Annotated in this window: 44 protein-coding genes, 1 tRNA gene and 2 pseudogenes (2 of these 47 cut by a window edge); 23 read left to right on the plus strand and 24 right to left on the minus strand. The window is 67.7% G+C overall.

The features are described from left to right. On the plus strand, positions 1-875 hold the 3' portion of the coding sequence (locus tag ACQPZ4_RS01655; protein WP_433055021.1) for a GlxA family transcriptional regulator. Its footprint begins 82 nt before the window's first position; the window shows 875 of its 957 coding nt (coding positions 83-957); the start codon falls outside the window, past its left edge; it ends in the stop codon at positions 873-875. A gap of 75 nt (positions 876-950) precedes the next feature. Further along, positions 951-2,681: an AIPR family protein gene (locus ACQPZ4_RS01660; RefSeq protein ID WP_433055024.1), complete on the plus strand. Its 1,731-nt coding sequence runs from the start codon at positions 951-953 to the stop codon at positions 2,679-2,681. A gap of 763 nt (positions 2,682-3,444) precedes the next feature. On the opposite strand, the gene ACQPZ4_RS01665 is transcribed toward ACQPZ4_RS01660, so the two are convergent. Both ACQPZ4_RS01665 and ACQPZ4_RS01670 read right to left on the minus strand, forming a co-directional pair. Next, complete coding sequence (locus tag ACQPZ4_RS01665) at positions 3,445-4,830, minus strand: class II fumarate hydratase (RefSeq protein ID WP_433055027.1); 1,386 nt, start codon at positions 4,828-4,830, stop codon at positions 3,445-3,447. 11 nt (positions 4,831-4,841) lie between these two features. After that, positions 4,842-7,736: a BTAD domain-containing putative transcriptional regulator gene (locus tag ACQPZ4_RS01670; RefSeq protein WP_433055030.1), complete on the minus strand. Its 2,895-nt coding sequence runs from the start codon at positions 7,734-7,736 to the stop codon at positions 4,842-4,844. Positions 7,737-8,176: 440 nt separating this feature from the next. On the opposite strand from ACQPZ4_RS01670, the gene ACQPZ4_RS01675 reads away from it, so the two are divergent. Further along, the gene (locus ACQPZ4_RS01675; protein WP_433055033.1) at positions 8,177-9,469 is read left to right on the plus strand and encodes a hypothetical protein; all 1,293 of its coding nucleotides are present in this window, start codon (positions 8,177-8,179) and stop codon (positions 9,467-9,469) included. Here the strand turns inward: ACQPZ4_RS01675 and ACQPZ4_RS01680 are convergent. Next, positions 9,466-10,425, minus strand: coding sequence for a hypothetical protein (locus ACQPZ4_RS01680; RefSeq protein WP_433055036.1), 960 nt, complete (start codon positions 10,423-10,425; stop codon positions 9,466-9,468). The genes ACQPZ4_RS01675 and ACQPZ4_RS01680 overlap by 4 nt on opposite strands. A gap of 337 nt (positions 10,426-10,762) precedes the next feature. Here ACQPZ4_RS01680 and ACQPZ4_RS01685 point away from each other — a divergent pair, with 337 nt between their 5' ends. Continuing rightward, the gene (locus ACQPZ4_RS01685) at positions 10,763-11,377 is read left to right on the plus strand and encodes a hypothetical protein (RefSeq protein WP_433055038.1); all 615 of its coding nucleotides are present in this window, start codon (positions 10,763-10,765) and stop codon (positions 11,375-11,377) included. Here the strand turns inward: ACQPZ4_RS01685 and ACQPZ4_RS01690 are convergent. Continuing rightward, positions 11,328-12,068, minus strand: coding sequence for an endonuclease/exonuclease/phosphatase family protein (locus ACQPZ4_RS01690; RefSeq protein ID WP_433055041.1), 741 nt, complete (start codon positions 12,066-12,068; stop codon positions 11,328-11,330). The genes ACQPZ4_RS01685 and ACQPZ4_RS01690 overlap by 50 nt on opposite strands. 124 nt (positions 12,069-12,192) lie before the next feature. Further along, complete coding sequence (locus ACQPZ4_RS01695) at positions 12,193-12,825, minus strand: IclR family transcriptional regulator (RefSeq protein WP_433055044.1); 633 nt, start codon at positions 12,823-12,825, stop codon at positions 12,193-12,195. Positions 12,826-12,865: 40 nt separating this feature from the next. Between ACQPZ4_RS01695 and cysS the strand changes: the two genes are divergently transcribed. From cysS to ACQPZ4_RS01710, 3 genes are read left to right on the plus strand one after another with little or no spacing between them, the layout of a single operon-like run. Next, entirely contained in the window at positions 12,866-14,272 is a 1,407-nt protein-coding gene (cysS, locus tag ACQPZ4_RS01700) for a cysteine--tRNA ligase (RefSeq protein WP_433055047.1), read from the plus strand. A gap of 6 nt (positions 14,273-14,278) precedes the next feature. Then, the gene (rlmB, locus tag ACQPZ4_RS01705; RefSeq protein ID WP_433055050.1) at positions 14,279-15,364 is read left to right on the plus strand and encodes a 23S rRNA (guanosine(2251)-2'-O)-methyltransferase RlmB; all 1,086 of its coding nucleotides are present in this window, start codon (positions 14,279-14,281) and stop codon (positions 15,362-15,364) included. A 29-nt stretch (positions 15,365-15,393) separates the two neighbouring features. Beyond that, complete coding sequence (locus ACQPZ4_RS01710) at positions 15,394-18,234, plus strand: Hsp70 family protein (RefSeq protein ID WP_433055053.1); 2,841 nt, start codon at positions 15,394-15,396, stop codon at positions 18,232-18,234. Between the two features lie 106 nt (positions 18,235-18,340). Here ACQPZ4_RS01710 and ACQPZ4_RS01715 read toward each other — a convergent pair whose 3' ends face one another. After that, positions 18,341-19,432 (minus strand): ABC transporter ATP-binding protein, encoded by a 1,092-nt coding sequence (locus ACQPZ4_RS01715; RefSeq protein ID WP_433055057.1) that lies wholly within the window; start codon positions 19,430-19,432, stop codon positions 18,341-18,343. 219 nt (positions 19,433-19,651) lie between these two features. Here ACQPZ4_RS01715 and ACQPZ4_RS01720 point away from each other — a divergent pair. Continuing rightward, positions 19,652-19,724, plus strand: a tRNA-Thr gene (locus tag ACQPZ4_RS01720). Between the two features lie 163 nt (positions 19,725-19,887). Here ACQPZ4_RS01720 and ACQPZ4_RS01725 read toward each other — a convergent pair. The 6 genes and pseudogenes from ACQPZ4_RS01725 to ACQPZ4_RS01750 all read right to left on the minus strand — a co-directional run bounded on the left by ACQPZ4_RS01725 (position 19,888) and on the right by ACQPZ4_RS01750 (position 27,013). Beyond that, positions 19,888-20,755: pseudogene (locus tag ACQPZ4_RS01725) on the minus strand (IS5 family transposase). A gap of 145 nt (positions 20,756-20,900) precedes the next feature. Then, a complete protein-coding gene (locus tag ACQPZ4_RS01730; RefSeq protein WP_433055060.1) occupies positions 20,901-21,827 on the minus strand; it encodes a hypothetical protein in 927 nt (308 codons plus the stop codon). A 156-nt stretch (positions 21,828-21,983) separates the two neighbouring features. After that, entirely contained in the window at positions 21,984-22,781 is a 798-nt protein-coding gene (locus ACQPZ4_RS01735; protein WP_433055063.1) for a hypothetical protein, read from the minus strand. A 61-nt stretch (positions 22,782-22,842) separates the two neighbouring features. After that, positions 22,843-24,675 (minus strand): N-6 DNA methylase, encoded by a 1,833-nt coding sequence (locus ACQPZ4_RS01740; protein WP_433055066.1) that lies wholly within the window; start codon positions 24,673-24,675, stop codon positions 22,843-22,845. 762 nt (positions 24,676-25,437) lie between these two features. Beyond that, a complete protein-coding gene (locus ACQPZ4_RS01745) occupies positions 25,438-26,268 on the minus strand; it encodes a hypothetical protein (RefSeq protein WP_433055069.1) in 831 nt (276 codons plus the stop codon). Further along, positions 26,261-27,013 carry a hypothetical protein gene (locus ACQPZ4_RS01750; RefSeq protein ID WP_433055072.1) on the minus strand — a complete coding sequence of 251 codons (753 nt, stop codon included), beginning with the start codon at positions 27,011-27,013 and terminating at the stop codon, positions 26,261-26,263. The genes ACQPZ4_RS01745 and ACQPZ4_RS01750 overlap by 8 nt, the downstream gene beginning before the upstream one ends. 777 nt (positions 27,014-27,790) lie before the next feature. On the opposite strand from ACQPZ4_RS01750, the gene ACQPZ4_RS01755 reads away from it, so the two are divergent. Beyond that, on the plus strand, positions 27,791-28,753 hold the full coding sequence (locus tag ACQPZ4_RS01755) for a transposase (RefSeq protein WP_433055075.1): 963 nt from the start codon (positions 27,791-27,793) through the stop codon (positions 28,751-28,753). A gap of 185 nt (positions 28,754-28,938) precedes the next feature. On the opposite strand, the gene ACQPZ4_RS01760 is transcribed toward ACQPZ4_RS01755, so the two are convergent. Then, positions 28,939-29,319: a DUF4352 domain-containing protein gene (locus ACQPZ4_RS01760; protein ID WP_433055078.1), complete on the minus strand. Its 381-nt coding sequence runs from the start codon at positions 29,317-29,319 to the stop codon at positions 28,939-28,941. A gap of 1,083 nt (positions 29,320-30,402) precedes the next feature. Between ACQPZ4_RS01760 and ACQPZ4_RS01765 the strand changes: the two genes are divergently transcribed. The 8 genes and pseudogenes from ACQPZ4_RS01765 to ACQPZ4_RS01800 all read left to right on the plus strand — a co-directional run bounded on the left by ACQPZ4_RS01765 (position 30,403) and on the right by ACQPZ4_RS01800 (position 40,962). Next, on the plus strand, positions 30,403-32,715 hold the full coding sequence (locus ACQPZ4_RS01765; RefSeq protein ID WP_433055081.1) for an esterase-like activity of phytase family protein: 2,313 nt from the start codon (positions 30,403-30,405) through the stop codon (positions 32,713-32,715). A 111-nt stretch (positions 32,716-32,826) separates the two neighbouring features. After that, positions 32,827-33,627 carry a hypothetical protein gene (locus ACQPZ4_RS01770; RefSeq protein WP_433055084.1) on the plus strand — a complete coding sequence of 267 codons (801 nt, stop codon included), beginning with the start codon at positions 32,827-32,829 and terminating at the stop codon, positions 33,625-33,627. 39 nt (positions 33,628-33,666) lie between these two features. Then, positions 33,667-35,079: a hypothetical protein gene (locus ACQPZ4_RS01775; protein WP_433055087.1), complete on the plus strand. Its 1,413-nt coding sequence runs from the start codon at positions 33,667-33,669 to the stop codon at positions 35,077-35,079. Continuing rightward, complete coding sequence (locus ACQPZ4_RS01780; RefSeq protein WP_433055090.1) at positions 35,076-35,786, plus strand: hypothetical protein; 711 nt, start codon at positions 35,076-35,078, stop codon at positions 35,784-35,786. The genes ACQPZ4_RS01775 and ACQPZ4_RS01780 overlap by 4 nt, the downstream gene beginning before the upstream one ends. Next, positions 35,786-40,111, plus strand: coding sequence for a hypothetical protein (locus tag ACQPZ4_RS01785; protein WP_433055093.1), 4,326 nt, complete (start codon positions 35,786-35,788; stop codon positions 40,109-40,111). The genes ACQPZ4_RS01780 and ACQPZ4_RS01785 overlap by 1 nt, the downstream gene beginning before the upstream one ends. After that, positions 40,111-40,203 (plus strand): annotated as a pseudogene (locus ACQPZ4_RS01790) (GNAT family N-acetyltransferase); the annotation flags it as partial. The gene ACQPZ4_RS01785 and the pseudogene ACQPZ4_RS01790, both read left to right, overlap by 1 nt. Before the next feature lie 134 nt (positions 40,204-40,337). Further along, positions 40,338-40,664: a GNAT family N-acetyltransferase gene (locus ACQPZ4_RS01795; protein WP_433066157.1), complete on the plus strand. Its 327-nt coding sequence runs from the start codon at positions 40,338-40,340 to the stop codon at positions 40,662-40,664. A 61-nt stretch (positions 40,665-40,725) separates the two neighbouring features. Next, positions 40,726-40,962: a hypothetical protein gene (locus ACQPZ4_RS01800; RefSeq protein WP_433055096.1), complete on the plus strand. Its 237-nt coding sequence runs from the start codon at positions 40,726-40,728 to the stop codon at positions 40,960-40,962. 49 nt (positions 40,963-41,011) lie between these two features. Here the strand turns inward: ACQPZ4_RS01800 and ACQPZ4_RS01805 are convergent, their stop codons facing one another. From ACQPZ4_RS01805 to ACQPZ4_RS01845, 9 genes are all read right to left on the minus strand, one after another. Further along, a complete protein-coding gene (locus tag ACQPZ4_RS01805; protein ID WP_433055099.1) occupies positions 41,012-41,791 on the minus strand; it encodes a hypothetical protein in 780 nt (259 codons plus the stop codon). Beyond that, complete coding sequence (locus ACQPZ4_RS01810; protein WP_433055102.1) at positions 41,784-42,446, minus strand: helix-turn-helix domain-containing protein; 663 nt, start codon at positions 42,444-42,446, stop codon at positions 41,784-41,786. The genes ACQPZ4_RS01805 and ACQPZ4_RS01810 overlap by 8 nt, the downstream gene beginning before the upstream one ends. A gap of 54 nt (positions 42,447-42,500) precedes the next feature. Beyond that, positions 42,501-43,646 (minus strand): RICIN domain-containing protein, encoded by a 1,146-nt coding sequence (locus tag ACQPZ4_RS01815; RefSeq protein ID WP_433055105.1) that lies wholly within the window; start codon positions 43,644-43,646, stop codon positions 42,501-42,503. A gap of 31 nt (positions 43,647-43,677) precedes the next feature. Next, positions 43,678-44,505 (minus strand): S41 family peptidase, encoded by an 828-nt coding sequence (locus tag ACQPZ4_RS01820; protein ID WP_433055108.1) that lies wholly within the window; start codon positions 44,503-44,505, stop codon positions 43,678-43,680. Positions 44,506-44,540: 35 nt separating this feature from the next. Continuing rightward, on the minus strand, positions 44,541-45,554 hold the full coding sequence (locus ACQPZ4_RS01825; protein ID WP_433055111.1) for an HNH endonuclease: 1,014 nt from the start codon (positions 45,552-45,554) through the stop codon (positions 44,541-44,543). Between the two features lie 11 nt (positions 45,555-45,565). Then, complete coding sequence (locus ACQPZ4_RS01830; protein WP_433055114.1) at positions 45,566-46,852, minus strand: AAA family ATPase; 1,287 nt, start codon at positions 46,850-46,852, stop codon at positions 45,566-45,568. Next, positions 46,849-48,309, minus strand: coding sequence for a hypothetical protein (locus tag ACQPZ4_RS01835; RefSeq protein ID WP_433055117.1), 1,461 nt, complete (start codon positions 48,307-48,309; stop codon positions 46,849-46,851). Before ACQPZ4_RS01835 ends, ACQPZ4_RS01830 begins: the two co-directional genes overlap by 4 nt. Next, on the minus strand, positions 48,306-49,424 hold the full coding sequence (locus ACQPZ4_RS01840) for a hypothetical protein (protein WP_433055120.1): 1,119 nt from the start codon (positions 49,422-49,424) through the stop codon (positions 48,306-48,308). The genes ACQPZ4_RS01835 and ACQPZ4_RS01840 overlap by 4 nt, the downstream gene beginning before the upstream one ends. 159 nt (positions 49,425-49,583) lie before the next feature. Next, entirely contained in the window at positions 49,584-50,366 is a 783-nt protein-coding gene (locus ACQPZ4_RS01845; protein WP_433055123.1) for a hypothetical protein, read from the minus strand. Positions 50,367-50,497: 131 nt separating this feature from the next. Between ACQPZ4_RS01845 and ACQPZ4_RS01850 the strand changes: the two genes are divergently transcribed. From ACQPZ4_RS01850 to ACQPZ4_RS01870, 5 genes are all read left to right on the plus strand, one after another. Continuing rightward, on the plus strand, positions 50,498-50,803 hold the full coding sequence (locus ACQPZ4_RS01850) for a helix-turn-helix domain-containing protein (protein WP_433055126.1): 306 nt from the start codon (positions 50,498-50,500) through the stop codon (positions 50,801-50,803). 83 nt (positions 50,804-50,886) lie between these two features. Beyond that, complete coding sequence (locus tag ACQPZ4_RS01855; protein WP_433055129.1) at positions 50,887-51,657, plus strand: ABC transporter ATP-binding protein; 771 nt, start codon at positions 50,887-50,889, stop codon at positions 51,655-51,657. Next, complete coding sequence (locus tag ACQPZ4_RS01860) at positions 51,642-53,381, plus strand: hypothetical protein (protein ID WP_433055132.1); 1,740 nt, start codon at positions 51,642-51,644, stop codon at positions 53,379-53,381. Before ACQPZ4_RS01855 ends, ACQPZ4_RS01860 begins: the two co-directional genes overlap by 16 nt. A 42-nt stretch (positions 53,382-53,423) precedes the next feature. Continuing rightward, the gene (locus ACQPZ4_RS01865; protein WP_433055135.1) at positions 53,424-53,918 is read left to right on the plus strand and encodes a DinB family protein; all 495 of its coding nucleotides are present in this window, start codon (positions 53,424-53,426) and stop codon (positions 53,916-53,918) included. 109 nt (positions 53,919-54,027) lie between these two features. After that, complete coding sequence (locus ACQPZ4_RS01870; protein ID WP_433055138.1) at positions 54,028-54,186, plus strand: hypothetical protein; 159 nt, start codon at positions 54,028-54,030, stop codon at positions 54,184-54,186. On the opposite strand, the gene ACQPZ4_RS01875 is transcribed toward ACQPZ4_RS01870, so the two are convergent. After that, entirely contained in the window at positions 54,170-56,404 is a 2,235-nt protein-coding gene (locus ACQPZ4_RS01875) for an FtsX-like permease family protein (RefSeq protein WP_433055141.1), read from the minus strand. The genes ACQPZ4_RS01870 and ACQPZ4_RS01875 overlap by 17 nt on opposite strands. Continuing rightward, complete coding sequence (locus ACQPZ4_RS01880) at positions 56,401-57,057, minus strand: ABC transporter ATP-binding protein (protein WP_433055144.1); 657 nt, start codon at positions 57,055-57,057, stop codon at positions 56,401-56,403. Before ACQPZ4_RS01880 ends, ACQPZ4_RS01875 begins: the two co-directional genes overlap by 4 nt. An 80-nt stretch (positions 57,058-57,137) precedes the next feature. Here ACQPZ4_RS01880 and ACQPZ4_RS01885 point away from each other — a divergent pair, with 80 nt between their 5' ends. Continuing rightward, positions 57,138-57,671, plus strand: the 5' end (the start) of a protein-coding gene (locus ACQPZ4_RS01885) for a helix-turn-helix transcriptional regulator (protein ID WP_433055147.1). It continues 1,932 nt past the right edge of the window; only the first 534 of its 2,466 coding nucleotides appear in the window; its start codon is at positions 57,138-57,140; its stop codon lies beyond the right edge, outside the window.

Genomic DNA, 57,671 nt, shown 5'->3' on the forward strand with positions numbered 1-57,671 from the left:
ATCACGGGCCGGATATCGCGCAGCACTATGACTTTCAGTTGTGCACGGAGTTTCCGGGGCCTGTTCCCACGACTATGGGCGTTGACCTTGTTGTTCCGGACGGGCTCTCGGCGCTTGCCTTCGCCGACACGATCCTGATTGCGGGCTGGAATCCTTGTGCTGACTTCTCGTCTGAGCTGGGTGGGGCGGTGCTGGCCGCTCACGCTCGGGGTGCTCGGATCGTGGGCATCCTCGGGGGCGTTTACGTGCCGGCTGCGTTGGGGTTGCTGGACGGGCGGCGGGCGGCTGCGCACTGGGAGTGCATTGAGGACATGGCGCGGCGCTTTCCTCGGGTGAATGCCGATGGGACGGTGCTCTATATCGACCATGGGGACGTGGCTACGGCCGGCGCTTCGGCTTCTACCGTCGACCTTTGCCTGAACCAGATTCGCCGGGAGCATGGCGAGGCGTTGGCTATGCGGATCGGGCGGCAGCTTGCTACTGCGCCGCCGCGTGAAGGGGCGCAGCGGCAGGGGCCGGCGCCGGCGGTGCTTGGGCCGGTGGCTGACTCGCTCGCGCCGCTGTTGGATTGGGCGATTGCGAACCTTGACCAGCCGTTGACGTTGCGGGAGCTGGCTGCTCATTCGGGGCTGTCTGCGCGGACGCTCAACCGGCATTTTCTTGAGCAGTTGGGGGTTTCGCCGGGGCGGTGGTTGTTGGAGCAGCGGATCGCTTGGACGCGGGCGTTGCTGGAGTCGACTGATCTGCCCGTCGAGACGATCGCTGCGCGGGTGGGGTTGTCGTCGGCGGTCAACCTGCGGCGGCGGTTCCGCAACGCGATGGCTACGACGCCGGCCGCGTACCGCCAGGACTTCCGCACCACAGCCGCCGCATGAATCATTCGTGATGGATCTTAAAGCATCGACGGGCTAGTGTGTCGAGGTCACCATGGATGGGGGTCTGGAGTCGCCTTGGACATTATTACGAAGGGCCTGACAGAAAAGTTCCAGAGTGAGCGTGGACTCGAAGCGCTCAAGGAGGACGAGGCCTTCGAGGCATTTGCCGGATTCTGCGTACTCAGTCAGTTCTACGAGGATGAGTTCGATCCGGACAAGTTCCGCATGGGTGCCGGCGGCGACTTGGGAATCGACGTGGCCGGGGTCATTGTCAACGGCGAGCTACTGTTCGACGCCTCCGAGGTCCGCGATGCAGTGTCTCAGGCTCGGGAACTGCGTGTCCGGTTCGTCATAGTGCAGGCCAAGACCAGTTCGAACTTTCAGACCAAAGTCTTCACCGATCTCGCCGACAATCTGAAGCACATCTTCACGGCGAAGCCTCTGAGCTACCCGAGCTCCGCTGATGTCGCCAACCTGCGTGAGTGCATCGACAGTATCTATGGCGACGTCGGAAAGCTGGCGCGCGAGCTGCCGAGCCTCTCGGTCTTCTATGTATCGACCGGGACGGTCGGCGATACGCTCCTAGAGGCGAAGCGTGCCACAGCACAACAGCAGCTTGAATCGTCGAATCTGTTTGAGGACGTCCAAGTTGCGGCGGTTGGCGCCAGGGAGGTGCGTGAACTGTACAAGCGCGCCACCGCGGTGGTGTCGGCCAAGTTCACCATGGCCAAGCGGATCACGATGCCGAAGATTCCGCACGTTGACCAGTCGTTTCTCGGTGTCATCCCTGCGACGGAGTTGGTCACCCGGATCCTTACCGATCCGTCGGGCGGTATCCGCAAGACGCTTTTCTACGAGAACGTCCGAGACTTCCAGGGCTTCAACGGGGTCAATCAGGAGATTCAGGAAACGCTGCGCGATGAGGAGCGAAGGGACCGCTTCGCCGTCCTCAACAACGGTATTACAATCGTCACCCGAGAATTGACGGTCGCGGGAGACGAGTTCAAGATCGGTGACTTTCAAATCGTGAACGGCTGCCAGACATGCCATGTCCTGTTTGAGGAGCGGGGCTCGCTGACCGAAGGTGTGCATGTCAACGTCCGGCTGATTCAGTCGCGAGACGAAGGTGTTATCTCGGGCATTATTGCCGCCACCAACCGTCAGACCGCCGTGACCGATGATGATCTTTCGGGACGCGAAGAATTCCATAAGCACCTCGAGGACTTCTTCGCTGCGCAGCCGCCGGGGAGAAAGCTCTTCTACGAGCGGCGCTCCAAGCAGTACAGCGCCCAGAACGACGTCGAGAAGACCAGGATCGTGACGCGCACGGCGCTGACCCGCGCGTACGCTTCGATGTTCCTCAACGAGCCGGCCAAAGTCGGTCACTACAGGGAACTGGTTCGGTCCCGCAACGATGATCTCTTCCAGGCCGGTCAGGATGCTCTGCCGTACTACACGAGTGCCGCAACGCTCTACCGCCTCGAGTATCTGCTGCGGAACCGTCGGGTCGACTCGTCGTACGGCCCGGCGCGATATCATCTGCTCGCGGCGGTCAAGCTCTTCCTGATCGGCCCGAACACGCTTCCGGCCAATCCCCGGGGCATCCAGACCGAGTGCAAGAAAATTCTCGATGCCATGTGGGACCCGGCGAAGGCAGAGAACATCATCAACCAGCTCTTGCCTGCGGTGGACGTAGCCCGAGCCGAGGAGACCAAGGCTGGCGTGCCTCTGGGCGAAATGGTGCGCACCCAGCGGTTCGGTGACCGGGTCCAGAAGCAGGTGCTGGCGCTCAGGCCAAAGCAGTAGGCGGTTGGTCGACCCCGACGATGAGTCGGGGTCGGCCGACGCGAGCACCTCGTCGCCGAGCTACTCCTCGGTCGTGTGCCTCTCGAATTGACCGTGGGCAAGCGCCACCGTGTGGAATCCGGTTGTCCCCGCCGACGCCGCGATCGCGTACGCCGGCTCACACCCCGAGCAGCAGTCAACTCGGAAAGGGTCAGCCGGACGTCGACGAAGGCACTCGGAAGGTGGGCTGACGCGGCACGTCAGCTCGATCCCGGTGAGCCAGGTTGGGCCGTACGTTTCCTCGATGGCCAAGGTTGCCGGAACCGATGATCGCGATTGCCTATGAAGGCCGGGACCCGGTCAGCGGCTGGCGAGGCTTCGCGACCGCTCACCTGCTCGTTCCAGGTGTCGAGCAGGGCATGTTGTGCGGTGTGGTACCGCAGGGGCAGGTCCGCGTCATGAGCGACGTCTCGGAGCACGTGCCTCGGTGTGGTGAGTGCCAGCGGGAGGCTGCTCGTCGGTCGGCAGGTGATGCGGCGCGCGGGGATAGTCGTCCTGTCGATGCTGAGATGAGGGCCGCGCTGCTGAAGGGCCGCGCTGCTGAAGGGCCGCGCTGCTGAAGGGCCGCGCCGCAGATCGTCGTGACCGTGAGATCGCGCGAGGCACATCTATACGGGCAGTGCGAGGTGGCTTGCCGTCCCTTGGCAAAAGCAGCCGATAGGCGGATGCGTGCCGTTACGGCCAGGATCGACGCAACGGCACGGCCGCAGCCCGGCATCGACCTTTAACGAGGGCCGGTCATCCCAAGTAGGTCGAGGGCCTCGTCCAGCTGCTGTTCGGTCAGCGTGCCCTGCTCGACGTGGCCGCGGGAGAGCACCACCTCGCGGATGGTGCGGTTCTCCTTCAGGGCCTGCTTCGCGATGGACGCGGCCTCCTCGTAGCCGAGGTACCGGTTCAGCGGGGTGACGATCGACGGCGAGCCGGCCGCGTACCCCTCCAGCACCTCGCGGTTCGCGGCAAGGCCGCGAATGCAGCGCTCCTCGAACAAGCGGGACACGTTCGTCAGCAGGCGGATCGATTCCAGCAGGTTGCGAGCGATCACCGGCAGCATCACGTTTAGCTCGAAGTCGCCCTGCGAGCCCGCGAAGGCCACGGCCGCGTCGTTGCCGATCACCTGCGCGACGACCTGGCGGATGGCCTCCGGAATGACCGGGTTGACCTTCCCAGGCATGATCGACGACCCCGGCTGCAGATCCGGAATCGCGAGTTCCCGCAGGCCAGCCCGAGGACCCGACCCCATCCACCGGATGTCATTGGCGATCTTGTACAGCCCGACAGCGATCGTCCGGATCACGCCCGAAGCCTCAACGAGCGAGTCGCGAGCCCCCTGAGCCTCGAAGTGGTTGCGAGCCTCGGTAAGCGGCAACGAAGTCGTCTCGGCCAGCAGCGCGATCACCCGCGGAGCAAACCCCGCCGGCGTGTTGATCCCCGTCCCCACCGCGGTACCGCCCAACGGCAGCTCAGCAACGCGCGGCAGCACCGCCGCGATGCGATCCACCCCGTAGAAGATCTGCGCCGCATACCCCGAAAACTCCTGGCCAAGGGTGACCGGCGTCGCGTCCATGAGGTGAGTACGCCCGGCCTTCACGAACGTGGCGAACTCCGAAGACTTGGCCGACAGCGCAGCGGCCAGAGACGTCAAGGCGGGGCTGAGCGAATGCGCAAGCTCACCCGCGACAGCGATGTGCATCGCCGTAGGAAACACGTCATTCGACGACTGCGACGCGTTCACGTGATCGTTGGGATGCACCGGCTTGTCCAAGGCGCGCGAAGCCAGCGTCGCAACAACCTCGTTCACGTTCATGTTCGACGACGTGCCAGACCCGGTCTGGAAGACGTCGATCGGGAACTGATCAGCATGCTCGCCGTCCGCCACCAACCGCGCAGCGTCCGCGATCGCGTCCGAAATGTCCGCATCAAGCACCCCGAGCGACCCGTTGACCGCGGCCGCCGCAGCCTTGACCGAGGCCAGAGCGCGGATCAGCGAACCTTCCAGCACCATCCCCGAGATCGGGAAGTTGGAAACTGCGCGCTGGGTCTGGGCCCGCCACAACGCGGACGCCGGAACGCGGACCTCGCCCATGGTGTCGTGCTCGATGCGGTACTCCATGGATCCATCTTTCAGCGAGAAAGCGCCAACAGGTCCTGTGCGCCCAAGGATGTGAACAGCGCAACAGCCTCGTCCGGCCGCCCGAGCCCGAACAGCGCCCGCGCCTGCTCGTAGCGGTCGCCGATCCGGGAGGCCTTCGCGAACGCCTCCTTGTTCAACCAGTCCGCCTCCTGCGCGCGGTCGAGCGCGCGCAGGGTCAGGGCCAGGTCGTTCGCGGCCAAACACTGACCGGATACGTCCGCCACGCGCTCCATCTGGTCGCGCGCCGCGCGTTGGCACGTTTCAGCGTCGGCCAGGCGGCCCGCCAGGCGGTACGCGGTGCCGAGCTTGCTCAGGGTTTCCGCCGCGCCGTACTGGTTGACCGAGTCCTTCTTCAGCACGAGCGCACGCTGCAACAACGCGGTGGCCACGGTTAGGTGACCTAGGTGTAGATGGACCAGCCCCAGCTCGCCTAGGCTGATGGAGAACGGGCGGATGCCACCGATCCGGCGGGCGACGGCCAGCGCGCGGCGGTTCGCGGTGAGGGCCTGCGCATAGTTGCCGGCCTGGGTGTGCACCAGCGCGACCGTGCTGTGCAGCTTGAACTCCAGGCTCGGCGGCATCTCGGGCAAGCGGACCAGCGCCGCGGCCTCGGCCGACGCGATCGCCTCCGGGTACTGCCCGAGCCGGCTGTGCAGCATCGCCAGGTTCGTGAGCGCCGTGCCCACCAGCCGGGGCAGATCCTCGCGCTCGGCGATACGGATGACGGTCTGCAGCGTGGTGAGCGCGTCGGTGAGGCGGCCCATCCGGAAGTACACGGCGGCCAGGTAGTTGCGCGATTCCGCCTCCAGCTCGGCGTCGGGCAGGGCGACCGCCGCCTCGATGGCGCGTTCGTACAGGTCGAGCTGGTGCGAGCCGAAGCCGAAGCCGAACAGGAACGGCGACACGGCGCGGGTGAGCATGCACGTGTGTCGATGGTGGCCGGACTCGGCGGCCAGGCGGGCCACGCTGAGGACGTTCGGCAGCTCGCGCTCCAGCCAGCGGCGAGCGGCCGGTGGATCCGCGAAATCGAGCGCCGTCGGCGGCGGGGTGTCCAGCCTGAGCAGGGACTTCGCGTCCGAGAGCTCCATGAACCGCGTCGCGCTGACCACGCTGTACAAGTAATGATCGAGCAGCCGGCTGACCGCCGCGGTGTCGTCCTGCGCGAGCTGCGCCGCGAAGTCGCGCAACAGGTCGTGCAGCCGGTAGCGCCCGGCCGCCGGGGCCTCCACCAGGTGCACGTCGACGAGATCCTCGAGCATCGCCTCGGCCGTGGCCTCCGGCAATCCGGCCAAGGCCGCGGCCGCCGCGGGCTCGAAGTCGCCCGACGGGTGCAGTCCGAGAACGACAAAAAGCTGCTGCGACGGTACCGCCAGCTGCTGATACGACAACGTGAACGCCGCCGCCACTGTTCTTCCGTCGACGGCGAGCTCCGGCAGCCGCCGGTCCGCCGTGCGCAGCCGCAGGGCGAGATCGGACACGCTCCAGCCGGGCCGGTGTTGCAGGCGGGCACCCGCCAGCCGTACCGCCAAAGGAAGTCGACCACACAACTCGGCGACCTCGACGGTGCTCATCGGGTCGGCGTAGGCGCGCTCGCCCACGGTGCGCCGCAGCAGCTCGACCGCGTCCTCGATCGGCATGACGTCCAGCGACACCGTTTGCGCCCCGTCGAGGCCGGCCAGGCGCCGCCGGCTGGTGATCACGACGCCGGTGTGCGCGGTTCCGGGGAACATGGACAGCACCTGCTCGGTGTCGAGCGCGTTGTCGAGCAACACGAGCACCTGACGGTCGGCCAGTTCGGTCCGCCACAGCACCGCTCGGTCATCGAGGCCGGCCGGCACCCGCTCGCTCGGTACGCCGAGCTGGCGCAGCAGGGCCCCGAGCGCCTCGGCCGGGTCGAGCGGGGCGCGCTCGCTGTGGCCGCGCAGGTCGAGATAGAGCTGGCCGTCCGGGTACCGCTCGCTCGCCGCATGCGCGACCCGCACCGCCAGCGACGTCTTGCCGGTGCCGGCCATCCCGTCGATGGCGATCACTTCCGGCCGGTCCGCGCGCAACGCCTGTACCAGGTGCTGAATCAGTTCGGCGCGGCCCGCGAAGTCGGCCACGTCGCGCGGCAGGCAGCGCGCCGCGCGGCGGCCGAGGGAGCGCGGCGTCTGCGGCAACAGGAGCGTGGCGTCGCCGTTGAGGATGCGCCGGTGCAGGTCGGCGAGCTCGGCGCCCGGCTCGATGCCCAGCTCCTCGGCCAGCAGGGCGCGGCCGCGGCGGAACACTGCCAGCGCGTCCGCGCGCCGGCCGGTGCGGGCCAGCGCGGTCATGAGGTGGCCGCGGAACTGCTCGTGGTGCGGGAAGCGTTCGACCAGGTCGGTCACCTCGGCCAGGATCTCCTCGGCCAGGTCGAGCTGCAGCTCCAGGTCGAAGCAGTACGCCATGGCGGCGGTCCACTGCTCCTCGAGGTGCGCGGCCGCGGCCTGCACCACGTCGGAGTCGACGTCGGTGAGCGGCCGGCCCCGCCACAGCGCGAGCGCGGCGCGCAGGTCGTCGCGGCCGCCGGCCAGATCACCGTCCGCCGCGGCGGAACGGCCACGTTCGACCAGCGAAGCGAACAGCGCGGCGTCGAGATCCTCCGGGCCGACCTTGATCCGGTACCCCGACGGCTCCGTCACCACCAGGTCCTCGGGCAGCCCGGCCTTGCGCAGCAACTGGCGCAGCCGGGAGACGCAACTGTGCACCTGGGCCCGCGCGGTCAGCGGCGGGTTGGTGTCCCAGAGCGCGGTGATGACCTGTTGCACCGGTACGAGCTGCCCCTCGCGCAGGAGCAGGAGCGCCAGCAGTACGCGCTCCCGGGGTGCAGCGACCGTGATCTCCGCGGCCGGCGTGCGGATCTGCACCGGACCGAGGATCGAGAATCGGGTCGAATCGCGCATCATCACCCTCTGTGCGGCCGCCGCCTCCCCTCGAAGCTGCACGCTGATGAATCTGATGGTAGTCAGATGAGAGCGCCGAAAGAGCAGCGGCGGCGACCCTTTTTCACGGGAGCGCATGTTCGTGCCGGAATGCGCCCAGAACGCTTGCCTTACTCAGTCAAGGCGGTCGTGTTGCTCTGGGCGAACGGGGATATTTCGGGATGAGCAGGCGAAACTTTTGATTGCGGGGCTGCGCCCGATGCTGTGTGCGGCCCCCGAATCCGTTACGCCAGGCGTTCCGCGCCTCGCGTAACGGACTTTTCGCCTGACGGGGTATTCGCCATTGTTTGGGCGATTTCGAAGGGCAGGCTTCGCGCGGCATCTGCGGCGTCGAGGGGGTGTCGCAGATGCCGTACGGTCTGCGCGTGCGCCCCCTCCACCCGTCCGCCATGCCGCCGCAGATGATCGAGCGCGCCACCCGGCATCGGCTCCAGGGCGACTGGCGCCGCGCGTGCGCGGCGGCCTACGTCACCGTCTCGCCGGACGTGGCGGACGTGCCGGAGCTCGAGCACCTCATCCCCGACCTGCTGCGCTGGCACATTCCGCGCGACCCGCAGACCGGCCTGTTCAAGCCGCACCGGTCCTACGCGCTGGCTCCGCTCCACGACCGGCACGTCCTGGTCGCGCGCACCCCGGGCCCGGGCGGCGACCAGCAGCTCGTGCTCGACGGCGGCGTCCGAGGCCAGGCCGGCAACACGTTTCTGCTGCTCCGCGATCATTGGGACGCCAGGTGTACCGCCCAGCTCCTGACCCGCTGCGGCGGCCCCGACTTCCTCACCTCGAAGCCCCTCCTGCTGGACGAGTCCGGCCGGCACACCGAGGCCTGGGCGGCCGCCGGGTTCGACCTTGACGTGCTGTTGTTCGACGAGCGCTGGGGTCGGGCCGGGGACTTCCCGGATCCCGAATGGCGCCGGCAGGCCGTGGAGCAGTCGCTGGCCTGGCTCCGGCCGGCCTTCGCGTTCCTGCCCGAGGCGGTCGAGCGGGTGGCCGACGACACCGGCCTGGTCCGCATCGAGTTGCGCGCCCGCCGCCTGGTCTTCGAGGTCGGCAGTCGCCGGGTCCGCCTCCTGTGGAACACGCCGAACCCGGACGCCGAGCGCGAGGAGTTCGGGGTGGAGCTTCTGCGGGTACCGTCGATGCCTCTTGCCCTTGCCCGCCGCCCCGACGAGCTCACGGCGCTCCTGCACGGCGACCTGAGCCCCGACGACCTGCATCCGGTGGCGTTCGCGACGCTGTTCCCCGGCCGCTCCGGCCCGCACCCGCGACCGGTCCCGCCGCTGCCGTCCGCGGTCGGCGTGCACTGCGGCGGCGCCATGCACACGGTGCGCATGGAGGACGGCCGCATCGTCATCCCGCACACGCCGGAGGAGATCACCCGGGAGCGGGCCATGATCGCCCTGGGCGGCGCACCCGTCGGCTGCCTGGCCGCCCTGGACGGCTGGTCCGACCCGCGCGTGCGGATGCCCCGGCCGATGCGCCGCCTGCGCGACGAGTTCGTCCTGCGTGCGGCGCACGGCGACGTGTTGGCGGTGACGGCGGCGCTGGGCAACGGCCTGGACGACTCGGTTCGCAGCGCCGACGGCTTCGACCTGGAGAGCATGCTCGCCTGGACGCAACCGCCGGGCTCCTTGCACCGGGTGATGTCCCGGCGCCCTTAACCCCGACGCGGCCTTCTCACTCGGGGGCGGGTGGTCGATTCGGCGTCGCGGGTCATGGCGTGCAGGACCAACTGCAGGCGGCGGGGCTGGTGGCGGGCCGGTAACTCGTCCAGCAGCGGGATCGCATCGGTCGGCAGCATCGGCAGCGCATGCCCGAACAACCGCGCAAAGGTCGCCCCAGCGCCTGCGGGAGCGTCCGGCGACAGCCAGCGCATCGTCCGCAGCGGCTCCCGGGTGCGCTTGTCGGCCGGCTCGGACGCGTCGACCAGCAGCAGGCACCGCTCGCCGGCCGGAATGAGCTCGCCGTCCAACAACACCGCCTGCGTCGTCGTGCGCAGCCATCCGATCACATCCGGGCCGTTCGCAAGCACCCTGTCCACAAGCCGGGCTCGATCGGCGCTCGGATCGAACAGCGCCGCATCCAGCAGCCCCGGCAGCAGCATCGACCCCGCGTCCCACAGGGCGGCGGTCAGGGCCGTGACCAGCTCGGCGACCTCCGTCAGCGACGCCCGCTCCGGAGCCAGCCCGCGCCAGAACAGCAGCTCGTCGAGCACCGTGTCGGGCCGGGCCCCGTCGCGGTCGCGCACCACTTCGGCGATCGTCATGCCGAGCAGGCGCAGCGGTGCGTCCGGACCCACTTCGACCAGCTCACGGCCCTGCGCCGCGACGGATCGCAGCAGCGCGGAAGGCACGCCGATCACGTCCGCGACCGCCTCCGGCAGCAGTTCGTCCACCGGGTGCTGCCGCGCCCGCGCCGCGAGCCGGGCACCCCACATGAGCCGGGCCTGGGCCGGGGTCGACGGCCAGACCAGCCGCAGCAGTTCTCGAACACCCGCGTCGAACGCGGGCCCGCCGAAGGTCGTCGGATCGCAGAACGCCTGCCCAACCGGGCCGTCGCCGGCGATGATGCGCAGGTCAGAGGGGCCACTCACGTTCGCGACCGGGTTGAACAGCACTGGCGAAAACCTCCCGCGACGGTCCGTACCGACTCCTCGAAACCCTACCGCTTTTCGAACACACGTACGAACACAAAATCGGCACGGATTCACGCGCTCATGCATCTGTTCATGTCTATGGCCATGGGTAACACCCGTGTGACGCTGGGTGTTCTTGAGCTTAGGTCGGTGATGCAGCGTGGCTACCGGTCGTCACAATGACAGCTGTTCGAACGGACGCAGACATGCCTGCCACTGCGGCGGCTGCGGCGGATCCTTGCATGGCTGGCGAGCATGGCTCGATCTGGCCATCGGGCCGAACGCCGAGCGGACCCAACGGTGGAACCGGCGGGACCGCGTGCTGGAGCGAGTGCCGGCCCACGGCCTGCGCCGCAACCAGCGTAACCGCGAGATCGTCGGTGATCTGGCCCGAATAGACATCAGCGGCTGGCTGTCGGTCGAGGGCCGGCGCACCCGGCTGCGAAACGCCATCGAGCCGTCGGGGGCCCGCCCGACCGTCGCCGAGCAGGTCGAGGCCCTGGCCGAGGGGCTGGCCCGGGAGCCCTGGGCGCGAATCAGCGAGGACCTGCCCGATCCGATCGCGATCGGCCGCGAGTTCGCCGACCACGGGTGGTGCGACCTGCTCATCGGCCTCGTCCGGGGCCTCGAACTGCAGTCCGACGTCCGCGACTGGATGCGCCACGTGCTGGTCGACTCCTCCCGCGCCCCGAACCGCCCTCGTGTGGACGAGGACATCGCCGACGTCGTGGTCGGGCACGTGTGGAAGGCGTTGGAGAACGGGCCGTACAACTGGCTGGAGCGCGACCTGCGATCGCTGCGCGTGCTCGCGGTGTTCATGTGCCCCGCGCCCGAGGCCCACGCCGAGGTGCGCGAATACGCCCTGCGCCCCGAGATGGAAATGCTCAGCGACCAGACCCGGGAGCGCCTGAACCAGGTCCTCGGCCGACTCTGACCTTGGCGGCAACGGGAAGGTGATCGCTCCCGGTCCTGTTCAGGGCCCAGACCGCGGTCACCTTCCCACTCTTGGCCATGACGTGATCGATCCGCGCAACGGGCATGCGCGCCGGAAAACTGAACGCGGGTGTACTGCGAGCGGTCGTCACCGTTCGAGTGATCGGCTGGAGCCCGGGATCGTCGGCCGCACCGTTGAGATCCCCGATGAGCACCACGGGCTTCCGCTCTTGTCTGAGCCAAGCACCAAGCTGCGCCGCACTGTCATCCCGCCACCGCGTGTCGAACCCGCTCAACCGCATCCGCACGGACGGCAGATGCACCACGTAGACGACCACCCCGTTGACCTCGGCGCGCAGCCCCCGCCGCCACTCCGCCTCGAGCCCGCGCGGCTTGATGTCCACAGGCTCGGCCCGCTCGATCGGCCACCGCGACCACAACCCAACCGTCCCGAACACCACCCGATGCGGCAACGGCACCGCCACGTCCTCGGTGATCTCTTCAAGACCAACCAGCGCCGGTTGTACCGCCATGAGCCTGGCCACGGTCCCGCCCGGATCACGGTTCTCATCGCTGAAGTTGTGCTGCACCACGACAAAGTCCGCCGGCCGCGCGTCGACCGGCAGGAGCTGATCGCCGAACGTGGCCGCCCACAGCGTTGCCGACAGTCCACAAGCGACCAGCGCGTTCACGGAGCGCCGCCATACCGCGAGAGCGAACAGCGCAGGGACGGCGAGTCCGAGCCACGGCAGAAAGGTGACGGCCAGGCTTCCGAAGTGCATGCAACCCCAGACGCGCGACCGGCGCAGCCGGTTGTCAGGAGAGCGCGCGAGCGATGGCGGCGGCGGCTGAGGTCACCTCAGTCGGTACCGACGAAGGATCCAGCTCCGAGAGAGCCACGACGCCGACGCTGGCCTCCAGGCCCTCCACGCCGGGGATGGCCGCTGCCACGCCGTGAGCGCCCGGTTGCAGTTCGCCCGTGGTCGTCACTACCGTGAAGTCGCCGTGCCGGCCCGCCAGGATGGCCTTGCCCGCCGCGCCCTGCTCCAGCGGGTGACGTGACCCGGTGCGATAGGCCACGTGGAATTGGGTCCAGCTCGGCTCCACGACCGCCAGGGCGTAGGCCTCGCCGCCGTCGGCGATGGTCAAGTGGGCCGTGGCGCCGACCGTTTCGGCCAGGCGGCGGAGTGCCGGGAGCGCCGCGTCCGCGACCAAGGGCTGGGCTCGGCGGGCGAGGTGGAGCAGGCCGGCGCCCAGGCGGAGGCGGCCGGCGCGGTCGCGGCGGATCATGCCGTGCTCCGAGAGGGTGGCTACCAGGCGGTACACCACTGCGCGGCCCACGCCCAGGGCGGTGGCCGCCTCGGTCATGGTCAGGCCGGACGGGGTGTCGGCGACCAGGTGGAGCAGGCGCAGGCCGCGGTCCAGGGTCTGCGCGGTCTCGGTTGCCACCGACACAGGCTATAGGTCGGTCTCCGTTACTCTTGGTCGTGTGACCCTACGCTTGTACGACACCGCCAGCCGATCGGTCCGGGACTTCGTCCCGTTGACGCCCGGGCAGGTCGGCATCTACCTGTGTGGGCTCACCGTTCAGGCCGGGCCGCACATCGGGCATTTGCGCTCAGGAGTGAACTATGACGTGCTGCGTCGATGGTTCATGGCGTCCGGCTATTCGGTGACGTTCATTCGGAACATCACCGACATCGACGACAAGGTGCTGCAGAAGGCGGTCGAGGCCGGGCAGCCGTTCTGGTCCATCGCGTACGCGAACGAGCGGCTGCTGTCCGCGACGTACCAGCGGCTCGGGGTGCTGCCGCCGACCTATGAGCCGCGGGCTACCGGGCACGTGCCGGAGATGCATGAGCTGATCAAGCAGCTGATCGCGGACGGGCACGCGTACGAGGCGATCGATGGCTCCGGCGATGTGTACTTCGAGGTGCGGTCGTACGCCGACTACGGTGCGCTTTCCGGGCAGCGGCCCGACGCGATGGAGGCCGCGACCGACGGGCCGTTGCGGGCCAAGCGCGATCCGCTCGACTTCGCGCTCTGGAAGGGCAAGAAGGCCGACGAACCCGAGGACGCGAACTGGCCCTCGCCGTGGGGGCCGGGGCGGCCCGGGTGGCACATCGAGTGCTCGGCGATGTGCTGGCGGTACCTCGGCACCGAGTTCGACATTCACGGCGGTGGACTCGATCTGCAGTTCCCGCACCACGAGAACGAGATCGCGCAGTCCAAGGCGGCCGGGTTCGGGTTCGCGCGGTTCTGGGTGCATCACGCGCTGCTGAACCTGGGCGGAACCAAGATGGCCAAATCCGTCGGCAACGTCGTGTCGCTCGAATCGCTCGTGGATTCCGGTGTACGGCCGGTCGAGGTGCGCTACTACCTGCTCGCCCCGCATTACCGCTCGGTCATCGACTTCACGCCGGAGTCGCTTGCCGAATCGGCGGTTGCCTATCGTCGGCTCGAGAACTTCGTCCTGCGCGCGGCCGAGCAGGTGGGCGAGGGCGAGCTCGGCACGGTACCTCCCGCGTTTGCCGAAGCGATGGACGACGATCTGAATACCTCGCGGGCCCTGGCGGTCGTGCACGATGCGGTGCGCGATGCGAACGCTGCCCTGACGGCGGCGGACAGGCCGGCGTTGGAAAGCGCGCTCAGTACGGTACGAGCGATGCTTGATGTTCTTGGGGTTGACCCGCTGCACCCGCAGTGGCGCGCATCGGATCGGGGCGACCTGACCAAGGTGGTCGATTCGTTGGTCGCGCTCGCTCTGGAGCAGCGCGCGGCCGCCCGCACACGCAAGGACTGGGCCGCCGCGGACGCGGTCCGCGACCAGCTCAAGACGGCCGGCGTCGTGGTGGAGGACACCGCGGCCGGTCCACGATGGACGTTGGAGCACTGAGAATTCATGCCAGGTAATTCCGAGCGTCGCGGCAAGCGCGTCGTGTCGAAAAAGGGCGCCGTCAAGGGCTCCGGCGGCAAGAACCGGCAGTCCCTCGCCGGGCGCGGCCGGACGCTGCCGGCGGATGAGCGGCCGTGGCACAAGGGGTACTCCGGCGACGAGCCGCTGCCCCAGAAGACCGGCCGCAAGCAGGAGAACGAGCGCCGCGCCGCCGCGGCTGAGGGGCGCGCGCCGAAGATCGGCCAACCGGGGACAAAGCGGACGGCCGGCAAGGGGCCGTTCGCGGCCAAGCGGACGTCGCCGATCGCCAAGACGAGGGTTTCGCCCGGGCGCAAGTCGGTCGCGCCCAAGGACGGGCCGGAGCTGCTCGTCGGGCGCAACCCCGTCGTCGAGGCGCTGCGCACGCACGTTCCGGCGACCGCGCTGTACGTCGCGCTCGGCATCGACATGGACGAGCGCGTCAAGGAGGCGGTGCGCACCGCCGCCGAGCGGGGCGTCGCGATCCTCGAGATCACGCGGCTCGAACTCGACCGCATGACCGGCGGGGTGCTGCACCAGGGGCTGGGCCTGCAGGTGCCGCCGTACGCGTACGAGCCGTTCGAGGACCTGCTCGCCGCGTCGCTCGAATCGGCCGCGCCGCTGCTCGTCGCGCTCGACGGCATCACCGATCCGCGCAACCTCGGTGCGATCATCCGCTCGGCGGCCGCGTTCGGGGCCGACGGGGTGTTCCTGACCGAGCGGCGCTCGGCCGCGATCACCGCGACCGCCTGGCGCACCAGCGCGGGTGCCGCGGCCCGGGTCAAGGTCTCGCAAGTCACCAACCTGACACGTTCGCTGAAGCAGTGCCAGGACCGCGGGTACGTCGTCGTGGGCCTCGACGCCGACGGCGAAACCGACCTTTATGCCCTCGAAGCGGCCGTCGGTCCGCTCGTCGTGGTGGTCGGTTCGGAGGGCCGTGGCCTGTCCCGCCTGGTCGGACAGACCTGTGACCTGCGCGTCGGCATCCCCATGGTGTCCGATGTCGAGTCGCTGAACGCATCGGTGGCCGCCGCCGTTACGTTGGCCGAAGTCAGCCGTCGTCGCCGACTGTAGATCTTTACTACCGCACCTAATATGGGCCGGTGACTCAGCCTCAGCAGGGCTTCGCCATCGGGGTCGACCTCGGCACGTCCAACACCGTCGCGGTGATCCGCCACCCTGACGGCCGCACGCGCCCACTGCTCGTCGACGGCGCGCCGATCATGCCTTCCGGCGTGTACGTCGACGAGCACGGGCGCATCCACGTGGGCCGCGACGCGTACCGGATGGCCGGGCTCGACCCGTCCCGCTTCGAGCCCAACCCGAAGCGTCGCATCGACGAGCCGCAGGTCCTGCTGGGTGATCGCGAGCTGGCGACCGTCGACCTGCTGGCGGCGATTCTGGCCTCGGTTGCGCGGGCCGCTGTCGAGGCGGTCGGGTTTTTGCCTCCGGCGGTGCTCACGTACCCGGCTGCCTGGGGATCTCGCCGCCGGGACACGCTTGCCGAGGCCGCGCGCCGGGCTGGTTGGCCGCCGAGCACGCTGGTTCCGGAGCCGGTGGCGGCGGCTCGGTACTTCGCGGACATTTTGCGCCGGCCGGTTGCGGTCGGTTCGTCGCTCGCGGTGTTCGATTTCGGCGGTGGGACGCTCGATATCGCGATTGTGCGCAACGAGAACGGCCGTTTTACGGTCATCGGCTCGGGCGGGATCGAGGATCTCGGCGGGCTGGATGTCGATGCGGCCATCGTCGAGCATCTCGGGAACGTGATCGAGCCATTCTCGTGGGCGGCGTTACGGAATCCGCAGTCGACTACGCAGCGTCGCGATCGGCGGCTCTTCTGGGACGACATTCGCGGGGCCAAGGAGATGCTGTCGCGTTCCACCGTCGCGCCGATCACGGTGCCCGGCCAGGAGCAGGCGATCCACATGACGCGCGAGGAGCTGGAGCGGGTCACGGAGCCGCTCATCCGGCGCGCGGTGTGGGAGACCGGCAAGGTCATCCACAGCGCGGGGCTGCGGCCGGATCAGCTCGCCGGCATGTTCTTGGTTGGCGGGTCGTCGCGACTTCCCCTGGCGGCGCGGCTTCTGCACGCCGAGTTGGGGATCGCGCCGACCGTGCTGGAGCAGCCCGAATTGCCGGTCGCTGAAGGAGCCATTGCCGAGTTTGTACCGCAGGCCGCTTACCGCACCGAGAGCGTGCCTGTTTCCGCGGCTCCTGTTTCTGCGCCTCCTCCGTCAGCGCCTCCTTCCGCGCCTCTCTCTGGGCCTCTTGCTGCGCCTCACTCTGGACCGCCGAGCGCGCCGCCGACTGCGCCGATCTCGCCGGTTTCGGGAGGCTTTGGCGGTTCGCCCGTCTCGGCTCCCCCTGGCGCCGGCTATCCGATGCGGCCTGGCCAGGTGGCTCCGCCCGGTCAGGTCAGCCCGTCCGCGGCCCCGTTCTCGGCGCCGCCGTCGCCGCCGTTCTCGGCACCGCCTTCGCCGCCGTATTCGGCATCGTCGACGGCGCCGTTCTCGGCATCGTCCACGCCGCCGGGTGCCCTGGGTGCCCCGGGTTCGTCGGGTGCCCCGGGTTCGTCGGCTGCCCACGGTGGGCCGGGTGCGCCGGGTGCGCCGGTCTCTCGTCGCCGGAACCGGACCGGGCTGCTCGTAGGTGTGATCGCGGCCGTGGTCGTGCTCGCGCTGGTCGGTGGCGCCGGCTACTGGTTCTTCTTCCGCGACAAGGTCAACGACGTCGCGTTCAAGACGGTGTCGAGCGCCGGTTCGCTCGACCTCGCCGAGGACATCGACTATCCGGTGACGGCGACGCTGGGCACCAAGACCTACGCGGTGTACATCAAGGACAAGACCTCCCACGTCGTCGCGTACGACTTGGATGACAAGAAGAAGCTGTGGCAGTACGACATCGGCGACGACAACTACACGTGGGGCGTCTATCCGAACCCGGACGGCATCGTCCTGGTCGGTAAGGGCGGCACCACCCCCGCTCTGATCATGTTGGACACCTCGGGCAAGCAGAAGACGAAGCTGACCTGGAACACCTCCGACAGTCTGTCGTTCCTGTCCGACGTGTGGATCTGGCACTCGAGCAAGGACAAGAAGGTCAACGGGTACGGCTGGGACGGCAAGAACAAGTGGACTGTGGACGATGACGCGAAGGGTGGCACTAAGGTCATCGGTCCGGTTGTAGGCGGCGACGAGAAAGGCCCTTCCGACCTTACCGGCGCCCCGGCCAACCGCGATCTGAAGTCGCGCTCGCAGTTCGTCACCATCGACGGCGATAAGATCAACCTCCGCGCGGCGGCGACCGGCAAGGTTGTCCGCACATGGGACGACACCTCGGGATACTCGACCGGGTACGCCCTGTTTGATCAGCGCTTGTTCGTCTACGGCACGAGCTCGAAGTACACCGTCAAAGTCTTCGACTTGACTAAGACAACCGAGCCGGTGCAGATCTACACCTCGCCGGACCGCACGCTCGAGGACCTCGCGATGTGCGGCCCGGACCGGCTGTGCGTGCTCGACTCGGGCTCGGGTGCGGCGGACACCGTCCTGCGCTCGATCTCGATCCCCGACAAGAAGCAGGTCTGGCAGGGCGACGCCAAGAACACCACGGGCCTGATCCCGGCGGGCCGGCAGATCCTGGCCTCGACCCCGGGGGGCAGCGGCGGGTCGAGCCGGCTCTACAGCTTCGACGGGGCCCAGCTGTTGAAGCCCGAGGACCAGACGGGGTACGGCGTGCGCGTCACCAACGGCAGCCTGCTCTTCTTCGCCAAGACGCCCAGCTCGGTCGACGACACCGTGACGCTGGTGGGGGTGACGGCTTCCTCGGGGGAGCGGGTGGCGCTGGGGACGCTGCCGAAGGTCGCGGGGTCGAGCTGCTCCTGGAACGCCACGAAGATCGCTTGTGTGGGCGAGGGAAAGCTGCAGGTCTGGTCGTTCGCCTAGCTCCCTCTGGTTCCCTTCGCGCCGGCCGCCCTTCGGGGCGGGCGGCCACTTCTCAGGACGCGAAAAGGGCGGCCCCTCTCGGGACCGCCCTTCTTTGTTGCGTTGATCAGATGCGGAGACCGGTAGAGGCGTTGAACGCGTGGTGCGTGTTGGCGTGCGGCCGGACGTACACGATCTCGGTCAGGCGCGGCGTGCGACGCGGGTCAGCGCGCACCACGAACCGCTCGTCCTGGCCCTCGAGCGCGACGGTCCCGTGCACGTACGCGTCGGAACCGAGCTCCTCGACCAGGTCGACCGTGACCGGAATGCCACCGTCGTTCGGCCCGACCAGGTCCGTGTCCTCGGGCCGGAACCCGACCGTGACCCGCCCGTTCCCCCCGTCGCCCTGCGCCGCGGCGATCTGCTCACGGGACAGCGGCAGGATGACGTCGCCGAAGCGGCCGCCCTGGTCGGTCAGCGGCACGGTCTTGATGTTCATCGCCGGCGAGCCCATGAAGCCCGCGACGAAGACGTTGGCCGGCCGGTCGTACAGCGCGCGTGGGCTGTCGACCTGCTGCAGCACACCGTCGAGCAGGACGGCCACCCGGTGACCCATGGTCATGGCCTCGACCTGGTCGTGCGTGACGTACACGGTCGTGATGCCGAGCTTGGCCTGCAGCGTGGCGATCTGCGAACGCGTCTGCACACGCAGCTTCGCGTCGAGGTTCGACAGCGGCTCATCCATGAGGAAGACCTGCGGCTCACGCACGATGGCGCGACCCATGGCGACACGCTGCCGCTGACCACCGGAGAGCGCCTTAGGCTTGCGGCCGAGGTAGTCCTCGAGCTGCAGCATCGCGGCAGCTTCCTTCACGCGCCGGTCAATCTCGTGCTTAGGCGTCTTCCGCAGCTTGAGCGCGAACGCCATGTTCTCGTACACCGTCATGTGCGGGTACAGCGCGTAGTTCTGGAACACCATCGCGATGTCGCGAGCCTTGGGCGGCAGGTGCGTGACGTTCTTGTCGTTGATCAGGATGTCGCCGGCGTCGACATCTTCGAGCCCGGCGAGCATGCGCAGCGACGTCGACTTGCCACAGCCGGACGGCCCGACGAGCACGAGGAACTCGCCGTCACCGATCTGGAGGTCAAGCTGGTCAACCGCGGGACGCGGCGTACCGGGATAAATCCGGGACGCTTTCGCGTACGTGACCGTAGCCATGGGGGAGCCACCTTCCACCGGCAGGAACGTGCCGGACGATCCGAGTAGAAGTTCTCACCGAGCCCGCAACGGTGCGGGACCCGGAGTGCTGACCACCTTAAGCGCTACAGCCCGTGATGCCAAGGTCAGCGCCCGGATTGGTCCTGGTTCGCCCTGCTTTGCGGGGTAGGTATCTGGGGCGCGGGGGCGGGCTGAGACCAAGTACGATCGTTGGTCTAGGCCGACGTGGCGCAACTGGCAGCGCACCCGACTTGTAATCGGAAGGTTGGGGGTTCAAGTCCCCCCGTCGGCTCTCCCGATCAAGGCCTTGATCTGGCGCATAACATTCGGACAGTCGGTCTTGACCGGCTATCTCTTGCGGCAGTGACCTGTACCGCGGTCCAAGAGATCACTGTCGCGAATGACGCATCCGGAAGGCGCCCGACCTAGGACGCGTTTCATAAGTTCTGTCAGAGTCATTCGCTGATGACGGCGATGGTTGCGGTGGCTTGGAATCGTGTGGCGAGTTGGTCGTAGCGGGTGGCGACGCCGCGGTGGCGTTTGAGTCGGTTGATGCCGCACTCGACGGCGTGGCGTTGCCGGTAGCGGTCCCGGTCGAACGCGGGTGGGCGTCCGCCGTAGCGTGCATCCCCAGCAAGAGCGACCAGGACGCGCATCTGCGCAGCCGCGGCATCGCCGCCCGGTTGGCTTGTGAGGTGTATGCCTTGTCGGCCAGGACCAGATTTGGGCGGGTGCGCGGATGTCCGCCACCGATCCACGCGACGCGGATCTTGCGCAGGACCAGGATGAACTGCGGGCTGTCACCGCGTTGCCCGGCGGTGATGATCAGGGCGAGGGGTTTCTGGCCCTGCTCGCAGGCCAGGTGTCCTCGTGGTCAGGCCGCCGCGGGAGCGTCCGAGCGCGTGGTCGGCGGGTTCGTCGTGCACGCCGCCGGATGGCTCCTGCTGCCGGTGCCCGTCACGACGGGCACCGGCGGCGTGCTGATGCGCTCGGCTGGTGGTGGAGTCGACGCTGACGTCCCAGCCGATCCGGCCGGCCGAGTCCGCGCCGGTCTGCGCGGCGGCGAGAACGGTGTCCCAGGTGCCGTCACGCTGCTAGCGGCGGAACAGCCCATAGATCGTCTGCAAGGGCGCGTACTCGGCTGGGACGTCACGCCACGGCGCACCGACCCGGATACGCCATCTGATGCCGTCGATGAGCTGCCGCCTGTCCCACTTCGGCGGACGACCCAGCAACGACTGCGCAGGCAACAGCGGCGCAAGCGCCGCCCGCTGTGCGTCGGTCAGGTCATACCGGAGACCTCGTCACCGCTAAGGTGGCCACGAGGTCTCCGGTATGAAGTTCTGCTTGGTCGCTGAACCATCTACCGGAGACCTCTTCAGTTATCGATCACCGCCACGCCGGAACCTCACCCGGCACTTCTGAAACGCGCCCTAGGCGCAAGGTGTGGCGCGACGCTAGCGACTTGCTAGTCGGCTGGCCCGAGGCTGTCCCCTTCCGGGTCTTCGGGGTCCTCTTCGGCTAGCGGGATGCCACGGCGCTCGAGGCGAGATCTAACTGCTACGTGATAGGCGACTGGTGTTACCGCCAGAACGTGCTCGACCATCGCCCTGAAAAACTGTGCCGGTCCGATGTCCAGCGGCACCGCGTCGGCGTTCACCTTGACTACTGGTCCGCCCGGGGAGTCTCCAGCCCAGTCAACCAGCGCAAGACCCGTCGCGGTGTACCCATTACTATCTCCGGGTCCGCGCAGCTTACGGATCATGTCGACTGTACGTTCGTATGCATCAGGTTCATCGGTCAGGACCGTCGCTCGCTGGACAAAGAGGAAGCCGACGGCGGCAAGCGGGTAACGTCCGCGCAGGTTCGCGGCATCCCCGTACGCCTCTTCGAATCGGTTCGGCAGGTTTTTGCCGAACGATGACAGTTGAGCCTTGGTGCTGATCAAAACTTCTGGTCCTCGGTCCCAGCGCGATATGCACACATCGACCTGCTTATAATAAGCTCGACCGAGTACCCGGGCGTCCGCTGGCCCGACAGCCGAGATTTGTTGCAGGCGCCGTCGCAGGTCATCTGCCATTGCTCGGGGTAGTTTCCCCATCAAGATTGCAATCTCGCGTGGAAGAATCCGTGGTCGGGTCGCGCGCGGCCAAACTTCGTCAGAGTCGAAGCCGCATCGGCGCAACTCGTGAGCGAGCCATGCGTCGATGCCCTTAGCAAATCGACCGCTCTCGGACGCCTCGTTACTGCGGACCGGAATAGACAGCAACCGGCCGAGAAGCTCGAAATCCGGAAGGTAGCGAGGTTCATCGCCCAGGGCATGCGTCCACGGGTCGCTCGAAGCGGCATCCGCAAGGATCGCGTCATAGGCGCTGAAAGCATCAGGCCGGGTCAAGGCACTCCTCTGTATCGTAGTCCGACGAGGTTTCTACGCGATCGCCATGGGGACGGCAGTACGTCGAAGCAAGGCAGTGCGGCTCATAAGCAGTCAGCGAAGTTAGGTAATGCGATTCGTTCGTCCGCATTCGCGTGTGCACATGGCTGAAACGGATTATTCGGTGAAGCTGGCGGTCAAGATATCAAGAAGGTTATCGACCTCCGTCCAAGCCGAGGTGACGTTGTGAGTGACTGGTTGATAGCCGGCGTGATTGATGTTCGCCTCGTACGCGAAAACCCCGACGCCGTCTAGGTACGTGGCCTCGAGTTCTGAAGCTTGCTCGGCGATAGTTGCCGGCCTCGCACTCGCGCTTAAGCGTGCCGCCCACAAGAGGTAGACCTTCGGTGCCCGCACCTGCCGCCACTGGTCCCATGTGCCCATGGGACTTGCCGGGTCGTGCTGGGCCAGCTTGAGGTCAGTGGCGGCAAACTTCAGCTCTTTACGCCGTGTTACCCAATCTGCCATTGCCTTGCGCTCCGGAGTCGCGCTTTGCTCGGCGGCGCCGCTCATTCGCGTGAGCAGGCAGACTTGCGGGTCTGTGAGCGGAGGTGTGCCAGACGGCCATGCGACGTCGATAGTGTGATCCTGGGAGAAGCCGCGTACACGCACCCGTGGCTCAAGCCGGGACGAAGTACGGTTCTCCAGCAATAGCGATACCAGCTCGGCCCACCAGTTTCCTTTGCTGCGGTACACGGCGTTCAACCGAGTCTTGGGATCTTTGGTCTGGTCTCCCATGCCGCGAGGTGGGACACCTGCTGCGCGGTAACGATCCAGGCACCAGAGGAGTGCAAGGAACCGTGCTTCAACGGCTGAGAACTGGGTTGCTACGTTGTCCTGGATCTTGTTTTTCAGATCTGACCACATCTCGCCGGGGTGGCCGACCTCGGTCTCCAGGGTCTGTGCAGTCGTCAACAGGTTGTGTCCTCCGAATGCAGAGGCGGGGATGCAGCATGCCTGTCTGCCGATACGCAGGCTAGACGGTAGCCGACTCTTCTGCGCCCATCCTCCTCGAGCGTAACGATCGCGCTGCATCCTGGATCTGGGCCACCTCCTCAGCAGAGAGCTTGAGGATCTCGCCCAGCAGCACCTCGTCGACCCGTTTGACGACGTTTGTCCAGCGCCCACCTTGCAACTGGGTGTCCAACCGCCTCCGATCGTCGGCCAGTAGCGTCCATGCCCGCTCCATCGCCGTGAAGTTCGGCACGGGCAAGACAGCTGCCTCGCGCGGCTCCATCTTGAGGATCCCACCGCCATAGGAGCGGCCGAAAATCTCGGCGCCCAACATTGTCATACTGTTGAAGGCGAGGAGCGGCAGCGCGAACCTCGCTGGAGCGGGCGCCTCCTCGCGGAGTCGGACCCCATGCATCGAGTTCAAGAACGTACTGCCGATCGAGTTCGTGACCATGCGCGGGTAGCGATGGCTCATGTACGTAAAGAAAAGGTCGGGCGGACTAACAGCCGGAGGACGCCACCACGGTGTGCGGACTCTGCACTTATACGCCTGGTCAACTTTTAGGCTTTTGCCATAATCGATGTAAGCACGGAGCTCGGGAGTTCGGTCATCCGGATCTGGGCAAAGAAGCCAGACCGGCTCGCCGGCTTGTAACAGGTTCCGCCACTGGGGCTGTGAGAACGTCAGTCCTTTGAGGTGTTTGGACCCAGGTGGGACTATCTTACGCAGTTGGCCGGCCGCTTCGCTGAGGCCAAACTTTTTGGCCGTAGCGTCAGTTAGGGCGAAAAAGGAATTTGCACCTGTCACTGTACCGAGCTCTGGGCTACCATATCGCGACAGCGGGATCATGTGCTGGTCGTTGATGCGCTTGAAGATGCGGCGCTGCCTGTTGGGCAAGAGGAGGTCGGTCCATTTGCCGGCTCCGGTCAGCGCAGCAGTCAGGTTCTCCATCGTGCGTACACGACCGAGGTCTTCCGAATCCTCAAAATGGTACAGAGAGAAGGAGTCGCAACCTCCACTGCCCCCAGCAAGAACGAGGATCACCTTCTCGAGTGCGTCATCGAACTGGAGTCGTTCGAACAGCACGAGGTGGACCTGTTCAAAGCGGTTGCGAAGCCAGATACGTATGGGCTCTGCGTAGCCCACTGTCAGCAACTCGGCCGGCAGTACCATCGCCAAACGGCCTTCAGGTTTGAGGAAGGCGCACGCGTGGACGAGGAGGGGAGCCCACGATGACGTTAGTCCGGACAGCCGCACGCCTTGGCGCAATGCGGCCTGCCGGGCCTTCGCCTGAGCTTCAGGACCATGCTTCTGGTATCGCACGAACGGCGGGTTGCCGATGACGGCGTCCATCAACGGCAGTGGCGAGCCAAGCTGGTCGGGCGTCGGGACATCGAAGAAGTCAGCCTTGATTAGCTGGGCGTCCATGCCCTCGTCGCGCAGTAGGTCGCGGGCCCAGTCGAGTGAGGTCTGATGCAGATCAACACCGAACAGGTGCTGGCTGAGGTTGCGACCCGAGGGCACCTTGCCATGGAGCCGCCGGCCAGCCGCGAGCAGGAATACGGCCTCACCGCACGTTGGGTCGAGCACACGGACATCTTCGCGGCTGCTGTCCGATGAAGCGCGCGTGGAGGCCATGCGCCCCCGCACGGCCCATTCGGCTAGGTAGTCCGCAATTGCCGGGGGGGTGAAGAAGGCGCCCCGTTCCTTCCGCAGGTGCGGACTGTCCCCGGACCGAATCACCAGCCGATCATACCGTCGCAGGCCGCCGCCAGGCCGCCCGGCTAACCGGAGTTGCCCCAGTCGTCGAGACCACCGGATCCTGTGCGCTTTCGCGCCGACCGCCGACCGCATCAGCCAGCGGCGTCTCCGATCGGGCGCGGCGGGGGCTCGTTGGGCCGCGCGACCTCAAGCGTGATCGAGCCCGAGGATGTGGCCAACGCCCTTTGCGGCGGCGAGGGCCGACAGGGCGTCGATGGCTGAGCTGTGGACGATGACAGGCGGAGACCGTGATCTTCCCAGGGAGTCGCGCGAGACGTCAGCCAAGGAGCAGAGTGACAATGACCTGCGGTCTTTGGTCGGCGTCCGGTGGCTACCGCCCCAGCTACTCATCGTCGACAGGTTCCGGGCCGCGAGCCTAACGCTGAGCTGCGTAACCAGATCGTCGTCAAGGGTTCGCAGGAAGATCGAAGATCACTACGTTTGGATCGCTCGGCGTTCGTGACGAACGCCCATCCCGTTGCCGCGGGCCGACTTCGCTGTAGCTCGTAGCACTCGAGATCCAGAGTTGGACACAGTGGACCGTAGTCGTCTTTGTTGAGCTCGGGGAATGCGCACGGCGAGCCGAGTCGACCTCGGAGACTGTAAGAGCCCGTCGGGGTCTCCACGTCAGCCATCGTTCCCCTGACAGCAACCGAGAAGCTTGCAGTGGCCGTCGTGCCAGCAGCGCAACTCGGGTCGCTGAGGTGAGCGGTGCGTGAGATGCGTTGACCGCCTCGAATGGATCGGCACCGCGCCGTCTGGTGCCGGCGCGGGACGGTAGAGCATGCGATTACTAACATGACGTGGCGAAGGGCGGACCGACTCTGTGCTTAACTGAATCGGTCCGCCCTCTGCCTACGGCAGGATTCGCTGGTTTGAGGCGTCTAGTGCGACTCGCGCAGATCGGTCCTGCCAAGTCCCGTCTATCACGGCGTTGTTGTCGCCGGTCGGCTTAGCGGCAAGCACTCTTATGGTTTCGGCGTTTAAATCCCCGAGCGCGTCCAAGAGGCGGTCAGGTTCCGGTAGATCATCGAGGGTTACTCCAATCGCGTGAACGAGTTGCGCCGCGCGATTTAAGTCTAGCTCCGCCTTAACTGTCGCTTCGAATGGCGATTTTGCTTCACGCAGTGATCTTAACTCGGCTTCTAACTCTCGTTCTCGCTTTCCTAACTCCGCATGGACGAGTCGAACACGGCTCCGCAACTGTCGCTCCGCGCGCGATTGGGCGAGCTCGCCGTCGATAACTGCATAAACCTCGGGATCAGCAAGGAATCGGCGAACCTTCGCTGCCCTTTCGGCTACGGTCAGTCGTTGATCGGCTTTTGAATCAAAAGCCTTCTTTCCTGCGATTTCGGCCGCCTGTCGTACTGTAAGGCCATTTCGCAACAACTCTGGACGATCACGCAAGTCCCTGTGTACCGTCCATGATGCCTCAACGCGACGCGCTGGTGGCAACTTCCGTGCTACTTCCTCATAAACTCGGAATTGAGCCGCATCGTGACCGAGCTCAACCGCAAGCTTTTCTATCAAATAGCTGGGAATTGAGGTTAAAAAGTCTCCAAGAAGGAACTTCGGGTCATGCGGCCCTTGTGTAGACCGTTCGCTCCGTTTGAGTACGGGCAACGCAAGAATTCGTGCTGCTTCCTGGACCCGCTCGACCCACTGATCCGAAGACGGCTCACCCATCGATAATGTCGCTTTGATTGTCGTCGGCGGTGAGAGCCGCGACCTGCTTAACGTCGGCGTGTGGAATCGCTCCGACTGCCTGTCGTACGACCACACCAAGCTGCCGTGCGACCGGCGCCGCCAGCTCGGGACGACGGGTGCTAACCAGGCCAAGCTGAGCTTCTAGCTTTCGCGCGGCGCGAAGGAACGCGGCACCCGCTGGTGCGGTAAAGTATGTCATGATTAGATCGCGGCTGGCCGTAATGAACCGACCTGGCTCGGTCCGCGGTTCCCTTTTGCCGGTTTCTTCGTTGATTTTGGTTCGCGACACTGAAGCTTCGCAAAGTACCAGGCCAAGTTCGCCAATGGACTTCTGCACGAAACCGCTGGTACCAGTGTTCGTTAGCCCCCAGAGATACTTCATCAGCTCATCTTGAGCGGCGCTCTCCTCCGCGGAGTTCGCCAGCCTCCGGACGCCCGGACCATCGGGCAGCAACTCCGCGTACAGTTCGAACTTGGTGACCGCTCGGGCTGCGAGTTCTCGTTTTCCGTTCGCGACATGGTTGTTCTGCATCGTCTGCAGAACGGCGCCGGGCAGTAGCTTCTGATTAGCGCGCAGGGCGCCGTCTTCGTCCTTGCCCGTGAAGCCCGCATCAATCAGCGCCTGTGCCTTGATTTGATCGACAAGAAGATGGTCGAATTTGTCTGACGCATCAGCTTCGAGCGGGAGATCATCCAAATTTTCGACATGTCGATGGTCGCTCATCACTTACTCCCCGGCTCTGCACAGGACATCCGCCCGTTGCGGATCTGGCGAGAGCCGGTGCTACCTTCACCTCTCCGTAGTGGTCTTGTCAAGACAAATTTTTCCGCGGTACGCGACTAGTGATGATCAATCTTGCTCAGCTCGAGTGGCCACTCGAGTGTTGTTTGTCGCGATCTGCGACTTTGTGGGTACCGAGCTGCTCGTTGATTCCGACCATGGCGCGCCGAACGGTCGATAGATTCAACCGTTCGAGTGATGCGAACTCGTCCCGCCTCGGCGTGCAGGCCAACCCTCAGATTGATGATCTTAATCACGGAGCGGCATTTGCTGATCCGATTCGTCTGCGATCTTGATAGTGGTTGCGCCGGGCGCATCGTGTTGCACATCCTCGGTAACGCTCTGACAGATGTGGCGGGGCTTTGCGGTGGCGGGGCCGCCGAGATGTGTAGCCGCGACCCTTGGTCTCGGTCCTGGCATCCCCGAGCGGTGGTGGCTGCCGAGCGCCGAGGACTATCCGGACCCGAATGGCTCGTTACATGGCTGCAGGAGGTCGACAGGATCACGGCGTGGGTGGGCGGATGGGCTGCCGCCCGGGCGCAGGCGCGGGAGATCGCGTGGACGCAACGGATCGAGACCGCGGCGCGCTGCCGCGGTCGATGGCGGCAGGTGTTGCGGTGCCCGGTCTGGTCCTCGATCTGGACGCCACGATCGTGCTGTGTCACTCCGAGAGGGAGGCGGCGACGCCGACGTGGAAGTCCACTTTTCGGATACCACCCGTTGCTGTGTTTCCTGGACAACACCCGCGAAGCCCTCGCCGGGCTGCGACGCGAAGGCCGGGCCGGATCGAACACCATCGCCGACCACATCACTGTCCTCGATGCGGCGCTCACGCAGATCCCCGACCCGCACCGGCATGGCGTCCCGATCCTGATCCGGTCCGACTCCGTCGGCTGCACCTTCGGCCTCCTCGCCCACATCCGCGGCCTACGCGAGCTCGGCCTGGACAGCCGGTTCTCGGTCGGGGCCGCGATCACCGAGACGCTCCGCCAGGCCATCCTCACCGCCGAACGCCGGCCCGGCGACTGGGTCCCGGCCGTGGACGCCGACGGCGAACCCCGCGACAACGCCGAGGTCTGCGAACTCACCGACCTCGTCCCCGACAACGGCTACCCGTCCGGGACCCGGTTCATCGTCCGTCGCGAACGGCCGCACCCCGGTGCCCAGCTGTCCCTGTTCGACACCATCGAGGGCATGCGCCACCAGGTCATGGCAACCGACACCCCACCCGGTCCCCACCAACGGCCCGATCCAATACCTCGAAGCCCGCCACCGCGCCCACGCCCGGGTCGAAGACTGCATCCGCTGCGGCAAAGCCACCGGCTTCGGTCGGTCCCCGTCCCGGTGATGACCTTCGCCATCAACCAGGCCTGGCTGCACCTCGCCCTCACTGGCATCGATCTCCTCGCCTGGACCCAGATGCTGCTCCTGGACGGCGAACTCGCCACCGCCGAACCCAAGAAACTGCGCTACCGCCTCCTGCACACCGCCGCCCGGATCACCCGCACCGCACGACAAACCCGCCTCCGGATCGTCGCAACCTGGCCCTGGCCAACCGACCTCACCACCGCATTCACCCGTCCGTCGCACTGCCCCAGCCAGCCACCTGAACCCGGCACTCCATCCGGCCCACACCCGGCCGGGCCACCTACGAAAGATCAACTCATCGGCACGCAGCCTTGACCAACAATTAGCGAAGACCGGGGCTGGTTGTAGGCCACCTGGGACCTATCTAGGTGGCCTACAACGCCGCCGTTGGGATCCTGCGTGATCGTGGGCTCGCGTCACGTCTACGGCAAGGCACTTACGCCGTAGAGAACCTTCCTCCGGTGAGTTGTGCTCCAGTAATGGCTTGACCAAGCGCTGCGCTAGGAAGCACTGACGTCGACGACCGTGACCGGGTTCGTGGTGTCCATGTAGGCATCGGACTGGACCGTCAGTGTCGTTGGCTCGCCGATTGAGGGCGGCACGTCGAACACGATGAAGCCGGACCGAGCGGTGTCGGGCTGCTGCTCCTCACCCAACTCCTGGCCAACAACCCCGCCGAGGTACGGGCCGGTGCACCGAAAGCTCTTCCCGTTGGAGTCGGTCAGCATCGCGTCCGTGACGCTCATCGTCGCCGGTTGGTTGCCCACGTTGCGCGCGGTGACATAAGCCAGGACGAAGAGGCCGTTCTTCGGCTGGTACGGCTTCAACCCGCCCGACACGGCTGTCTCGTCCAGCGGCAATTCATGCACATCCTTGGCCAACCGAGTGATGGTGACCTCGAAGCTGCCATTCCGGAATGGCGCCCCGAGGCGTGCTGTTGGCCCGGCTGAGCTGGGAGAAGGGCTGGGAGCCGACGGGTCAGGCGCCGGGGTGGCACTACATCCGCCCGCCGAAGCCAACAACGCAACAGCCAGCAGTTGGACGAGTGCCTTCCTCATGCAACCCATCGTTGTCGTCCTGCCGGCCACGGAATCGAAGGTCCGAAGGCACGCCACCCGGCCGGGCGGCTGATTCACGCGATGGTGGCCGGCACCGAAGGTCGACCTGGATGTCTCGTAGCGCCGCGCGATCCTCACGAACGGCCATAACGCCGAGTTGAAGGCCTACATGCGTTCGTCGGCGATCAGCGTCGGCGTGGACGGTTGAGGTCAGCTTGCTGGGTCTACGTTTCTCCGCGGCTGCTTGTCGAGCTCCCGCTGCCGGCGCCCGTGCAGCCAGACGGTGTCCCGAAAGTTGACGATCGGGATGAGGACATCGGTGGGTACGTGATCAGGCACGGTGTCGGGGAGGAAGAAGACGCCCGCGCACCGTCGGCAGTACCAAGCCCGATCGTGAAGTTGCGCAAAGTAGGGCACTACCCGACGCCAGACGTGGTCCTTCCTTTGACGTCGGATCAGGGCGACGATGACAAGTGCGAGCGCAATGAGGCCCGGGCTAGCGAATACAGCCGGGACGACGATCGCTGACAACCTGAGGACCTCGTTCTCCAGCGGCGGATCGTGCGGCCACATGGTGATGCCGAGCCCGGCCCAACACAGGCAATACGCCGTCAGTACAGCGATCCAGAGGTACCAGCCCGTCCTGAGCGGTGGGAGTGGAGGCGGGGCGAGGAGGCTGGCGGTGCTTGTGACCATGGCTCCGCGCTGGGTGGCCACGCCGATGGCCGGCGTCAAGCCGACGGCGCCGGCCGCCACGCCGGACGACCAAGTGTGGCTGTATCCGTCCAAAACCACAGCACCAACGGCCCAGACCTGGTCTCCGGACCGGCACGAAACGCACACGATCCTATCGTTTGTCACCGATCCGCCGTTCTGCCACGGAGAACGGACCGCTCGCGTGCCGCGATGCCAGTTGCTGCAGTATCTGGAGAGAAGCCTCGTAGCGGTTCACAGGCGACTCACCGGGCGTTCACTGACGCGACCGGTGTTCGTCGTGGTTGCCTGCCAGTGTCATGCTGCATGGCTCATCGCAAGATTTCTGCTGCGCTCGTGACCCTTGCGGTCACCTCGGCCGGGCTGCTGCCCGCCACGGCCGCCAGTGCGCATTTCGATCGCAACCTCTTCTGGGACCGTCAGGCGACCTACCCCGTCTACCAGAACCGGCCCGTTGGTGAGGATGCCGCCAAGGAGACCGCGGCCGAGATTTCCGCGGTTACCGATGACGGCAAGACGCTCATCTACACCGATGCCCTCGCCAAGCGGATCGGGTTCCTCGACATCCGCAACGAGAAGCAGCCCAAAGGTCTCGGCACCTTGGCCATGAACGGCGAGCCGACCTCGGTGACCGTCCGCGGCGACTACGCGCTCGTTGTTGTCGACACGAGCACCAGCTTCACAAGCCCTTCCGGTGTACTGCATGTGATCCGCATCAAGGACCGCTCGATCGTGCGCACCATCGACTTGGGCGGCCAGCCCGACTCGATCGCGCTGAGCAAGGGTAAGGACAAGCGGTACGCCGCGATCGCCATCGAGAACCAGCGCGACGAGGACGTGAACGACGGCGACCTCCCGCAGGCGCCCAGCGGCTTCGTGCAGATCGTCGACTTCCCGTCGGACAACCCGACGCGGTGGTCGCTGCGCAAGGTGGCGCTCCCCGCCGACAAGCTCAAGGGCATCACCGCTCCTGAGGACGCCGAGCCCGAGTACGTCTCCATCAACGAGAAAGACAAGCTCGTCCTCACGTTGCAGGAGAACAACGGGATCGTCGTCATCGACCTGCGCACAGGTCGCATCGAAAAGGCGTTCTCCGCCGGTACGGCCACCGTCAAGGGCATCGACACCAAAGACGACGGCAAAATCGACCTGACCGGCCAGATCACCGACGTACCGCGGGAGCCCGACTCGATCGCGTGGGTCGACGACCGTTATGTCGCCACCGCGAACGAGGGCGACTGGAAGGGCGGAACGCGCGGCTGGACGGTGTTCGACACGTACACCGGTCGGGTCGTCTGGGACGCCGGGAACACGTTCGAGCGGCTCGCGGTCACCTACGGGCTGCACAACGAGGACCGGGCCGGCAAGAAGGGCACCGAGCCTGAGGGCCTGGCGATCGGCACGTTCCACGGCAAGCGGTACGCGTTCGTCGGGTCGGAGCGCAGCAACTTCGTCGCGGTGTACGACATCGACAACCCCGCGAAGCCGGTGTTCAAGCAAATCCTGCCGACCACGAACGGTCCCGAGGGGCTGCTGCCGATTCCGGGCCGCGACATGCTCGCCGTGTCGAGCGAGGTCGATGAGGCGGCGGTGAACGTCCGCTCGAGTGTGAGCCTCTTCGAGCTCGGCAAAAACGAGCCGGGCTTCCCGAGCATCGTCAGCCGCGACACGATCGGCTGGGGTGCGCTCGGTGCGCTGTCCGCCGTTCCCGGCAAGCCGAACAAGCTGTACACGGTGACCGATGCCGCCTACACGCCGACGCGGATTCTTACGATTGACACCGGGCGCAAGCCGGCGGAAATTACCACCGAGCTGACGGTCACGGACGCGGCCGGCGCCCCCGTGGGGTACGACGCGGAAGGCATTTACGCTCGTCCCCAGGGCGGATTCTGGCTGGGCGTCGAGGGTGCGACCGGGCCCGAGAACAAGCTTGTCCGGCTCGACGAGAAGGGCAAGACCGTCGAAACCGTCGCGCTGCCGGCCGACGTTGCCGCGGGGCTGTCGAAGTGGGGCATCGAGGGCGTTACCGGCTCGGGCAAATACCTCTACGTCGCATTGCAGCGCGAGCTCAGCACCGACCCGAAGGGCGTCGCCCGGATCGGCCGTTACGACCTCACGAACAAGACCTGGCGTTGGTACGGGTACCAGCTCGAAACCACCACGACCGCCGGTGACTGGATCGGGCTGTCGGAAATCGTCGCCGTGAACGACAACACGCTCGCGGTCATCGAGCGCGACAAGCTCAACGGGCCGAACGCGAAAATCAAGCGGGTGTACACGGTCAAGCTCCCCGACACCGACGCGTTCCCGGTTCTGCAGAAGCACCTGGCCGTCGACGTGCTGCCGTACATGCGCGCCGACAACGGGTGGACGCAGGAGAAGCTCGAAGGTCTGACCATCGGCGCCGATGGCCAGGTCTACGCCATCACGGACAACGACGGCCTGGCCGACGCCACTGGCGAGACGGTCTTCATGCGGCTCGGATCCGCGAAGAAGCTCTTCTAAACACCGCGGCGCGGAAGCTCCCTCGATGGAAGGAGTTTCCGCGCCGCGTGGCGAAGCCAGTCGTTCGTCCTTTATGAACCGGTTTCTCGACACGGTCATGGAGGAAGTGCGATGAGACTTCGTCAGGGTTTCCGCTTGGCGGCGGCGGCCGGCGTGGGCATGCTGCTCGTGCTCGGCACCGCCGCCAATGCGGAAGAGCGGACCGTCGGCGAGCTGTTCAAGCTGCCGCGGGTCGCGTCCTGCAGCACGGTCCGGCACGGCAATACCCAGGGGTACCTCACCACCTCCAACGGTGAGGCGCCCAGCAGTACCAATCCGAATTCCACCGCGGCCCTCAAGGTGACCAAAGAGGGCATCGAGGCGACGCTTCCGGACGCCAATGCGAAGGCCTTGTACCTCGAGGAGCCGCGCCGCTCCGTGAAGCTGAACCGGATCGGCAAGCTGGCCTACCGGACGTACCAGCTGAATCCAAGCGGTGTCGCGGTGTGGTCGTATCAGCTGCCGATCGACATCAATGGCGGCACGCTCAACGCGGGCGATTTCACGACCCTGGTCTACGAGCCCTACCAGGATGGGCAGACCATTACGCCGAACAAGTGGCAGAACTGGGACGCGCTGCGCAAGGGCGACGCGAAGTGGTGGAGCACACGCTCACTCGCGAACGTGCCCAATGGCGCCACGCAGAGCTTCCCGACGGCGTGGTCGGCGATCGTCGCCGCCTACCCGGACGCCACCGTCCTCGCGTACGGCCTTGACCTGGGCAAAGGCGCCGCCGGCGCGTCGGCCCGCGCGGACACGCTCGTGTTCGGTGCGGACAGCACATGTGTGCAGCATCAGTGGTCGACGCGGTTCGGCCGCACGTCGTACCTCGTTTCGCTGCTCCAGATCTGGCGAAAGTGGTTGCTACGGTAGGACGGTCAACGTATTCGGCGAGGTGAGGGAGGGTCCCGGGTGACGGAGCTCTTCGTCACCTCGCCGGTTGGCCATGCGTCGATGCGTGCTCGCTGGCGGGCGCTCATCCTCACGGACCCGGTCGCGCGGCTCGTGCGCAATGCGGTGCACGCGGACATTCACGAGGCCTACGACCTGCGGCAACTCGCCCTCGCGGCGATCGACCTGGCCGTTGCGTCGCTCGGGTTTGCGCGTTCGCTCACGCTTGCCGAGCTCATCGAGTCCATTGCCGAACTGGCCGCGCAGATGCGGCCGGCGGCGATGAGCGAGCACGAGGACGCGGCGCGGTGGGTGGTCAAGGGGCTGCTCAACGACGCGGACAACCAGCGCGCGTTCGTGTACACCTTCGACAACAGCGAGGAGTACGCGTTCAAGCTGCTCCAGCTGCAGGACAGCCCCGACGGCGCCGTGGTGCTCGCTTCCCCGCAGGCCGTCATGTTGTACCTCAACGGGCTCGACCTGGACGTGGACGACGCGGAGGCGGCGTTCTCCGTCGTGCTCCAGCGGCAGTTGCGGGATCGTCGTTTCGAAGCCGCCGGTCGTACTGCAATGCAGGCCGAACGGGTCTCGGTAGCCATGTCGGCATCGTTGGCCGACATCCTCGATGCTACGCGCCGAGACGTGCGTTCAGTCGATTGGGTGAACGATGTGCCGCACAGGCTGCAGCGGGCGCGAGAGCATGTCGAGGCGCGCATCGCGGCCGACGCGGATGTACTCAATCACGTCGCGGCGGGCATCGATTTTGAGACGGATGCTGAGGTGCGAAGAGCCTCCGGCGACCTCGTGGACACCCTGCGGCGCATCCGGCAGGTGCACCTTGACCTGGCTGAACGGGTCAGCGACGCTCGGACGATCTTCATCGAGGCACAGCTGCAGCAGGTGTGGGCACGGCGGGTACACCTGCGGCTTCTGCATGTTGAGCGGGAATTGCTCCATCCGGTGCTGCAACTGCCTCAGCAGGCCGCGACAAATGTGGTCGAGGTGTTCGGCGATCGGGTAGTCGGATTGCAGCTGCCGCGGCTGCTCCAGCTCGACAGCCTCGTCGACATGCTGCTGGCGCCGCCGCGGCTCGCTGGAATTGATGAGGATGAGGCCGAGGAGCCCGGGGAGACCGAGGGTGTCGAGCTCCAGGCCTATCCGCCGGCCGTCGTGGCCGAGGTGACGCGGATTCTGCAGCGCGCGGAGCGGCAGCCGGTCTTGCTCTCCGACCTACTACACGACGCCGAAAACGACCAGACGGCGGAGCTAGTGCTGTTATCGGCGCTGTGGGCGTACGCACCCGACGCCGTCGAGCCCGGCGAGGACCAGAAAGCGCCGATACACACCGAACGAACCGGCACGAACCTCGATCACCCGATGGCGTGGGGTGACGAACTGTACGTGATGTACGACCAGGAGGAACAGGAAGCGTGACCGTACCGATCGAGGACGTCCGGGCCGCGGCGGAACTGGTCGCGCTGGGGCTGCGCACGGGGGCCCGCCCGACCGACGCGAACCCGTACGGCAAGCTGCTGGAGCGGTACCGCAGCCAGACCCTGTTCCGTGACACCGTCGACACGCTCGCGAGCGGGCTCGGGCTGGTCGTGCTCGGCGCGCCGGCGCGGACCGGGCTCGTGCTCAGCACGTACCCCGGCAGCGTGTTCGCGGTGCGCATGGGTGACCTGCGCAGCACGGGTATGTCGGCCGAGGAGAAGCTCATCGCGGGGCTGGTCGTGCTGGGTGTGGCCGCCTACGCGTTCCCGCAGGAGGTCGACCTCGACAGCGCCGAGGTCAAGACGGTCGAGGTGGCCGCGCTCGACAAGTTCATCCGCGACACGATCGATCGGGTCCGTACGATCTCCGGCGACGAGGACACAGTGGACGGTCAGGCCCGCGCGGCCGCCGAAATCTATCGACGCACGGCCGCGTTCCGGCCCAAGGACCGCCAGCCCGGGCCGGCCAAGGGTTGTACGCAATTCGCGGTGGCCGAGGTGCTCGGCTGGCTCGTCGAGCGCGGCGCCGCGCGGATCGTGCCGCAGCTCGGACCGACTACGTTCCAGCTCACCGACCGCTTCCGTTTGCTGGTGGCTGATGTGGCGGGTGGCGAGGCCCTCGAGGCGATGCGGTCGGTGAAGCACTGATGGCGGCACCCGCGAAGCTCTGGCGGATCCGGCGTATCTACCTTGACCGGATCGGCTCGCCGGCGGCCCGATTTCGCGACGTGTGGCTGGATTTGACGAGCCGCGACGGTACGCCGTTGGACACAATCCTGTGGATGCGCAACGGCGGCGGGAAGTCGACGCTCATCGCGCTGCTGTGTGCGCTCATCAGGCCCGATCGGCGCGACTTCCTCGCGACCGCGACGACGGGGCGCCACCTCGAGGACGCGATCCTCGGGTCCGATACCGCGCACGTCGTGGTCGAGTGGGTCGACCCGGTTGGCCAGCGGTTAGTCACCGGCGGCGTCTACGAGTGGGCGGACCGCGCGCAACCTTCGGACCCGAACGCTTCGCACGAGCGGCTGCGTCAGACCTGGTACGCGTTCACGCCGGCGGGCGGGGTCGAGCTCGAGCAGCTGCCGTATGCGTCGGCCGAGCTCAAGGATTTCGCGAAGGCGGTCGAGGGGCTGCCGCACGAGACCGAACCGGTCGTCACCACGAAGCAGGAGCGCTGGTCGCAGGCGTTGCAGGACCGCGGCCTTGACCCTGGGCTGTTTACCGCGATCTTGAAGATCAACGCGTCTGAGGGCGGGATCGAGCATCACTTCAAGTTCCGGACCGCTGACGATTTTGTGCAGTACCTGCTAACCCTGGTCACGGAACCCACGTCGGCGGGGAAGGTGGCCGGCATCCTGCGTACGACGCGGGACCGGCTCGCTCGCCAGCCGCGGTTGCGCGCCGAGGTCGCGTTCTGTGATGAGGCTGCGGCGCTGCTCACGGACTTGGCCGCGGCCCGGGACGGGCTGGCCGACGCCGAGCTGGCGGCGCGGGCGGCGCGTCTGGATGCGGCCGGGCTCGCGGGGGCGTTGAGTGCTGCCGTCCGGTCAGCCGCGACTGCCGCCGAGGGCTTTGAGGCAGACGCCGAAGAGGCCCATTCGTCGGTACTGCGTGCAACTGCCTCGTCCGCGATTTTGTCCGACGAGGTACGGCATTACCAATGGCGCGCTGCGGATCTTGCGCACTCGGACGCCGAAGCGGTGGCGCTTGCGGCCGATGCGCTGGTCGGTGAGCGGCGGCATGCGCACCGGGCGTGGCAGTTGGTGCCGACGCTCATTCGCCACGTCGAGCAGGCGCAACGCCTTGAGGTGGCGCGGCGCAGTCAGGAGCAGGCGGAGGCGGGCGCTGCTCCGTTGCGCCGCGACCGCGCGGACGCTGCGGCGGTGCTGCTGGCGGTGCTGCGCAACGCGGCGGACGAGTTGGATGCGCGGGCTGCGACCGTGGCCGACGAGGCTTTGGTCGCTCGTGAGCGGCAGGCCGCCGCCCGCGCGTTGGCCGATGGGCTGCGTGGCCGGCTTGGCAGTCTCGATGCGCAGCAGCGCACCATCTCGGAGCAGCTGGCCGTGTTCGACCGCGACCTCGCTGCGGCGGCCGAGCATCTTGACGGGTTGGAGCTCGATCGCGCGCTCTCGCGTGCGCAGTTGGACGAGGCTGAGGCCGCTCGGCGGATCGAGCATGAGCTGCCGGCTGAGCATGCGCGGTTGGATGCTGATCGCGCGGCGTACGAGCGGGATCGCGCTGAGGCGCAGGCTGCGCTCACCGAACTGGCGCGCGACAAGGCCGCTCTCGACGCCGAGCGTGGCCCGCTGCTCGTCGAGATTGAGGCGCTGTCCACCGATCCGCGGTTGACGGCCCTTGCCGAGCGAGACTGCGTCGATCCTATCGCGTCGCAGCGGTCCCTTGTGGACCTGCTGACCGAGGCCGTCATCACCGCCGATCGGCATCGCATTCAGCTGGCCGTGGCCGACGCCGAGGACGATCGGGCGGTGCAGGCGCTCGCGTCCGCGCGGGGGCTGCTGCCGGCCGCGCTCGACCTGGCCCGGGCGGCGGATGTGCTTGCGGCTGAACGGATTGCGGCCACGACTGGGTGGCATCATCTCGCGGATTCGGTACCGCCGGCCGCTTGGTCGGCCGCGATCGCTGACGCTCCGCATCTCGTCGGTGGGCTGCTCGTGCGGGATCCGGCGGATCTGGACCGGGCGCGTGCGGTGTTGTCGTCCGCCGACTTGTATCCGACGTCGGCGATACAAGTTGCGACGACCGGCGACCTGCAGTCTATTGTGGATTCTGAGGCGGCCAAGCCTGTCGGGTTCGTGCTGGCGCCGGCTTCGGCGATGTATGACCGTACAACTGCGGCTTCTGAAACCGACCGGCGCAACCGCGGGCGCGACGTGCGCAACCAGCGCGTGCACGAGTTGCTCGAATCGCGCGATCGCGACATGCGACTGCGCGGTCAGCTGCTCGACCTGGGCGTGCGGTGTCCGGCGGGGCATCGCGAGCACCTGGACGCGCGGCACGATCGGCTCGCGGCTGACTTGCTGGCGTTCGAGACGCGGCTGGGTGAGCTGCAGGAGACGCGGCTGGAGCTCGACGAGCGCGCGGCGTTGCTGGAGCACACGCGGCGCGACCTGGCCGAGCGTCGGCGTCGGTTGACGATTCGCATTGCGGTGTTGTCCGATTTGGACCGTCGCGCGCCGGATGCCGCGCGGATGCGTATCGAGTTGGCTTCATTGCCGGCGGTGCGCGCTGAGTTGCATGACGAGCTTCGTTCATCCTCTTCCGACGAGCGCTTGTCCGCGGAGGTTGCCACGCGCAATGCCGCTGAGGCCGATCGATTGGTTGCGACGGCTGGCGAGTACCGGGTTCGGTGCGAGGAGCTGCAGCGGATCGCGTCCCCGCTGGCGGTTTCGTCGCTGCCCAATCTGACTGAGGCTACGAACGCTTATCAGGCTGCGAACGACGCCTATTTGCGCCAGACCTCGGGGTCCGCGCTGGAGGCGACGATCGCGGAGATTACGAGCCGGCTCGCGGCCCTGGATGAGGAAATCGCGCAGTTTGCGGCGGCGGAGCGCTCGACCGCGCAGGGTCTTTTGGATGACGCTGATCCTTCGACGGTACGGCGAGCAGTGGGCAACGCCGAACGCTCCTATTTGGACGCCCAGCGCGACGCCACGTTGGCGGGCGCGGCACTCGCGAACGCGCGCCGGGTACTCGACGGGTGCTCGTTTGTACAGTTCTCCGACGCGGCAGAGGTTTCGACTTCGGCCGATGCCACTCGCTTGGCCGACTCCGCTCAGCACCGCCTCGACGAATCGCGCTCGGCGGAGCAATCGGCCCGTGAACGTGCGGCCGCGGCCGAGGCGGAATCTTCGGCTGCCCGCCGTCGCGCCGACGATTTCCAACAGCTCGTAACCGACCTGACCGAGGACGCCGAGCTTGTGGAAGCGGCGGCATTCGCTGGCGATGTCGACGCCGCGCGGGAATCGGCGCGGGCCGCTCGCCGGGCGTTGCAGACGGCGGATCGGGCCGTGACCGCGGCTCGCAATCGCCTCAACTCCGAGGCGCACCGGATTGACCGGTGGGCGGCGGAGGAGCGCTTTGCGGCGGTGAGCCCTGAGGTACGCGATCGATTCCGCGATGGGCGGCTGGACTTCGCGGCCACGGAGTTGCTTGGTTCTCAGCTCACGACCTATCGCCATGGGCTGGCCGGTGAGCTTGACGCCGTAGAGAAGGACAAGCACCTTGTGGTGACGGCTTTGTGTGCAGAGGTACGAGAAGGCTTGAAAACGCTGCAGCGCGCGCAACATCATGCGCAGCTTCCGCCGGGGCTGGCCGACCATTTGCGCAACCGCCGCTTTCTCGACGTGGGCCCGCGGTCGAGTGTGGACACCAGCGACGCGACGTTGCGCAGTCGGGTGGAGCGGCTGGTCGACAAACTGGTGGCCGGCAAGGACCCGATCCCGGACGGTTTGACGCTGGCCTGGGAGGCGATCGCCGCGGTGGTGGGGCGCGGCAATTTCGTGGCGCGCGTGTTGAAGCCGTCGACGGAGCTGACCGACGACCGGCAGCCGGTCGAGCTGATGAGCAAGTGGAGCGGCGGCGAGAAGGTCACGATCAGCCTGTTGCTGTTCTGCATGCTTGCTCGCCTGCGCGCCGCGAACCGCGGGGGCGACGTGCCGGGGCTGGGGGTCCTGCCGATGGACAATCCGTTGGGGACCGCGAACTACGTGGCGTTCCTGGATCTGCAACGGCGCGTGGCCGCGGCGAACGGGATTCAGCTCATCTTCCTGTCGGGCTTGGGCGACATGCGCGCGGTCGGCCGCTTCCCGAACGTCGTACGGATGCGCAACACCCACAACCGCGGCCGCAACTACGCGCGGGTTATGGAGCGCGAGCTGAACGAGGAGCAGATCCTGGAGAGCATCACCACCGCGCGCCTGACGTTCCCGGTCCAGGGCACACTGCTCTGATGCGCGTGCACCTGGAGACCGAGCGGCTGGTTCTGCGCCGGCTGACCTCGGACGACCTTGACAACCTGGTCGAGCTGGACAGCGATCCCGAGGTCATGCGGTACCTCAACGGCGGCCACCCCACGCCGCAGGAGCAGCTCCGCGACCAGGGCTGCCGCGCATCCTCGCGTACTACGAGCAGGGTGACGATCTCGGGTACTGGGCGGTCGAGGCCGGCGGCACGTTCCTGGGCTGGGTGTTCTTCCGCCCGCACCGCCCGTTCGACCCGCCCGCGCCGGTCGACCGGACGGGCATCGAGATCGGGTACCGGCTCCGGCGCGAGGCGTGGGGCAAGGGCTACGCGACCGAGGCGTGCCGGGCGCTGATCGACCGCGGCTTCGAGGCGGTAGCCGTGGAGCGCGTGTACGCCGAGACCGCAGCCGGCAACGCCGGGTCGCGGCGCGTGATGGAGAAATCCGGTCTCAAACACGTCGCGACTTTTTTGTTTGAAGACGCCGACGAGGTGCAATATGCACTCACCGCTCAGGAATGGTACACACAGCGTATCGGCTAGCCGGAAACCGTCCGATTTTAGTGGCTTTTCGTACGGGGTCGAATCTGGGATCGTGAATCCCGTGGACCATTCAACTCACGTCACGTTGGGGGGATTCCTCGCCGGCGGGGTGATCGGCTTCGGGCTCGGTTACCTGTACGCCCTCGCCCGCCGTGCCTGGCGCAGCCTCGGAGGAGCCCAGGCCCTCGCCAACGAGGCCAGGGGCTCGGCCTGGAAGCTGACCGGGGAGTTCATCATCCTCGGCTTCTTCCTCGTCGTGTTCGGAGCCCTTGCGCTCGGCGGCATGGGCGATCGATGAATGACACGCGGCCCGAACCTGGCGGAGTCCGGGCCGCGTTCCGAGTTGCTCAGCCGGCCACGGCCAGGATTCTGAGCGCGGCTTGACCTCGGCCGCGGACATCGCCGGGGAGCGCTCGCCATGCGGCGTGACCTTCCGGTAACGCCTGCCGCAGGACATCGATCCGAGAACGGTCCGAGCCGGCGAACCGTTCACGGTCGGCGTACGGATCCTCGAGGCAGCACAGAAGCGCGGCCGCGTCCCAAGCGTGCCGATCGCGATCGCGTGAATCGGTTTGGAATGCGGCGGCCTTGAGAATCAGGGCCCCGAATGGGTCCGGAATGCTCACCATGGTGGTCGCGGCCGGCTCGATGGCGAGCCGGGCATTGACGGTGCGTCGCAGGGCCTGCGTGCCGCCCTCGATCGGCACCATGGAGCGGCCCCGCAGCTTCTCGACCACCCGCGGGGCGGCGTGGTCGGCGATGAGCACGTCGACAACGTCCGGAGCGCTGGTCAACAGGTCGACAGTGGCGTTGTCGCGGCGGAAGCGGTGCGCGATCTCGACGCGAGGATCGGTCGCCGGAATCAACGTGTACCCGAGCGACTCCAGCGCCGTCGCCGCCCGCGCCGCGACGCCACGGGTGGTTTCGACGTGCAGGACGATGTCGATGTCATTGGTCGCACGTACGACGTCGAGGCCCGCCAGCATGCAGTGGAGCTGCGTCATGAGACCGCCGACGAGCGTCCAATTCTCGTGTGGCAGAACCGCTTCGAGTTCGGCGACGTTCGGCCAAGGCGGAAGCCAGCCACCCGGCGGGGTCGGAACGTCGATCGTCGGCCGCTCAGTCACGGAATCGCTCCAGTGCCGCGTCCAGCGCGCGCAAACCGATGTGGCGTTCGCGGGGATTGAGCGACTCGGCCAGATCCAACGCGGCGAGAACCGTACCGGCGTGGGCGAGTTGGGTGACGACGGCCATCGCCATGTCGGTGGCGCGGATCGTGAAAGCGCCGGCGTCGTCGGGAACCAGGCCGTGCCGGGCGACGAGACCATTGATCGCATCGCGGCTGGCGTACCCGTCAACCGCGGTCGTGTCCGTGAGCCCGAGGGCGGTGGTACCCGCCGCGGTATCCACGATTTCGCTGCGCAGCCGTGGCGCGGTGCTGGGGTGGCCGGCGAATCTGTACGCGACCGCGCGCTCTCGGGCGCGCCCAACCAGTACACCCGCGGCGGTTTCTCTTAGCCGGGCCCGCAGCCGCCACCGCTGGCTTTGGCCGAGCCACGATGCCTCCTGGCCCTCGAGGAATGCGATGGCGGCCCAAGCGGTCGCCTCCGACCACGGCCGCGCCGGCGATTCGCCCTGCGTCGCCAGGAAACGGTCGACCGAGACGTCATCGATCACGCCGCGGGCGACGGCGTGCAGCTTCCCCTGCGCGACGAGGTACTGGACCTGGCGCTTCGTTACGCCAAGCCGCTCAGCCGCCTCGGCGAGGGTGAGAAAGCCCATGACAGATAGCTTCGCAATCACGAAGCTATCCGTCAACGCTGACGTGCGGAATCGCTACTGCTGGAATCGCCAGGTCTGGTTCGGCTGGGCGTTGCCGCAGTCCCAGATGATGAGCTGCGTACCGTTTGCGGTGCCGCCGCCGGAAGCGTCCAGGCACTTGCCCGAGTTCGGGTTCTTCAGGTTGCCGTTCACGAACTGCCACTGCTGTGCGGCGTTGCCGAGGCAGGTCCACAGCTGAACGATGGTCCCCGATGCGGTACGGCCGCCGGAAACGTCCAGGCATTTGCCCGTCTTGGCGTTGACGAGGGCGCTGCCGTTCCAACTCCAGCGCACCTCCGGGCCGCCGTGGCAGTCCCAGAGCTGCACCTTCGTGCCGTCGGCGTCGCGGCCGCCGGAGACGTCCACGCAGCGGTTCGAGGCGGTGCCGGCGATCATTTGCGCACTGGGCAAGTCATTCACGCCACGGCGGTTGCCGCGCGTCCATGCCTTTGCGCCCAGCCCGAGATTGCCCGGGATCGTTCCGTTCAGGTAGTCCTTGTACCAGCCCAGCCAGTACGGGAGGCCATTGCTGTTCTGGTTGTAGCCCTTCGCCTCCCCGTCGTGGACGCCGACCTCGCCGGGGACGTGCAGCTGCTGGAAGTAGTACTGCTCGCCGAGCTGGTGGAGCATTTCGTGCACCCACCCGGCGGTTGCATCCTGGTTGTACCCGAGGTCGTCGCGCGCATTCACGCTCGTCCAACCGGTGTTGTACGGCCCGGGCGCGCCGCTGGAGAAGTAGGCGTGCGGGCGGAAGGCGTTGTAAATGAACACGCCGTCCCATTCCTGCGGGTGCACGTACTGGTTCACGTCGTCCGGCACGTTGGACGGTTCGACCATGAGGCCCTGGTAGCCGATGCTCGTGAGCGGCCGCGACGAGACGACGACCTGCGTGTTCATGTCGACCTGGCCGCCCGTGAGGTCCTCGACCATGCGCGGGAACGTGGTCAGGAACGCGTTGCGAGCGGCGTCGATCTGGCCTTGGTTCAGGGTCGCGGAGAGCCCGGGCACCTGCGAGACGGGCTTGATGATCATCAGGAACTTGAGTGACACGAGCGGCGAGGTGGCGGCCTGCGCTGCGGGGATGGCGGCGTACGCGCTCCAGCCGAGCAGCACCGAAAGCGCCGCTAGGACGGGGTACAGCCGCGTTCGTTTGAGACGCATGGCGCCAGAATCCCCATGTCCGCGGCGAAACTCATAGATGTTTCGCAATAGTTTCGTCGGGGATGACGCCGGTGCCCTCCCAGTTGCTGCCGGTGACTGTGTCGATGACGACCGCTCGCGGTACGTGCGCGATCACGGTCGGGGCCAGGCGAATCGGGAGCACGTGGTCGGCCGCGCCCGGCGTGCGGTCGCCGGCGACGGTTACTCGGCCGCGGTGTTGGAGGTGGTATGCGAGCGCCTCGCCCGACGAGAACGTGCCTGGGCCGACCAGCACTACCGTGTCCTGGCGCAGTGCGGTGCCGGGTGGTCGCGCGGGTGTCCACCATTGGCGGCGGCCCGCCGAACCGACGACCTCGGACAGTTGGACGGGGTCGTCGCCGAGCAGCCAGCCGGCGATGAGGGCGACGGTGCCGGGTTCGCCGCCGCCGTTGCCGCGCAGGTCGAGGACGATTCGCTGCGATCCTGCCAGCAGCGCGAAAGCGGCGTCGATGAACGGTTGCGCCAGTCCGACGGGGTCCAAGCCGTCGATGCGGATTACGCCGGTACCGTCCGTACGCCGTTCGACTCGCGAGACGCAGCCGGCTCGTGCGCGTACCGTGGCGGCGTTTGGCAGTTGCCATTCACGTGCTTCGGTGTCGGGGGGATCGGTGCCGTCGGGCTCGTAGATGAGCGCGATGTGCCGTGCGAACGGCCAGGCGGCGCGTTCGATCGCCGCGCACGCTTCGGCCGTCACCGGAGCGTCGTCGGCGCCGAACTGCGTTTCGAGGGCGGCGAGCAGTGCGGTGCGTCGGTCGCCGGCGGGCATGAGCCGTTCGATCCATAAGGCGAGCCGGGCGACGAGCTCGCGGACGCTGGTCACGCTTCGAACGTAGGCCAGCGAACGCGCGAGTTCACTCAGCTAATGGCGAACGTGCCCGGGACCGGGCCGTGGTAGATGTTCTCGTGGTGCCAGGTCAGGTACGTCTCGTTCGGCAGTGCCGCGCCCACGGGGAGCAGCAAGCGCTCGGCGAGCGGGGGCCGGCCGAACGCCGCGCGTGCCGCGGGATCGCTCTCGGCGACCCGGGCGAGGTCGACGGTGACGTGAATGCGCAGTCCGCCGTTCACGGTGATCAGTCCGGTGTCGAAGGCGACGTCGTGAGTCGGGCACGCGGTGAGGCCGTTGCGCACGTCGAGCCGCTCGGCGGAGGTGCAGTCGCGCCAGGGCTTGATGTGGCTCGCGACGAGCATGCGGCGGGCGCGAGTACCGGCCGCCATGATGCTCAAGCCGCAGAACACGCACTGGTGGCCATGGTTGTGCAGGACGTCCCGGGCGAAGCGATGCTGCCCGACTCGGGCCGCCGCGACCAGGAGCCGCTCGGTGTCCTGCGCTTCGAGGTCGTCGCGAGACTCGAGCCAGCGTTTCGACTCGTCCTCGACGGCCGCCTCAAGCTCCGACTCGACGAGTTCCTCCTGGCCAAACAGGAAGAGGTCGGAACCTTCGTCCTCGGTGTGCAGGAAGTCCGGCAGGCGGTCGGGCCCGATGCCGACCGCGCGGGCGGCGGTGAGGATCAGGTCGTATCGAACGGCCAGTTCGTGGGGTTGCGGCAGCAGGAAGGCCGCGACCTCCACCTCGTGCCGTGCGCCGTTCTTCCGGCTGCCGTCGAGGTTCGCCATCTTCGCCAGGACACTGCTGTTGCGGCGGCAGAAGAGGGTGGCGAGCGACGGTACGGGCTCCGGCGCCTTGTGGCTGGTACTGCCGCCGAACTTGCGATGGTTGACGAGGTACATCGCGGCCAGGCAGAGGAGCGTCTCGATTGGCACGAAGTCGACCTGCCGGCCCGTCTCGACCGGGCGGCGAGCCAGAATTGACTCCCATTGCGCGCGGGCGGCGGCGGGCGTGAGGTCGAGGTAGTCGCGTTTGGTGAGCAACGGGCGGTCCTTTACGCGGGTACGCGATGTTGTTCGAGGTGGGACATGACGGCCTCGTTGGCTTCCCAGCCGTCGGGGAACTTCACGATTTCGTTCAGGTAGACGCGGCCCGTGGATGGGTGGGCGTTCAGCAGTTCGGTGATTCCGGCACGCGCGACCGCGATGCAGGCGTGGCGATGGCGGGAGGTCAGGACGCACAGGCGGCCCGCCTCCAGGTGGAAGGCGGTGGCGTCGCGGCGGCCGGACAGGGGATGCCAGATGATGGTGACGTCGTACTCGCGGCCTTGCAGGCGATTGGCCGTGTCCACCGTGATGCCAGAATCGGCGGGTAGATGGTGGCGGACCGCCGCCGCCTGGTCTCGGTGGGCCGTTCCGATCGCGATTCGGTCGGCCGCTACCGGGGCGCCGGAAGGGAACTTTTCCGAAACGGCAATCGGGCCCCGGGCAAGTAGGCGCAGGGCCAGGTTGGCGCAGGCCTGGGCCACCTCGTCGTCCGTACGCATGCTGTGGCGGGCCGGGAGCTCGTGCAACGCCCAGCCGGTGTCCGCGGCCATTTGCAGCGTGCTGTCCAAAGGAGACGCACCGAATGCCGATGTGGAGAAGGACAAGGAACGATCGGCGAGTGCGGTACCGGATGCGAAGCCGGTGAATGGGTAGAAGGCTTCCGACACCACCGGCGCGGCAGTGGCAGGAAGGCGCCACGAGACAGGTAGGCGAAATTGTGGTGTCTCGGGATTGTGGCGCAACAAGACTGCTACCGCGCTCAACTGGGGATCCCACGAGAGCCCGGCCCAGCGTTCGGTTTCCACTGTGGAGAACGGATCGAGCTGACCCGGATCGCCGACGAAAAGCGTGCGGTCGAAGCGGCCCGCGATTTGGAGCAAAGCATCAGAGCGCATCTGGTACGCCTCGTCGACGATCGCCCACGGCCAGTTGCCCTGGTTCAGGGTTGCCCACTTGGCCGCTGTTCCGATTACCACTGCGCATCCCGCTAGGCCGGCGATCGCGTTGTCGACCGTTACGTTGTTGTTGGCCGAGATGCGGGGGACCGGCACGTAGCCCTGGGCTGACAGTCGGCCGATCGGCAGCTGCGGAGACGAGCGGGCCAGGTTGGCGATCAGGTCGTCCACCTGTTCGTTCGTCTGGGCCACGACGGCCAGCGGCTCGCCGGTATCTGCGATGTGTTTCGCCGCGCGGACGACCAGCGTCGACTTTCCGGCGCCCGGTGGGGAGTCGACGACCACGCCCTTGGACTTGGCCAAAGTATCCATGACGGCCGGGAAGATGTCGGTGGTCATGACCACGCCTCCAGGGCGTCCTCTTCTGTAGGTTCGTGGGGTGCGGGCGGGCCGCCGTGGGTCCACGGGGTGTCCTCGACCGCCGGGAAGTTGCTCGACGGCTGAAACCGCGCGGACACGGTGCTGTACGTGACGTGCTCGCCGAGATCGGGAACGCTGCCGGGGGCGGGAGTCAGGGTCTTGCCCATGCCGCCGGTCAGCTCCAGGACGATGTCGGAGTCCTCGATGGACACGATGCGGGCGGTCTGCGAGCGGCGGATTGGGGACGCCAGGTCGGTACCGACGGGGAGGCGCAACGGATCCGCGGTGCGGACTGTCACATGTGGACGGAGCTTGCGGCGCGGGCCCGAGGCGTCCAGGCGGTTCGGGTCGGCGGCGACAACCGTGCCCGCGAAGGCCTCGCCAGCCAGGCGGAACTCGGCCATGACCAGGGGATCGTCGAGGGCGCGCTGGGCGTCGAACTTGGCCTGCGCGCGTTCCAGGCGGCTCAGGCGGCTCGCCGCGGCCACGGCGGAGTCGCGGCGAGGCTGCGGAAGCCCACCGCCGGTCTCCAGGTAGGTCACGTAGTTCGTGAATGTGTCGCGGTCGTCGGCCCAGCGTTCCACCACGCTCATGCCCGCCGGAAGTTGGCGCAACAGGTCGAGTGCCCGCCACATCAGTTGCCAGGTCGGTTCCAGCTGCGTGCGGAGTACCACGGCCAGGCGTTCGAAGGCCATTTGGCGGGCGATCGAATCGGCGTCGGTCTTGCTGTACCGCTCGATCGCCGGCGCCAGCGTTGCCGCGTCGAACGTCGGGTCCGTCGCCGGGCCGGCCGGGGGCCAGCGTTCCGGATCCTCGGCTTCTAAGGCCGCCTCGAACGGTTTTGCGCCGAACCAAGCCATGAGAGCGGCCAGGTTCGCGTCCTCGACCGCACTCTGGCCGGTTGCCCAATGCATGCTGAGCGCCGACGTCATCGCGAGCATCAATGACGAACCCGGGTGCTCGGCGCGCTCAGCGAAGAACGTCAGCCACTTGCCGAGCGTCGGCACCTCGGGCTTGACCGCGTACTCGCCCCACGTGCGGCGCAGGCGGGTCGATCGGCCGAACAGCCTTACAAAATCAATACCACCCGGATTCGGTACGAGCAACTGCGGCGCATCCGTGAACCGCCGGCGGCCCCTCACGTCCTCCTGGCGGCGGGCGAAACTGTCCACATAGGACCGCACGATGGCACCCAGGGAAGCCGCGAACTGGAAGCGCTGGTCGCGGTTGCGCGGCTGCGGGACGATCAGCAGGCGGGGCTGGTCCGGGGCGGAGCCGACCATCGCGGCCAGGGGAGCGTTGGCCTCGCCGGCCATGGCCAGCGGGATGAGGACGAGCGGGCGTTCGCTCACGAAAAAGTGTCGTACCGTGGCGATAGGCTGAGCGCGCTCATCACGGACGGCCAAGGCCCTCGCCAGCGAGGTCAGGGAGCTCATGCCAGGCACTCTTCGCGGAGGCGAAGGGCTGCACGCAGTACGGCTGCGGCTTCTGCTTGTTCTGGCGAAGGCTCGAGGTCGCCCGCGGCGAGTGCCAGCGCGGTGTCGATGGTGTCCACGCTGCCGAGTTCCTCGCTGACCGATTTGCCCAGGGCGTGCGTGCTGCGGCGGGCCTCGTTGCGGCAGAAGTACGACATCTCGCACGTCGACAGGCACTCCGGTGAGTAGCGCGCGGGGATGTGCTCGATGGCGACGCACAGTTCGCCGACTGCGCGGGTCGGGCGGCCGTCACGGTCGGGCTGCAGGTCGAACGTGACGCCCTCGTCCACGTGGGACAGGCGCTGGTCGATGCGTTCCATGTTCTTGAGTTGACGGTTGAGGACGGTGAGCTGGCGGCGTACGTCGAGCCGGGTGGCGACGGCGCGATTTGAGAAATCCTTCGGGCAGACGAGCACGACGCGATCGGAGACGGTGTTCGGGTCGTGGCCGAGTTCTTCGAGGAGGCGGCGTAGGGCGACGACGTACACCGCGGACTGCACGGCCGCTGCGGCCACCTTGCCGCCGTCGGCCTGGTCGTCGATGACGGCGAACGACTTGATTTCGATGATGTGGAAGACGCCCTGGTACTGGAAGGCGATGAGGTCCGGCTCGAGGAAGACGTGCCGGCCGCCGACCGGGAGCTTGAGGAGGGGGTGATCGAACAGCGTGCCGGCGTCGTCGACCTGGGCGGCGGCGGTTCCGAGGACCTGGCGGGCCAGGCGGTGGCGCACCTCTTGGCTCTGGTTGCCGCCGGCGTCCTCGAGGTCCTGGTACGCGACTTCCTTGATGTCGAGCTTGAGCACCTCACGCAGCAGGCGCAGCAGTTCCGCGCATCCGTTCGCCTTCACCTGCGCGACGAACGAGCGAGTGCGCGTAATGGCGAACGGCGATTGGCCGTACGGCGGCGCGAATCCGACGCGCGAGGCGACCGCGCGCTTGTCCACGCCGGCGGCGTCCATGATGGCGCGGCGCGCGCAGCCGGGGTTGGTGGTGAGCGCGGCGATCGTGCGGGCGTTGTGGGGCAGCGGCGGTACCGGCCCGCGCAGGTCGGCGAGCCGTTCCTCGGTGCTGTTCACGGTGGCACTTCCTTCGCGGTGGTTCACGTGCCGGTTTCGAGGCATTCGAGCGCCGGGAGCGGCCCTCGCGTGCCGGTTCGAGACACTCGAGCGCCGGGCGCGGCCCTCACGTGCCGGTTCCAGGCCCGGTCCTAACGTGCCGGCTCCCAGGCGCGGCACTCATGTGCCGGTTCTGGGGACCGCCTTGAGATTGACCCCGAACAATTGGCCGGCGTCGTCGAGCTGGGCCCTGGCCCGGGCGGCGGCCGCCTCGCGGTGCGATCCGTCGACCGGCTCGTGCGTCGCCAGCTCGGCCTCGGCGGCGCGGATGACGACCGCGGGTTTGGCCGAGCCGATGCCGTCCGCGGCGCCGGGAATGTTCTCGGCGAACAGCCACAGTAGGCGGGCCGTGGCCCGGTCGGTATCGGGAAGACGTTCGACGTGTTCCGCGATTCTCATCGCCGCTCTGAGGAAGTCGACCCGCGGACTGAGCGCGCCGATGATGCGCTGTTCGAGCGGCCAGGTGGACACCGCGAGCAGCCCGCGCACCGGCGCGAACCGATCGACGCTGAGCGCGGCGCACAGGTAGTACGGCCGCGCGAACGCGTTCATGCGAAACGAACGCTCCTCGTCACGGCGCAGGCTGGTCAGCTTCGCACTGTCGATGTCGCCGCCGAAGCACGCGTTGTAGACCTGCGCGATGAGTTTCGGCGCCGCTGGTACGGCGAGCAGCGTCAACGCCCCATGCACCTGCTCACGCAGCGGCAGCAGCGACCCGCCCTCGCGCGGCGCCGGGATCGCGGCCGGCTCTGGCTCGAGCGACTCCTCCCACGCCGTTTCGAGCGCGCGTTGCTGTGCGCGAAGCGCTCGCTCGCGCGGCCGATCCCCGGCGGCGCGAGCCTGGCGGACCTGAGCACGGAGCGCCGCGAGCTCGCGCTCGATCTCCTCCGCGTCATCGGTCATGTGCTGACGGTACGCCTCCCAGTAATTTCCAGCAATCCCCACTTCCGCCCAGAAACGTTGTTGCGGCGCTCCGCTATATTCCAGTAACTTCCACTAAACGCTCGGCGTCCGATTCACTGGGGGAGGACGGCATGTACGACATCGCTGCAATCGAGGTGGCACTGCGCGGCCTGCTGGCCGACGTGCCGGGGGACCGCGAGATCCTGGTCGTGGCCGTGCTGCCGGCCGCGGCGCCCGCCGCGAAGCCGGGCTGGTCGACGTTGAGCGACCGCCAGCGCGAGGTGGCGCGGCTGGTGCGGCGGGGCTTCAAGAACCGCCACATCGCGAACCGTCTCGGCATCAGCCCGCACACCGTGAACTACCACCTGCGCCGCATCTTCAGCACGCTCGACCTGGGCTCCCGCGCCGAACTGGCCGCGTTCAGCCCTCCCGACTGAGCCAACCGGGGTGCAGATAACTCCACCCCGGTTGGGGAAGCAGCCTCAATCCGGTCGTCATAAAGATCTCCTACCTTGAATGCATGTCACAGCAGACGGGGCCGGCGCTCGAGATCGCCGGGCTGACCAAGCGTTTCGGCGAGAAGGTCGCAGTCGATGCGATCGACCTCGAAGTCCCGAGCGGCTCGTTCTTCGGCCTGGTCGGGCAGAACGGCGCCGGCAAGACCACGACCCTCTCCATGGCAGTCGGCCTCCTACGCCCCGATGGCGGCAAGGCGCGCATCTTCGGCCAGGACGTCTGGGCGGAGCCGGCCAAAGCAAAAGCCCTCGTCGGTGTACTGCCTGATGGCCTCGCAATGCCCGAGCGCCTCACCGGCCGCGAGGCGCTGACGTACCTGGGCCTGCTGCGCGGAATGCCCAAAGACGTCGTAGCGCAGCGTGCCGACGAACTGCTCGCCGTCCTCGAATTGGACGAGGCGGAACGCACGCTCGTCATCGAGTACAGCACCGGCATGCGCAAGAAGATCGGCCTGGCCACGGCATTGCTGCACGCCCCGCGGCTGCTGGTGCTCGATGAGCCGTTCGAAGCCGTCGACCCGGTTTCGGCCGCCACGATCAAGACGATCCTGCGCGGATTCGTGGCCACCGGCGGGTCCATCGTGCTCTCCAGCCACGTGATGGCGCTGGTCGAGCAGCTCTGCGACCACGTCGGTGTGGTCGATGACGGCAAGGTCGTCGCCGCCGGGCCGCTCGATTCGGTCAGAGGTGAGCAGACGCTGGAGGAGACGTTCGTCGGGCTGGTCGGCGGGGAGCGCGCGGCCATGAAGAAGGAGCTGTCGTGGCTGTCGAGCTGACCATGGCGCAGATGAAACTCGCGGTGATGCGCCACTCGTACCGCGGGCAGCGCGCACAAACCGCCGGCACCGGGGCCGTCATCGGGGTGGTGCTCGCGGCCGGGACCGCCTACCTCGGGTACCTGGGTCCCGACTTCCTCGCGGCCGGACTCGCCGTGTGGATGCTCGGGTGGATGCTCGGGCCGGTGTTCATGGGTGGTGGGGACGAAACCCTGCGCCCGGAGTACTTCGCCATGCTCGGCCTTCCGCCCCGGCGCCTCGCCGCGGGGCTGCTGGCCGCGTCGTTTGTCGGGGTCGCGCCGCTCGTCACGCTCGGTGCACTCGCGGGGCTCATTGTGGCCGGGACGCGCTTGGGTGTGGTGAATACGCTCATTGCGGTACCGGCGATGCTTCTGCAGTTGGCGGTTTTCGTTCTGCTGTCCAAAGTGTCCGTCGCGCTCGTCGGCATCGCGTTGCGTTCGCGCATCGGGGCGATCGCGGCGGGCGTCGTCAACGGGGTCATCCTGAGCTCGCTCGGGCAGATCTGGGTGTTCATGGTGGCGTTCGGGGTCGCCGGCACGCCGCGCGCGGTGTGGTTCCTGCCGTCGGGGTGGGGGCTGCTGGCCGTCCGCGGCGAATGGTGGGCCCTGGCCGCCCTTGCCGCGTTGGTACTGCTCCTGCTCGCGTTGTGGGCCGCGCTCCTCGGGCGCCGCGCCGGGCGGCCGCGGGTCTCCGGGCGCGGCCGGCGCCCGATCACCGCGTCGACCCCCGCCGGTGCGGTTGTCGCCAAGGAGATGCGCACCTGGTCGCGCGACCTGGTTCGCAATCACCAACTCGCGTTCGCGCTCGCCTACGGCGTGTGGTTCGCGGCCAGCCCGCTGGTGATCGGGTGGAACGGGATGCTGCCGTACGCCGGGCCGATCTTCATTGTCATGGCCGCCGGCATGGCCTCCAACCTGTACGGGACCGACGGCACCGCCCTCTGGCTCACCATGCTCAGCCCGGGCGCCACCGACGTGCGCGGCCGGCAGTTGGCCTGGATCGCCACGCAGGGCGCCATCGCGGTACCGCTGACGGTCATCTGCACCGCCTTCGTCGGCGGCCCGTGGCCCCTGGTCCTCGCCCTGCTGCCCGCCCTGCTCGGCGGCGCGGCCGGCCTGGTGCCGCTGGTCTCGGTGTACGCGCTCGTCCCGGGCACCGACCCGCACAAGCGCGCCGGCAACCCGCTGCGCACCAGCGAAGACGACGGCGGGCTGACCGGCCTCGCGTACCTGATGCTCGCCCTGGTCCTGATCTCCGGCGCCCCGGCGGCGCTGGTCGCGATCTACTTCGGGTGGGCCGGCCTGCCGGTCGGGCTGCTCACCGGTGCGCTGTGCTACTGGCTGTTCGGGCGGCTCGCCGAGCGCCGGCTGCTCACCCACGGCCCGGAGCTGCTCGACACGATGCGCACGGGGCGGAAGGCTTCGTCGAGGATCGTTCGGTACGAAAACCTGAGCAATGTCCAGAAGAACATCGCGGGGATCGGGTTCGGGCTCGGCGCCATCCCGCTCTTCCCGCAGGGCATCGTCGCGCTGCTCTTCGTGACCAACGGCAAGACCGACGCGTCGTGGTTCCTGGCGACGTACCTGCCGGCGCCGTGGAACTACGCGGTCGCGATCGGGTTCATCCTGCTCGGCCTGGCCCTCTACGGAAGTGCACTCTGGGTTGTACGAAAGCGGCCAGAACCTGACCGCATCCCGGCCTAATGTTCTCGGTGACAGCTTCCCCGCTTTGAAGGACGGCTATAGATGGAACGCGACGATCTGCTCGAGTCCTTGACCACGGCGCGCCACTTCCTCAAGTACACCGTGCAGGGCCTCACCGACGACCAGGCCCGCCAGCGCCCGACGGTGAGCGAACTGACCCTCGGCGGCCTGATCAAGCACACGGGCGAGATCGAGCGCGGCTGGGCCCGCTTCATCGTCGAGGGCCCGGCCGCGGTCGCGCCCCCGGAGGAGCCCAGCGGCTACGAGGAGTGGGCCAACAACTTCAAGATGCTCGAGGGCGAGACCCTGGCCGGGATCCTGCAGCGGTACGACGAGATCGCCGCACAGACCGATGAGCTCGTGCGCACCTGCGACCTGGACAGCTCCCACGAGCTGCCGCCCGCCCCGTGGTTCAAGCCGGGCGCCCGCCGCTCCGCCCGCCGCGTCTTCCACCACATCGTGGCCGAGACCGCCCAGCACTCGGGCCACGCCGACATCCTCCGCGAGTCGATCGACGGACAAAAAACCATGGGCTGACCTGCGCACTTGAACCCGGGACCGTCCTCGCGCGGACGGTCCCGGGTTTATCTGCATGTTGCATTAGGTACTGATACGATTACAGACCGGCTCCGTTGAGGAGGGCGTCATGGAGCGCGACGTGACGCGGCGCGATGAGACCGCAGGTAAGCAGCAGGATCGGGACGACGTTGTCCCGATGCCCGACTTCAAACGCCTCGAGCAGGCCGCCGAGGCCCCAGTCCGCCGCCACCGCCGGCGCGAGTACCCGCTCAACGACGAGGACTGAGCAGGCTGCACCGTACGGTCAGGGCGGCCAGGGCCGTGGTGCCCGCGGTCAGGACTCCTAGCAAGGCCCAGGGGACGGTGATCTCCAGCGGGCCGGTGACCCGTAGCAAGGTCAGCCACAGGCCGCCCACCGCCACCACCGTGCACCCCGCCGCCAGGACCGTCCCGACCGCTACGGCGATCAACACCTCCGTGATCGCGATGCGGTGGATCTGTGTCCTCAGCGCGCCCAACAGATGCAGGGAGCGGCGTTCAGGAGCGCGGTCCGGGGCGGCCATCAGCAGGGTGTTGACCAGGCTCAGCGTCGTGTACCCGAGGATGATTGCGAGCACCACCAACAGGCCGGTCCTGCTCGCGTCGTTCGACGGGGTCGAAGTCGAGCCGAAGCGCGCGTTGTGGCCGGGCGGGATCTTGGCGATGGCTGAGACGTAAGCGACCGTGGGCAGGGCGGAGAACGCGTGGCCCGCGCCGACCAGGACGTCCGCCGGGGCGCCCATTGGCAACAACCCGATCACACGCAGCGAAACCGGAGAACCGTCCGCCAACCAAACGTGAGCGAGCGAGCCGAGCGGCAGCTCCAGGTCCGGCGTCACCATGATGGCGTCGTCCGGGACCCACGTGACCGCCGCGGCCTCGCGTCTGATGAGGACGGTCGCACTCTCCAATGTGTACACGCTCGTCGGCGTCGAGAACTGCGCGTCCGGCAGTGCGCGTTGCAGCTCGCGATCCAGGCCCGCCGCGCCCGTCGGGACCACCGTGGCCGGCGAGGCGATCGGCGGTTTGTCCATCGTGGACTTCGCGGCGTCGGTCAGCGCGGACGCGGTCAGCAGCGACGCGGCCAGGCCAAGCGTGACCAGGACCGGAGCGGCGATCGCGGCCGTGCGGCGGGCCGAGGCGCGCGCGGACGCGGCGGCGACCTGGCCCGTGGCGCTGCGCAGGCGGGCCAGCGGAGCCGTTAGGGGCCGAATCAACGCGGGTGCCAGCAGGCCGCACGCCGCGACCAAAAGCATCACGATCGGCATGTACGTTTTGCGGTTCGTCGCCCCCGCCGGGTTGTCGATCGCGGTGATCGTCATCGTGACCAGGGCGAACGCCAGGACGCCGAAGCCGAGCACCCAGCGGGTCGCCGGCATGATGCGCGACTCGACGGCCGACTCGCGCATCGCCTCGCCCGGGCGGACGCGACTCGCTCGCCAGGCCGCTGTCGAAACGCCCAAAAGTGCAACCGCCGCGCCGGTACCGAATGCTGTCCACTGTGGCCACTCCGCACCGCTCGGCGTGGTGATCCAGGCGGGTGCGGCGAACGGCAGCAGGAAGCGGCCGAGCGTGGGGCCCGCGAGGACGCCGGCGGCAGAAGCGACCAGCGCGACCAGGAGGGCTTCGGCGTATACCATGCGGCGCACCTGACCCGGCGTCGCCCCGGTGGCGCGGAGCAGGGCGAACTCCGACCGGCGCTGGGCCACGGCGAACGCGAACGTGGACGCGACGACGAAGATGGCCACGAACGCGGCGAAGCCGAGGGCGATGCCGACGATCGTCGCGGCGTTGTTGCGCGCCCGCGCGTCGGGGGCACGGTTCGCGTCGAGCCGGGCGCGGTCCTGGCCGGTGAGGACGAGCGCGCGGTCGCCGACGACCTGGCGTACCTCGGCGGCCGGGCGGGTCAGGGCGAGCGCGTCGACGCGGGGCGACAGGGCGGCGGCCTGGGCGTCGGTGAAGAAGACGGCGGGCTGCGGGCCTTTATCAACGATCCCCACGATGGGGTACTGCTTGATCCCGTCCGCCGTCACCACCGGTACGACGTCGCCGAGGCGGCCGTCGCTCACCGCGATCTCGTCCACTGTGGCCGGTGCTCGTCCACTGTGGAGCTTCTGGCCCGCCAGTGCCAGAGCGGACCACGGGCGGCCGACGCCGTCGCGGAGGTAGTGCGCGGGGAAGACTCGATCCACGATCGCGTCCGGGAGCGCGGTGACCACGTCGGCCGGTACGCCGCGTGGCTCCGCCAATGGAGCACTCGCCCCGCGCACGGTGAGCGTTTGGGTGGGGGCGACGATGACGGGCGCTGCGGAGTACCGTTGCGGGGGTTGGTTTGGAGCGGTGACGGTCGTGTCCAGGACCAGGCCCAGGGCGGCCATGAGGGCCGAGCCGAGCGCGAGCGCGACGAACGTGCCCACGAACGAGACCCAGCGCAGCCGCAGCGTGGCCAGGGCGATGGCGATCATGCGAGCCGCCCGTCGGTGAGGGTGACGATGCGGTCGGCGTACGAGGCGGCGACCTGGTCGTGCGTGACCATCACGATCGTCTGGCCGCGCTCGTCGACGAGGCCGCGCAGGAGTTGCAGGACGTCGCGGCCGCTCGCCGAGTCGAGGGCGCCGGTGGGCTCGTCGGCGAACAGTACCGCGGGCGCCGTGACCAGCGCCCGCGCGATCGCGACGCGCTGCTGCTGGCCGCCGGACAGCTCGTGCGGGCGGTGCCCGCCGCGCTCGCCGAGCCCGACCGCGGCCAGGCCGGCCTCGACGTTCGCCGCGTCCGCGCGCTTGCCGGCCAGGCGCAGCGGCAGGCCGACGTTCTGCCGCGCGGTGAGGGCCGGGAGCAGGTTGAACCCCTGGAACACGAACCCGATACTGCGCCGGCGCAGCAGGGTCAGCCCCCGCTCGCCGAGCCCCGTCAGGTCCTGCCCGTCGACCACGACGCGCCCGCTCGTCGGCCGGTCCAGCCCCGCCGCGCACTGCAGCAGCGTCGACTTCCCCGACCCGGACGGCCCCATGACGGCCGTGAACGTGCCGCGCTCGAACGCCACTGACACTCCGTCGAGGGCCGTTACGCCGTTTTGGTACCGCCTGATGAGGTGTTGCAATTCCACTACTGCTGCCATGCCCAGAAAGTTAGAAATCGGACGGCCCGAGTCGGTACCGGACACATGACCGGTCGCGCACCTAGGGGCAGGTAGGGTCGGTGGCCGTGCTGTGGGGGCGGGAGGCGGAACAGGCGCAGCTCGCGCGCGTGCTCAGCCGCGCCCGCGCGGGGGAGAGCGCCGCTCTCGTGCTGCTCGGCGACCCCGGCATCGGCAAGACCGCCCTGCTGACCCAGGCCGCCGCGGCGGCGTCGGGCTTCACGGTGCTGCGGTGCGCGGGGGTGGAGACCGAGGCGGAGGTACCGTACGCGGCCCTCCACCAGCTCCTCCTCCCCGTCCTGGGCCGAGCGGACGCGCTGGTCGAAGCGCAGTCAGCGGCCCTGCGCGCGGCTCTCGGCCTTGGCCCGCCCGCCCCCGGCGACGTCCTGCTCGTCGGCGCGGCCGTCCTGTCCCTGCTGGCCGAGGCGAGCCCGGTCGCCTGCTTCATCGACGACGCCCATTGGCTGGACGACGCCTCGGCCGCGTGCCTGCGCTTCGTGGCCCGCCGCCTGCAGGCCGAGTCGATCGCCATGGTCTTCGCAGCCCGCGAGTTCGCCGGACTCCCCGCGCACCGGGTCCCGCCGTTGAGCCCGGAG

Source organism: Dactylosporangium sp. CS-033363 (assembly GCF_050942475.1).
GTDB lineage: Bacteria > Actinomycetota > Actinomycetes > Mycobacteriales > Micromonosporaceae > Dactylosporangium.

Bases quoted from the DNA above. Each gene is read 5' to 3' on its own strand.
- ACQPZ4_RS01810 (WP_433055102.1), bottom strand. From the start codon at position 42,446: ATGGGCTTTCTCACCCTCGCCGAGGCGGCTGAGCGGCTTGGCGTAACG.
- ACQPZ4_RS01770 (WP_433055084.1), top strand. From the start codon at position 32,827: ATGAGACTTCGTCAGGGTTTCCGCTTGGCGGCGGCGGCCGGCGTGGGC.
- ACQPZ4_RS01845 (WP_433055123.1), bottom strand. From the start codon at position 50,366: ATGACCGATGACGCGGAGGAGATCGAGCGCGAGCTCGCGGCGCTCCGT.
- rlmB (WP_433055050.1), top strand. From the start codon at position 14,279: ATGCCAGGTAATTCCGAGCGTCGCGGCAAGCGCGTCGTGTCGAAAAAG.
- ACQPZ4_RS01765 (WP_433055081.1), top strand. From the start codon at position 30,403: ATGCCAGTTGCTGCAGTATCTGGAGAGAAGCCTCGTAGCGGTTCACAG.
- ACQPZ4_RS01785 (WP_433055093.1), top strand. From the start codon at position 35,786: ATGGCGGCACCCGCGAAGCTCTGGCGGATCCGGCGTATCTACCTTGAC.
- ACQPZ4_RS01855 (WP_433055129.1), top strand. From the start codon at position 50,887: ATGTCACAGCAGACGGGGCCGGCGCTCGAGATCGCCGGGCTGACCAAG.
- ACQPZ4_RS01740 (WP_433055066.1), bottom strand. From the start codon at position 24,675: ATGCGGTCGGCGGTCGGCGCGAAAGCGCACAGGATCCGGTGGTCTCGA.
- ACQPZ4_RS01745 (WP_433055069.1), bottom strand. From the start codon at position 26,268: ATGGGTGAGCCGTCTTCGGATCAGTGGGTCGAGCGGGTCCAGGAAGCA.
- ACQPZ4_RS01870 (WP_433055138.1), top strand. From the start codon at position 54,028: ATGGAGCGCGACGTGACGCGGCGCGATGAGACCGCAGGTAAGCAGCAG.
- ACQPZ4_RS01835 (WP_433055117.1), bottom strand. From the start codon at position 48,309: ATGAGCTCCCTGACCTCGCTGGCGAGGGCCTTGGCCGTCCGTGATGAG.
- ACQPZ4_RS01865 (WP_433055135.1), top strand. From the start codon at position 53,424: ATGGAACGCGACGATCTGCTCGAGTCCTTGACCACGGCGCGCCACTTC.
- ACQPZ4_RS01850 (WP_433055126.1), top strand. From the start codon at position 50,498: ATGTACGACATCGCTGCAATCGAGGTGGCACTGCGCGGCCTGCTGGCC.
- ACQPZ4_RS01830 (WP_433055114.1), bottom strand. From the start codon at position 46,852: ATGACCACCGACATCTTCCCGGCCGTCATGGATACTTTGGCCAAGTCC.
- ACQPZ4_RS01750 (WP_433055072.1), bottom strand. From the start codon at position 27,013: ATGAGCGACCATCGACATGTCGAAAATTTGGATGATCTCCCGCTCGAA.
- ACQPZ4_RS01665 (WP_433055027.1), bottom strand. From the start codon at position 4,830: ATGGAGTACCGCATCGAGCACGACACCATGGGCGAGGTCCGCGTTCCG.
- ACQPZ4_RS01880 (WP_433055144.1), bottom strand. From the start codon at position 57,057: ATGGCAGCAGTAGTGGAATTGCAACACCTCATCAGGCGGTACCAAAAC.
- ACQPZ4_RS01875 (WP_433055141.1), bottom strand. From the start codon at position 56,404: ATGATCGCCATCGCCCTGGCCACGCTGCGGCTGCGCTGGGTCTCGTTC.
- ACQPZ4_RS01715 (WP_433055057.1), bottom strand. From the start codon at position 19,432: ATGGCTACGGTCACGTACGCGAAAGCGTCCCGGATTTATCCCGGTACG.
- ACQPZ4_RS01815 (WP_433055105.1), bottom strand. From the start codon at position 43,646: ATGCGTCTCAAACGAACGCGGCTGTACCCCGTCCTAGCGGCGCTTTCG.